The following is a 57,671-nucleotide window of genomic DNA, read 5'->3' on the forward strand; positions in this document are numbered from 1 at the left end:
TTCAAAACCCTGCGCCTCGCTGCGCAGGTTTGAAAGTGACTACTTTGGTGCCCTCGGCAGGATTCGAACCTGCGACCTACCCTTTAGGAGAGGGTTGCTCTATCCCCTGAGCTACGAAGGCGCATCGTGCAGGCGCCACTATACCGGCCACCCCTTCAGTCAGCGGCAATCGCATCGACGATCGTCGACCGTGCAGCATGCAGCGCTGGCGGCGCCGATCCGAGCAGCGAGAGCAGTAACGCGACGAGGGCGTAGGCCGCGATCGTCGGCGAGAGCGTGAAGTCGATGTCGATGCCGGTGCTCGCGCCCAGGATGAGCGTGCTCAAGTACTGCAGAGCTGCCCCGATGACGATTCCGAGGACTCCGCCGACGATGCCGACCGCGAGTGCCTCGGCGAGCACCATCCTCCCCAAAGTTCCGCGGCTGCCGCCCATCGCTCGGAGCACGCCGAGTTCGCGGCGTCGTTCGAGCACGGACAGCATCAGCGTGTTCAGCAGAGCGACGGCGGCGACGAGCGCAACTATCCACTGCAGCGCGACCGCCAACGCCCCCGCCTGCGCGATCGAAGCACTCGCACCGTCGAGTGCTTCCTTGCCGGAGTAGACGTTCACTTCCGGCGGTAGCGTTCGATCCAATACTTCCTGCACCCCGCTGCCGTTCACGGAGATTTCGAGGTACGTCGCGCCCGGACGCTCGAACCACTGCTGCATCGACGGCAGCGAGAGTGCCATTGTGCCGCCTGCGGCATTCAGATAGTCCACCACCGCAAGGACTTCTACGGGCTTGGTGCCGGTGGGTGTAGGCAGATCGAGGATGCTGCCGGGCGAGACCCCCAGTGCATCGCCGAGGCTGCGTGAGACCGCGACTCCGTCTCCTCGGAGCACGGCGTCGCGAATATCGTCGGCCAGAACGGACAGCGTGACGGCGTTGCTTCCGTCGGCGACCCCTTGGATCGCGACGAGATCTCCGTCGATGGTGGCGTACGCCCACTGGCCTTCGACAATGTCGGACACTCCAGGCGTCGCGCGAACCTGCTCCAACACTTCAGGACGCAAAGTGCCCCCGGCGGGGATCGACGAGCTGGAGGTCAGTGACACGTACACGTCGGTACGGCCCATCGACGCCAGAGATGATGTCGCAGATTCGGTCAAATCGTCCAGTGCCCCCGATACGCCGACGCAGACCGCGACGGCCACCACGATTGTCATCACGGTCGCCCAAATCCGTCCTGGCGCTCGTTCGACGGTGGCCGTCGCGAGCCGGCCTGCGCCTCCCCAGCGTCTGGGAAGGGTTGCGGCACAGGAGACGATTGCGCGGGTGCCTCCGATGCAGAGGGCGACCACGGCGACCAGGAACACGGCCCCCGCGGCCAGTGCAGCTTGGCCGTCGACGGTCACTGCGAGAAGCACTGCGCCGACGACTCCGATCGATCCGACCACTGCGGCGGTAACTGTGAGCGCTCGCCTCGGACCGGAAGTGGTCTCCGCGCCGCCCACTGCCAGCGCCTCGACCGGCGAGATTCGATACACCTGTATTGCGGCGAGCGCGGAGGCCGCGACGCATGCCACCACGCACAGAACTACCGCGATGGGGATTGCGTAGACGGGCAGGACATACTCGATTCGCACATCGAACGCGTCCACCAGGAACGGCGGAAGGCTGCCGATTGCCAGGTGGCCCATGGTAATTCCGAGTGGCACCCCGATCAGCCCGGCCAGTAGCCCGATCACTGCGGCCTCGGCGAGCAGATCTCGAACGATGGTGCCCCGTTTCCCGCCGATGGACCGAAGCACGGAGATGGTCGGTCTGCGCTTGGCGATGGCCATGTTCATCACGTTGAACACCAGGAATCCGGCAACGACGAACGCGATCAGCGCGACCATGAGGGTCGAATTTCGGGTCAGGCTCATCACCGTATTGGCACGCTCGGCCCGGAAATCGGTGTCCATCACGGCCACACGCCCGTCGACGGCCGTGGTGACCGCCTCTCTCACGCCCGATCCGAGAACGAAGATCGAATCGAGCTGGCCGGGACGGTCTGTGATCGACTGGGCGGCCTGCAGCGGCGCGATCACGAAGTTACCGCCACCGATGCGGTCGGTGCCGTCCCCGGTCACGACTCCGACCGCGGTCAGTGTGCGTCCAGCGATCTCGAAAGTCTGGCCCTGCGATAACCCGGTATCGGGTCCGACGAGAACTGCGCCTGGACGGGTGAGGTCGGTGATCGACCCGGCGACCGCACTCTGCAGATCGGAATCGAGCGCGGTGATGGACGCGTCGACTCCGAGGACCATGAGAGGCCCGCGATCGGTGACCACTTCTCCGCGCAGCAGGGGTACCGCCTGCTGCACGCCCGGCACGGCGCGGATGACGTCGAGTTCGCCCGAATCGAAGCCGGAGTCGGTCGCCCCGACGACCTCGAGATCGGCATTGCCTGCAATCGATACTGCAAGTCTCTCGACCGAACCGGTCAGGGATCCGTAAGTCCCGAGCACGGCGATGAGAAGACCCGCGGCGACGGCGACGACAGCCGCGGAGACGAGTGACCTGACCCAATGTGTCCGCAGGTCCCGAAGTCCGAGAACACGAAAGCGGCTCAGCGCCGTCTTGATCACATTTCCGAACCTGACAGCACGTCGGTGTCGATACATCCGTCGAGCATCGACACGACGCGATCGGTGGTCCGGGCGGCGTCGAGGTCGTGCGTCGCCATGACGACAGCCCGCCTGTTGCCTTCGGCATGTGCGATGTCGGCCAGTATGTCGAGCACGAGGTGTGATGTCTTGGAGTCCAGGTTCCCGGTGGGTTCGTCGGCGATGATCAGTGCAGGGTCCATGACGAGAGCCCGCGCGATCGCGACGCGTTGGATCTGCCCGCCGGACAGCTGCGCCGGGCGGTGCTCGGCTCGATGAGCGAGACCGACCATGTCGAGTAGCCCGATTGCATCGGCCTTGGCCTTGGACATCGGGGTGCCGTCGAGCAGTTTGGGGACCGCGACGTTCTCCCAGGCCGACATCGTCGGGAGCAAGTTGAAGAACTGGAAGACGAAGCCGACCTCGTGTCTGCGGAAGTCCGATTGCTCGCTGTCGGTGAGGCGGGTGATGTCCACCCCGTTGAACAGAATCGTCCCGGAATTCGGGACGTCGAGGGCTCCGAGCATGTGCAACAACGTGCTCTTGCCAGCGCCGGAGGGAGCGACGAGCGATACGAACTGTCCGCCCGAAATGGTGAGGTCGACGTGGTCGAGAGCTCGAACCGGCTGCTCACCGGTGGCGTACTCCTTGACGACGTTCTCCAACTGGAGCGACAGAGCTGCCATGGAAGTATCGGGCTCCCTTCGATAAAAGAGAACCGCCCACACAAGTGTGGGCGGTTCTCGTAGCGACAGTGTCCGCCAGTGCGCCTCTCGGCAGGTGGCCGCTCGCAGCGGCAGATGTGTTGGTACCCGGGGCATGGATCGAACACTGTCGAAGTGTGTAACCCACGCTTGCGGCGAGCTATTCCCTACGCAGCTCCCTGCGATGCTTCGAGCCTACGCGCGACCAGTGCAGCCTGTAGATGCCGAATTCCCGACGGTCTGGTGGGATCGAACCCGGTGAGCTGAGCGATGCGCTTGAGTCGGTAGTCGACGGTGTTGGTGTGCAGGTGGAGTTGCCGTGCGGAGCGCTGGCGGTTCAGATCGTGAGAAATGTGAATCTCCAGCGTTTCCAGAAGCTCGGGTGACGCGTCGAGAGGCTCGAGAATCTGTCGAAGGTGACGACGGCCCGGCCCGGGGCGGGTGAGCTGGTACTCGAGGACGAGGTCGTCCATGCGGTAGAGCCCGGACGGTCGGTGTAGCTGGTGAGCGAGCGCCAGCAGCTCGTGGACCTGATCTGCGGCCGTGGGGATATCGGCGGTGGCTGCCTGCTCCGCAGTGACGGTCAGTGGCACCTCTGCTGCCGTGCTCAAGCGGTGAACGAGGGCTTCGACCCATTCCTCGTCGCGCACGCCGGGGATGAGGACGGTTCCGCCTTCGGTGCTGAGCATCGACAGGGGTGTACGTCCGCACACGATGGCCAGCTCGGCCTGAACGCGGCGAAGCTTGCGCCTGGCGGCGACAGTCCTCTGAATGGCCGGATCGTTCTCGTCGGGATGCGGCGGTACCGACATGGCGAGCACGAGGTAGCTCTCGGCGAGTTCGATGCCCGACTGACGGGCGATGGAGACTGCGTTGTGTCCGCTGAGAAGAGAAGACACCAGAGTGTGTGCTGCGGTGTGATGCTCGCTCGCGACCGCCTGCAGTTCCTCGACGTAGCTCTTCGAGGCTGCGATCGAAACTTTCTCCGAGAGCAGTACGAACATCCGTGCTGCTTCGATCAAGTCGGTGGTATCGCCTTCGCCGGCCCTCTTGGACACCAGATTCCAGCCGATCTGGATGCCCTCGTGGTAGACGGTGAGAACGGACTCGAGCGGTACACCTTCGCGTGCCCATTGGCTGGCCTTGGCCCGCAGTTCCGCCAGCTCGCTCTCGGTGGGAGCGCGACGCTCGTCGAGCATTTGCACCGCGATGCTGATGCACTTGACGGTGAACTCGGTGACGTCGCCGTGCAGCTGCTCACCTGGCAGTGAACCGCAGGGAGTGTTGGCCGCGAAGTGGCCGACCAGCAGCCTGGCCACGGCACGGAAGTCGCGAAGCGGAGCGGAAGCAGGCTGCCCTGCAACCATTATTCCGAGGCTCGTCGTGTTGTGAACGGTCACAGATCAGCCCTTCATGTAGGAACTTCAGCTCTGGAGGAAACAAAGTTACTGCTGCGTATTATTGCGCATCCGCGCACTTTTCGGTTGAAACCGGGCAGAAAACGCATGCATTTTGTACTTGCGGTTTGTTTCACACCCTCTAAGCAAACTTGATCATAGGATGTTATCAACGCGTTATCCAGCGTTTGAGCCAACGAATTTGTGAAGGCTCTCAACCGGGGTCGACCGCTGGTTGCGACATTGCCTAAACAATGTCGATGGTGTTCGCCGGAGGGGTGTCGGGGGCTTAGCGTTTTACTCAGTGCCGGACGGCGTCGACCGGCTTACAGGGGGAAATCGATTTGACGATCGACAGGGGTGGGGCCGTGAACGGAGTGCTGAATCAACTCGCGCTGTACCGAGAGCTCGAACCCGCGGTCGGCGCATCGCTCGATCGTCACCGGCTGGCGAGATCGTCATGGTCGCCGGAGGACTACGTCCGTCCGGAGTCGTACTGGGGGCACACGCGACCGATGTTGACCGAGACAGCGAAAGCCGCTCTGGTGACAACGCTGCTCACGCACAACAACACGGCGAGGTCCGACCGAGGCAACGCGCAAGCACCGTCGCGCAGTGCGTGGTCCAACTGGATGGACGAATGGACCGCGGAGAAGAACTTTCATGCGGACGCGATCCAGCGCTACCTGGTGGCGACGCGAAGCGTCGATCCGATCGCATTGGATCGAGCGAGGTTCCAGTGCATGACGATCGGCATCGACTCGTCCATGGAAGGTGACCATCTGCTGCGTTCCATCGCGCACGCCACCGTCGACGTCATGGCAACCATGGTCAGCCACCGCAACACTGCCGTCGAATGCAACGACCCGATCGCGACCGCACTGTTGGGACGCATCGTCGCAGACCAAGAGCTGCACGTCGCATTTCATCGCGACATCGCTGCTGCCGCACTCGATATCGCGCCGGCTCAGACTGTGAAGGCCATCACCGAGGTCATCATGAATTTCCAGATGCCCGGCAGTGGACTTCCTGGATTCGGGCGCAGCGCCATGCTCCTCGGCCGAGACGGAATCTACGATCTGCGTAGGCACCTGGACGAAGTGCTGCTGCCTTCCCTGCGGGACTGGCGAATTTTCGAGCGCACCGACCTCGGCGCAGGCGAGCGAAGCCGAGCGACGCTGTCGGACTTTCTCGACGATCTGGAAAAACAAGCTACCCACTTCGAGCGGGTTCGATTGCGTACCCGCGCGCACGATGCCGAGAGGCTCCGCGCGTCGTAAAATTTTCGCGCGGGTTCTCCGCGCGACACCAAATCCCCGGGGGGTCCGTGGGAAATGTCCCCTTTCCGGTTCCCGACAACGGGAGCCGGAGAGGGGATTACCATGTGTCTGCACCACTGTCTGCATCACCCGGTCGATCAGGGAGTCGTCTACTCTGATGCCGGATATCGTCCTGCAGTAGACATACGGGCTTGTTGACCGGAGGCATTCCACGTGAGTGGCAAGAACTCGATCGTCGTCGGTATCGATGGTTCGAAATCAGCTGACCTGGCCCTCGTCTGGGCAGCGTCCACCGCAGCGTCACGGGGCTTCGGGCTCACTGTCGTCACAGCGGTCGACATCCCTCATCATCTCGGCGACGAGCAGGTCGACGAGTTTCGTGCAGTCGCTCGGTCGCGTCTGGCTGCGGCGGAAGCCCTTGCGCGCGAAACCGCCCATGGCGCATCGCCCACGACGGATGGCACATCGCCCACGACGGCTGGCATCACGATCACGGCCGAAGCGCACGATGGCAAGGTGACCGATGTTCTGCTAGCCCTGTCCGAGAAGGTTTCGATGGTAGTTGTCGGTGCGAGCGGACTCGGCGAATCCGATTCGGGGCTACTGGGATCCACTTCCATCGGATTGACCGCACACGCGTCGTCACCGGTCGCAGTGGTGCGAGGCCGAAGCATCGACGGAGTTCCCCCGGTTCTCGGCCCTGTCGTCGTGGGTGTCGACGGCTCCGAGATCAACCAGGCCGCGGTCGCAGTGGCATTCGACGAGGCATCGCATCGCGGTGCGCCCTTGACCGCTGTTCATGTCTGGTCGGACGTGTCCCTGGCTCACATCTCCGGGGTGCCGAGTGAGTGGGAAGATATCGCGGCAGCCGAGGAAGCGGTGCTGGCCGAAAGCCTCGCCGGATGGCAGGAGAGGTATCCGGAGGTGGACGTGCGACGCGTAGTCGCCCAGGATCGGCCGGTTCGTGTGCTCGGCCAATTGTCCGAGCAGGCGTCGTTGATCGTCGTGGGCACTCGCGGGCGCGGTGGATTCAGGGGAATGCTGCTCGGATCGACCAGCTACGCGCTGATCAATACTGCGGACTGCCCTGTCCTGGTAGTCCGCTAGACAGCGACCGTCAGCAGGAACGCAACATCCTCGACGGCTTCCACGCTGTGACGCGCATCGGGGACGACGAGCAAATCGCCTGCCGATCCCTTCCATGACTTCTCGCCGCTGACGAGCTTGAGCTGACCGCTGATGACCAGCACGGTGGCCTCGCCGTTGAGGTCGTGAGCTCCGAGTTCGTTCCCTGCCGCGAGCGCAACGACGGTTTGACGCAGATGCCGCTGATGGCCGCCGTACACCGTCTGTGAGCTTCGGCCACTGGACGCGCCCACGGCGAGCTTGAGCTGTTGTCGGGCAAGGGCGGTGAGTGACTTCTTGTCCATGCGCCCAGTATGGCTTACCGTCGCTCTCGCGGAAGGCGGTCTGGATGAAAGTCTGTGCGAATCAGTGAGTTTGGTAAGCCTTGCCGTACTGATCCCAGCGGTAGCGGATGCCGTCTTTGCGGCTGGTCTGCCATTCACCGCAGGAGCTGACCCATCCATCGGGAATCTCGGGGGCGATGGTGTCTCCGTCGATCTCCAGATCGATATGGGTGATCTCCAGCCGGGTGGCGTACGGCATTGCGGCTCGGTAGATTTCGCCGCCTCCCATCACCCACACCGTTGGCCCGTCGACGAGTGCGAGCGCGTCCTCGATACTGCCCGCGGTCTCGGCGCCCTCGTCGCTCCACTGTGCATTACGCGTCACGACGATGTTCCGACGCCCGGGCAAGGGGCGGAAGCGTGTCGGAAGGGAATCCCACGTCCGGCGTCCCATGACGCACGGATGGCCCTGTGTGATCGCCTTGAAGTGCGCCATGTCCTCGGGGATGTGCCACGGGATTGCGTTGCCGTCGCCGATGACGCCGCCGGCGGCTTGCGCCCAGATCAGACCGATGTCGACCGGGCTCACACGGCCACCGGAGCTTTGATGGTGGGGTGGTGCTGGTAATCGAGTATCTCGATGTCCTCGTATGTGTAATCGAAGATCGAATCCCGTTGTGCCAGTTTCAGAGTGGGGTACGGGTATGGCTCGCGGCTGAGTTGTTCGGCTACCTGTTCGCGGTGGTTGTCGTAGATGTGGCAATCGCCGCCGGTCCAGATGAAATCACCGACCTCGAGCCCTGCCTGCGCGGCGACCATGTGCGTGAGGAGCGCGTAACTGGCGATGTTGAACGGAACGCCGAGGAACAGGTCCGCGCTGCGCTGATACAGCTGGCAGGACAGTTTCCCGTCGGCGACGTAGAACTGGAAGAAAGCATGGCACGGCGGAAGCGCCATCTGCGCAATCTCGCCGACGTTCCACGACGAGACGATCATGCGTCGGGAATCGGGGTTGGTACGCAGAGTCTCCAGCACCTCGGAGATCTGGTCGATGTGCTCGCCCGACGGAGTCGGCCACGATCGCCACTGCACGCCGTAGACGGGCCCGAGTTCGCCGTCCTCGGCAGCCCACTCATCCCAGATCCGGACGCCGTGTTCCTTGAGCCATCCGACATTGGAGTCGCCGCGCAGAAACCACAGCAACTCGTAGACGACCGACTTGAGGTGCACTCGCTTGGTGGTGATCAACGGAAAGCCCTTGGACAGATCGAAGCGCATCTGATGACCGAAGACACTGGTGGTGCCGGTGCCCGTGCGGTCCGATTTCGCAGTGCCGGTCTCGGACACGTGCCGGAGCAGGTCCTCGTACGGAGTAGGAACCATCACGGTTCGCAGTCTATGCACTACACCGTCGCCACCGCATAATGGGGACATGCCCGAGTTGCCCGAGGTCGAAGCGCTCGCCGGGTTCCTGCGTGAGAATGCCGTCGGTGCCGTCATCGGCCGCATCGACATCGCAGCCCTGAGCGTGCTCAAGACGTTCGATCCGCCCATCGCGGAGTTGCAAGGCCGCGACGTCACCGATGCTGCTCGATTCGGCAAGCACCTGGCGTTGCGGGCCGGTGATCTGTGGTTGATCACGCACCTCTCCCGCGGCGGCTGGCTCCGCTGGACCGACAACCCGTCAGCCTCGCCGCCGAAGCCCGGCAAGGGCCCGCTCGCGCTTCGGATCCATTTCTTCACCCCCGAGGGGCTCACGCCTGCGATCGACCTGACCGAGGCCGGCACGAAGAAACGACTCGCGGTGTGGGTGGTGCACGATCCACGGCAAGTGCCGTCGATCGCCAAACTCGGCCCCGATGCGCTCGCGCTGACCGAGACCGAGTTCGCCGAGATCCTCGGCGGCACCACGGCAAGACTCAAGACCTCGCTCGTCGACCAGTCCCTGATCGCCGGCATCGGTAATGCGTATTCCGACGAGATTCTGCACGTGGCCAAGCTGTCGCCGTTCGCATCCTCGAAGAGTCTCGATGCGCAGTCGATTTCGGTGCTCTACAGCGCTATGCGAGGCGTACTCACCGACGCCGTCTCCAGGTCCGAAGGCCAGGACGCCGCGCGATTGAAGGGAGAGAAACGGTCTGGTATGCGTGTGCACGCCAGGACCGGTCTGCCGTGCCCGGTGTGCGGAGACCCGGTACGAGAGGTCTCCTACGCCGAACGCTCGTTCCAGTACTGCGCTACATGCCAGACCGGCGGCAAGATCCTCGCCGACCGGCGGATGTCGCGTCTGCTCAAATAGCAGACGGCTTCAGGTATTCGAGGGCTCAGCTGTTCGAGGGCTCAGTTTTCTGGCTCGCGTAGCCGCGGTAGCCCTCCCATGCCTGACGACGGTCACGCCGGGGATCGCGTTGGACTCGGGTGCGGGCATCGAAGATCATGGTCTGGCGGGCATCCTCGTCGTACTTCGGCCAGTTCGGCAGAGGTGCACCGGTTCGGGCAAACTGCAGCCACTGCGACTGCACGTTCTCGGTGACGTCAGTGAACGCCTGGCGGCCGCCGGGGATCGTCATGAGTTTGCCGAAGGTCGTTTCGTTGATTCCGAACACCGCGAACAACTCGAATCCGTGGGTGGCGTCGAGGCCGAGCCATTTCATGACACGCGGCGCGAAATCGTAGCGGTAACTGTAGGTCGGGGCTCGACGCGAGTGTGATTCGGCGACCTCGAGCGAGGGCTTCCAGAACGTGAAGTCGCCGCCGATGTCGATAGCCGACGCTTCGTCGGGATAGCCGGGGTAAGCCTCGGTGACAACATCTTTCGCCGACGGGTCGGTGAGCGCGAACATCTTGTCGAGACGTTCGGGATTGGTGGGCAGCGCATCGAGGAGCTTCGGGAACAAGGTGCCTTCGCGGCTGTTGGTACCGATGATCAGGGGAACCGCGTGCGCGGAGCCGTCCTGGTACGCATCGAGAGGATTCTGGGGGAGAAAATCACCGTCGACGACGGGGCCGAACGGGTGGAGGCCGGGCGTCTCCTTCAGCACCGTGAACGCAAGTTTGGTACCGGCCCGCCCCAATTGTTCGACGTCGGCGTTGTCGAGAGCGTGTGCAGCATTGCCGCCGTCGCAGAGGAATCCGACGAACTGGCGAGCCCATTGGGTTGCATGTTCGTGCGTCGCGACGAGCCCGGGTGCCGAGCTCTCCGAGATCGCCTGCTGGAACAGCCCTTCGGCTGCGGGAGTGGCCAGCAGTGTCGTCACGGCGTTTGCGCCTGCGGATTCACCGAAGATGGTCACGTTGTTCGCGTCGCCGCCGAATCGAGCGATGTTGAGCTGAACCCATTCGAGCGCCGCGACCTGGTCGCGGAGGCCGAGGTTGGAATCGAACTGCCGGGCCGGGGTGGAGAACTGCGTCAAGTCGAGGTAACCGAGGGCGCCGAGGCGGTAATTGACCGACACGTAGATGATGCCGTCACTGTCCTGGAGGGAGCGCCGGACGAGCGAACCGCCACCGTAGAGGGGCGTAGCGGAGGTTCCGATCGTGTACGCGCCGCCGTGAATGAATACCATGACCGGGCGCGGGGTGGCACTGGGCGCCGCGGGGGCCAGGACGTTCAGCGTCAGGCAGTCCTCGCTGGCGGGTTGGTACTTGCGAAAAGAGAGCATGGTCCCGCGCTTGTGCTGAACGGATGCGTTGCCCCACTCGGTGGCGTCGCGGACACCTTTCCACGGCTCGACAGGCTGGGGTGCGCGGAGTCGAAGCGAACCCACCGGGGGCGCTGCATACGGAATGCCTCGCCACGTGATCAGGTCTCCGACGGCTTTGCCCTCTAGCACGCCGTCCACTGTGGTCACTCTGGTGTTCTCAGCCATGACTGCGAGTGTACAAACGATACTTACCGGTGGGTAGATTTCGTGGGGAGGAGACTGTGGACATGGTTTTCCACTACCGCGCCGAGATCCTTCAACTGCTGGTCTCGCCGGCGCACGCGTACTTCGGGCGAGCGAAGGATGGTCCAGCCGACGATGTGCCGACGAACTTGGTGGATCGGGTCGAGGTCGTCGCGAACAAGGGCATTCGAGGAGATCGATTTTTCGGCGTGAAGGCGCACACCGAAGCTGCGGTGACGTTCCTGGCTGCCGAGGCGTGGGATGCCGTCGGTGAAGTTCTGGGCGTCGACGTGCCCGATACCGCTGCGGCCAGGCGCAACGTCGTCGTACGTGGTCTGGAGCTCGATCCGCTGAGGGCGGTGGAATTCGAAATCGACTCGGGTGATGGTCCGGTGCGATTTCGCGGCGGTCGGCCGGCTCACCCGTGCAGCTGGATGGACCGGATGGTCGTCGACGGTGCTCGTAAGGCGCTCATCGGGCGTGGCGGATTGCGCGCTGAACCGCTGACGGACGGGATTCTCCGAGTCGGCCGGGTTGTCGTCCTGTCACCGGTAGAGCTGGATAGCTCGAAGGCTGCGTTGCCGGTGAAGCGAGCCCAACCCATCAAGTGATGCCGATCCTTGCCCATGAAGTGATTTTATGCCCATAATGTGAGCGACAGTGTGGTCCGTCACACTGAAAGCCGGCCATGGCGCCGCTCACTTCGTGGAGAGAACCTTTGATGTCCGATATGTGGATCGTGATTAACACCGTGGTCGCCGTGCTCGCGGTGGTGATCTTCATCGTCCGGTTTCATTTCAACCCCGTTGTCTCGCTGGTACTGGGGGCGGCGTACCTGGGATTGGCAACCAAGCTGGGTGTGACGACAACCGTCGACACCATCACCGGCGGCTTCGGCGAGATCATGGCCGATGTCGGGTTGCTGATCGCCTTCGGTGTCTTGATGGGCGCGGTGCTTCAAGAGATGAACGCGATCCAACGTCTCGTCGGAACACTCCTGAAGACATTCGGCGCCAAACGGTTGCCCTATGCGCTTTCCTTGACCATCGCTACCTTGCTCCAGTCGATCTTCCTTGACGTATTGCTCGTCATCTCCGCGCCCCTGGCCCGCAATCTCGCACCGAAGATCGGCAAGCTGGGTACGGCAAGGATGGCTACCGCGCTGGCAATCGGCCTCGAGTGCGGCATCGTCTTCATGGTCCCCGGCGTCGCCGCGCTTGCGCTGGCAGGACTGCTCGGCGTGCCGCTGGGAAAGATGATGATCTACGGCCTGATTCTGATCGTTCCTGTCGTCGTCATCTCGATCGCAATCATGAGCTTCGTGTTCCGGCGCGGCTGGTGGAGTGAGGACAAGGACGAGCAAGCAACTCCCCAACTGGGTCATCCCGCAGGCTCCACTCCAGGCATGGCAGAACTCGAGCAGGTCGACGAGCCAGCCGGCGGCGGCGTCGTACAGAAGGTCCGTACCGAAAAGGAGACGAGCCTCGTCGTACTCCTGTCTCCGCTTCTGCTGGCGCTTCTACTGATCGCAACCGGGGCGGTCCTCGAAGTTGCCGAGATCTCGATTCGCGTAGTCGAATTCATTGCCAGCCCGGTGATCGCGCTGCTGATCGGCCTGATCGGCACCTGTCTGATCGCGCGCTACAACGTTGGTCAGAAGCGCGTCGAGACGGCACTCGGACGTGGCTTCGCCGAGAGCGGTCAAATCTTGATACTCACCGGCGTCGGCGGATCGCTCGCCGCAATGATCAAGGAAGCCGGTCTCGGCGAAATCCTCGGTCAGTATTTCACCGCAAGTTCCGCGGCACCCCTGCTGATGGTGTGGGTCATCGCCGCGGCACTGCATATCGCCGTGGGATCGGTGACCATCTCCGCGATCACCTCCGCAGGCATCCTTGCTCCGGTGGCACCGCTCATCGGTCTCGACCCTGTGTTCATCGCGCTGGCCGCGGGTGCAGGTTCGCTGTTCGCGGTCCATGTCACCAGCAATACGTTCTGGCTTCTGCAGTCGTTGATGGGACAGAGCACGAGGGGCACACTCAAGACGTGCTCGGTCGGCGTCTCCGTTGCTTCCGTCGTCGCGATCCTCTTGATCATGCCCATGAGTTTCGTACTGTGAGTTTTGAAAGGGAATCAATGTCTTTACCGCTGAGCGGAGTTCGGGTACTCGAACTCGGCAATTACATCGCCGCGCCGACGGCCGCGCGCATGCTCGCGGACTTCGGAGCCGAGGTGATCAAGGTCGAACGGCCGGGTACCGGCGACGAACTGCGCAACTGGCGGCTCTACTCGGGTACTACGTCGATGCTCTACCGGACGATAAACCGAAACAAGAAGTCGATAGTGCTCGACCTGCGAACCGAACAGGGGCGCCAGGACGTCATCGATATTGCCGCGCAGTGCGACATCGTGCTCGAGAACTTCCGGCCGGGCACTTTGGAGAAGTGGGGCATCTCGCCCGAGAAGCTCAGCGAGAAGAATCCCGAGCTGATCATCACTCGCATCTCTGCATTCGGGCAGACCGGCCCGATGTCGCAGCGTCCCGGCTTCGCCGCCGTCGCTGAGGCCTACGGCGGATTCCGCAACCTCGTCGGCGACCCCGACCGTCCGCCGGTGAGGGTCGGAGTATCCATCGGTGACTCCATCGCCGGTCTGTACGCCGCATTCGGTTGTGTCATAGCGCTTTTCCAGCGAAAGACCACCAAGTCCGGTTTGTCGTTGGAGCAACGTTCCATCGACGTGGCATTGAACGAATCGATTCTGTCGATGATGGAATCACTCATTCCCGACTATCTCGCGTACGGCGTAGAACGTGAGAGAACGGGAGGCCGGATGGAAGGTATCGCACCGTCGAATGCCTACCCGTGCAACGACGGTCATTCGATCATCATCGCCGGCAACGGCGACGCGATCTTCCAGCGGTACATGGAGACGATCGATCGACCGGACCTCGGAGCCGACCCGGATCTGGCGTCGAACGCCGGTCGATGGAAGCGGCGCGACGAACTGGATGCAGCCATCTCCGCGTGGACGGGATTGCACTCACGCGCCGAGGCCCTCGAGATTCTCGATGCCGCCGGGGTGCCGTCGGGTCCGATCTACACCGCGGCCGACATCGTTGTCGACGAGCAGTACAACGCGCGCAACATGCTCCAGAACTTCGCGGTCGATACCGGCGAGGATCAGCCGGTCGACGTCGGATTCGTCGGTATCGTCCCGGTGATCGGCGACAAATCCTTACCGATCAGGTCGGTGGGGCCGGAGCTTGGCGAGCACACAACAGAAGTACTCAGGGACCTACTGGGCAGGAGCGAGAACTGATGTACGAATTCACACCGGCCGCCGAGTTGCGGGACGTCACCATGCGCGACGGATTGCAGCTCACCGGCAAGATGCGTCCCACCGAACGTAAACTCGACGTCATCCGACAGCTGATCGCGCTCGGTGTTCCGACGCTGGAGATCGGATCGCTTGCGCGTCCGGACAAGGTGCCGCCGATGGCCAACACTCTCGAGGTGATCGGTGAACTCACCGCCGACGAGCTCGCGAAATGCTGGGTGTGGGTTGCCACGCCGCGGCATGTCGAGAAGGCGGCAGCGGCAGGCGCGCGCAATTTCCAGTACTGCTTCTCTGCGTCGGATGCCCACAACCAGGCCAACATCGGGCGTACGACCGAGGTGTCCCTCGCGGCGATGCCCGACGCCACCGAGATCGCCCGATCGGTGGGCGGACAGATCGAGTTGTGCATCGCGACGTCGTTCACCTGTCCGTTCGACGGGCCGGTGCCCGAAGAACGTGTCATCACTATCGCGAACGACGTACGCGCCGACGGCGCAACCGATATCGTCATCTGCGATACCCTCGGCCAAGCGGTGCCTGCGCAGGTGACCTCGTTGGTCTCGCGCGTCGCAGCCGAATCTCCGAAGCGCCGCATCGTCTTCCACGGCCACGACACCTGGGGACTCGGCGTCGCGAACACGCTCGCGGCGATATCGGCCGGCGCCACACTGGTGGACGGCGCTCTTGGGGGCCTCGGCGGTTGCCCGTTCGCACCGGGGGCGAGCGGCAACACCTCTAGTGAGGACATCTTGTTCGCAACACGTCCGCCGTGGTTCACTCCCGATACCCTGGCAACCATGGTCGACATTTCCGAGAAACTCCTCGCCGAGCTCGGTGAGCCGATGCGCTCCAAAACAGTTCAGGGCGCAAGGTCGAACGCGCAGGCATTCGAGTGGGTCATATGAGCAAGATTCTCGTCACCACTCCGATTCCGGCGCCGGGGATGGACATTCTCGCGGCCGCGGGTGAGGTGGAGGTTCTCGAGCTTGATCACGACGGTCTGATCGAGCGATGTGCGTCGGGTGACTATGGGGTTGTCGTATCCCAATTGCGGGACCGATTCGACGCCGAATTACTGTCGACGGCAAATCTTGTCGGTATTTCCAACTACGCCGTCGGATTCGACAACATCGACATTGCCGCGGCGACGGAGCGCGGCATCACCGTCGCGAACACCCCAGGCGTGCTGACCGATTCCACGGCGGACATTGCTATGTTGCTGATCCTCTCGACAGCACGACGTGTCGTGGAAGCCGACCATTTCGTGCGGTCGGGCGCCTTCGCCGGCTGGGAACCCGAGCTGTTGCTCGGCAGCGACGTCTCGGGCCGGGTGCTCGGTCTGGCAGGCTTCGGCCGCATCGCGCGAGCAACAGCGCGGCGTGCACTTGGCTTTGGGATGACCGTCAAGTTCTGCCCACGGCCGCCGTCCGACCGTGAGGTCACCGATGAGGAGCTGGGTGAGTTCGCCGGACGCATCGAGCATGTGTCGTGGGAGGAATTGGTTGCCAGCAGCGATTTTCTTTCACTGCATGTCCCACTCAGCGCCGACACTCATCACCTCGTCGACGAACGCGCACTCTGGTCGATGAAAAATTCCGCCATCCTGATCAACACCGCTCGCGGTCCGGTCGTCGACGAGGGCGAACTGGTGGCGGCCCTCCGTGAACGGGTGATCGCGGGTGCGGGCCTGGACGTGTACGAGAACGAGCCCGAACTGGCACCGGGGTTGGCAGGATTGCCGAACACCGTTCTGTTGCCGCACGTCGGTAGTGCAACGGTGTCGGTACGCTCGGAAATGGCGCGGTTGTGCGCCGAAAACGCTGCGGCAATGGTGCGCGGCACGCTCCCGCCACATCCGGTCAATTCACAAGCGTGGAATCAGGCAGGATAGCGGCCGCCGAGGGTACGGGTGATCTGCTCGGCGTGCGAGACGAGTAGGTCGACCCAGTTCTCGCACTGCGACAACGGCATTCGTAGAGTCGGGCCGCTGATGGTGACTGCGCCGATGATGTCGGAGGCAGAGTCGAATACCGGGGCGGACAATCCGGACGCCCCGGTCTCTCGCTCACCGGTGGTGATGGCGTACCCGTCGGCGCGGGCTCGTACAAGTGTGCCGCGCAACGTTTCCGCCTCGGTGATGGAATCCGCAGTGACCTGCTCGAGGGTGCCGGCGAGAATTTTCTCGGCCAGATCGGCGTCGTAGGCGAGCAGAACGCGGCTCGCCGATCCGACGTTGAGTGGAATCACTTTGCCGACATACATGTCTCGTCGCAATGCATGCCGCGTTTCGGCTAATGCGACGCACACCCGGTAGGTCTGTTCGGGACGAAAGAAGCAGGTGGTCTCACCGGTGAGATCGCGAACTTCTTTGAGGACCGGGTTGACGATCGACAACACATCGAGGTCTTTGGTCGCGGTGGCCGCCCAGTAGGCCATACGGACACCGATTCTGATCTGATCGCCACTTCGATCGAGGAAGCCTTGCGATACGAGATTGGTGACCAGGCGCTGAACCGTCGAGGTCGGAATGCCCGTCGCCTGTTGGATTTCGCCGAGTGTCAGCGAGGGCCGATCGAAGGAGAAGGCGTCGAGGATTTCGGTGATCTTGGCCAGCACGAGAAGTGGCTGTTGCTTGGATCCGGACTCGGTACTCACCGGTCCAACCTAGCGGTACGTCTGTCGACGTGGCGGTGGAGGATAAACGCGATGACGCAGATCGCACTGTTCGACACCAGAATCAGGAAGTCCTGGAACGGTCGATGGTGGGTCAGCCGGAGTCCGAAGGTGACCACGAAGCCGAGGGCGACGTCGACGAGGGGCAGAATCAAGAGGGTGGCCGCAATTACGGCCGCGGCGTCACCGAGATCGACGAGATGCTCGAAGCCCGGCTGTGTGTCCTCGGGACATTGTTGCTCGCACAGGCGTAACTTCGGAACTCATGACCGATCGGCGCACATTGACCACCGGCCGAGTGGTGTTCCTCGTCGTCGCAGCGGCAGCTCCCATGGCTGCCATGATCGGCAACGTTCCCCTGGCTCTGATTCGAGGAAACGGCGCAGGCCTGCCCGCTGCCTTCGCTGTCAGCGGCATCGTGCTTCTGTGCTTTTCAGTCGGGTTCGCCGCGATGAGTCAGCAGGTCATCAACACCGGAGCGTTCTACACCTATGTCGGGCTCGCGCTCGGCAAACCGCCGGGTGTCGCCGCCGCGTACGTCGCGGTGATCGCCTATACGTCGCTCGCGTGTGGGTTGGCTGCGGCATTCGGCTATTTCACCCATCTTGTGGTGCTCGATTCCGGCCCCGACGTCCCGTGGTGGGTGTTCAGCGCCGTAGCCGTGGCTATAGTCGCCTGTCTCGGATTCCGCAACGCTGATCTGTCGGCGAAGGTGCTGGGCACCTTGATGGTCGCCGAGTTCGCTTTTCTCACGGTGTTCAATGTGCTGGTGGTGGGCCAGAAAGGCACTGCCGCACTACCGTTGGCGTCGTTCTCACCGGACCAAGTGTTCTCGGGATCCCTCGGCATTGCCATGATGTTCGCGTTCTCGAGTTTCATCGGTTTCGAGTCCGCAGCCCTGTACGGGGAAGAGACGAAGGACCCGCGCCGCAGCATTCCACGCGCCACGTACATCGCTGTGACGACCATTGCAGTGTTCTACGTGCTCACGAGCTGGATCATCGTCGGCGCGGCCGGAGGAGTCGACGCGCCGGCGATGGCACGAACCGAACTCGGTAATCTGCTGTTCACGCTCGCCCGCGAGTTCGGCGGAACCATCCTGTACGACGGCACCGCCGTGCTCCTGTGCACGAGTGTCCTCGCGTCGTATCTGGCAGTGCACAACGCGGCGAGTCGATATCTGTTCGCCCTCGGCCGCGAACGCGTGGTGCCGGAAGTGCTGGGCCGCTTCCACGCGAAGCACTTCAGTCCGCACATCGGGAGCATGACGGTGACGACAGCCTGCACGGTCGCGCTGATCGTGTTCGCGCTGGCAGGAGCCGACCCGTATCTCGTCGTCGCGGCCGGAGCCATCGGGCTCGGAACGCTTGGCGTCATCGCTCTACAGGCCGCTGCAGCGCTGTCCGTCGTGGCGTTCTTCTGGCGCCGCGATGATCGCTCGGTGCTGCGAACGATCGTCGCTCCCGGTATCGGATTCATCGGTCTGACAACAGGTCTGGTTCTCGCTGGTACGCATTACAGCACCCTCACCGGATCGGACTCGGCGGTGGTAAACGCAGTTCCCGTCGTGCTCGTTCTCGCCGCGATCACGGGAATTGTTGTCGCGCTGCGGTTCAGACGCCGCAATCCCGAGGTGTACGCCGGTATCGCGAGGGGTCACCTGCGTTAGCGCGCCACTACCCGCGGCGCGATTCCAGCAGCCGCAACCAGACCTCGCTCACTGTCGGGTACGACGGAACCGCGTGCCATAGATCGTCCAGTGTCACCTTGCCCACAACGGCAATTGTTGCGGCGTGCACCAACTCGTCCACCCCTGGGCCCACGAACGTTGCCCCCACGACGACGTCCGCGGTCTTGTCGATCACCAACTGCGCATGGCCCGCGTAGTTGTCCTGCTGCAACGAGGATCCAGCGACGGCGATGTCGACACCGACGATCTCGACGTCGATCCCGCTATCCCTGGCCTGCTTCTCGGTCTGGCCGACGGCCGCGACCTGTACCGGAGTGAACACGACCTGCGGAATCTGGCCGTGATCGGCCGACGCCGCGAACCGCTTGCCGTCCAACGGCTTCCCCGCCGCACGTGCGGCGATGACATCGCCAGCGACTCGGGCCTGGTACTTCCCCATGTGGGTCAGCGGGGCCCGCCCGTTGACGTCGCCTGCCGCGTACAGCCACGGCTGTCCGGGTACTTGAAGCTGGTCGTTCACCTCGATGTACTTGCCGTCCTCGATACCGACCGCGGACAAGCCGAGATCGTCGCTCGCGGGCCTGCGGCCGGCAGCGACCAGGATCTCGTCGACGGTGATCCTCTCGCTTCCCACGGTCAGCTCCGCCGGGCCTCCGTGGATTTGGCCGATCCCCGTGTCCTTCGCGTCCGGCCGAGACACACTCGTCAGATCGGCGTCGAACAGAATCTTCGCACCACGCTTCTTCAAGGCGTCGGCAACGAGATCACTCGCGAACGGCTCGCCGTTGGCCAGTAGTCGCGATCCCCGCACGATCAACGTCACGTCGGCGCCGAAGGCGAGCAACCACGTCGCCGCTTCCGTGGCAACCACACCACCGCCGATGACGGCGACACGCTGCGGGATCTCGTGGATGTTGGTGGCGTCGCGGGAGATCCACGGTAGGGCGTCGCGCAGCCCAGGGGTGTTGGGAACGGAGGCCGACGTGCCGGTCGCAATCACCACGGCGTGACGGGCAGTCAGCGTGCGGCCGTCGACCTCGACGGCCCGCTCTCCACTGATGCGCCCATGGCCGCGGACAACGGAAATTCCGGTCGACTCCGCCCACTTCACCTGTGACGAATCGTCGAGGCCGTGCGTGAACGATTCCCGACGAGCCAGCACAGCGTCGACATCGAGGGTCCTCTCGCCGACGATTTCCTTCACTCCCGGCATGTTGCGCGCTGTCTCGAGGACTTCGCTCGGGCGAAGTAGTGCCTTGCTGGGCATGCACGCCCAGTACGAGCATTCACCACCGACGAGTTCGTGCTCAACGATCACCGCCGTTCGATCGCTCCCGGCGATGGCGTAACTCGCGGCGTTCTCCCCGACTGGGCCGCCGCCGATCACGATGACATCGAATTCGTCAGTAGTCGTCATGTCACCAGAGTGGCATAGGGTCTTCGGCCATGGGGAAGACGAGGAAAAACATTCTGATCACCGGCGCAAGTTCTGGCCTCGGCGAAGAGATGGCCAGGCGATTCGCCGCCAAGGGCCGAAACCTGGGGCTGTGCGCCAGGCGTGAGGGCCGTCTGGAGACTTTGCGCGAGGAGTTACTCGCGGCCAACCCTGGCATCTCGGTGGCGATCCGCGGCCTGGACGTCACCGATCACGACGCCGTCGCAGCGGTATTCGGTGAACTTCGGGACGAGCTCGGAGGGCTCGATCGTGTCGTCGTCAACGCCGGACTCGGCAAAGGGGCAAAGATCGGCAGTGGCAGGGCCGAGGCAAACCTGGCGACTGCGCGCACCAACTTCATCGGAGCGCTGTCTCAATGCGAAGCCGCGCTGGAAATCTTCCGCGCGCAGAAGTATGGCCACCTGGTGTTGGTGAGCTCGATCAGCGCCGACCGCGGCCTGCCCGGCGCCAAGGCCGTCTACTCCGCGAGCAAGGCAGGCGTGGCCGCTCTCGGAGAAGCGCTCGCTGCCGAACTCGCCAAGACCGACATCGTCGTCACCACGCTCCTGCCCGGGTTCATCGCCACCGACATGTCGTCGAAGGCAGGGGACAGCAGCGCCCTGACAGCGACTCTCGACGAGGGCGTGTCCGCCATGGTCAGCGCCATCGAAAAAGAACCGCGCCGCGCTGCGCTCCCCGGCCTGAAGTGGCAGGGCATCGACGTCGCACTGCGGTTCCTACCCAACGAACTGACGAATCGACTTGTCTGATTACTGGAGGTAGTGCTCGACCTGCTCGACGCTGTTGGCCTCCGCGCCTTCGGGATTCTTCCCTGCGTCGTGGCGTGCGCGCCGCTGACGCAGTAGGTCCCAGCACTGGTCGAGCGCGTGCTCGATGGAGGCCAGCTGGGCCTTTTCTTCGGTGGGGTCGATCTCGCCTGCTTCGTTCTGCGACCGCAACTTGTGCTCGGTGGCGACCAGTTGTTCGATCTTGCTGTAAATGTCGTGCTCGCTCATAGCCTTCACGCTAGTCCTCTGCGCCCATGATCGGGCCGGTAAACCTCGGCGCGCCAGGACTGTCGATGCGCGAGCGGTGAGGATTGCCGCGTAGCGGATATCCGTCGTGACGAGGGCCAACGTCGACTGCCCGTTCAGCGTCGAGATATACGAGGACAGAGCAGTCGTCGTTCGGAGCAGTTCCGCGCCGGGGTGCAGGGCCCTGGTCACCAGCGCGGACGCGGGGTGACCGCCGACGGAGGCGATGGTCTCCGGCAGCGCACCGATGTTGGAGCACAGCACCCGCGCAGTGCCCGGTGACGATGTCAGACCTGCCGCGAGTGAATCCGGCAGAAGCTGGACTATCTCGGCGGGAAATCCACTGGGTGCGCCTGCCGGTGCTGCAAAGGCAGTCTTGCAGGCGTTCTTGATGTCCGACGGTGAATCGTCAACCGAGACAGCGATGGTCGCCATGCCGATACCGTTGGCTCCCGGTGTTTCGGAGCGAAACGGAACGTTGACGCTCACCGGCATCGGTTCGCCGAGTTCGGCGGCGATCTGGGCGACGAGCGAAATGAACTCGGAGTTCGTCAGCGCTGCCTCCATCTCGAACACCGCTGTGCTGATGTGCGCCTCGTGCGATTCGGGACGGCCCGAAGACCGGAGGTAATCAGCCAATTCGCGCCGGGACTCGCGTCGGAAAATCAGTCCGGCGATCGCTCGCGCGGACGATTCGGTGACGCGCGCGAGCAGTGACACGGCGTCGGTCGGATCGGATCGGTGACGGATCGGGTGTTGTCGTGGCGCGCTCCCCTCGAACGCTTCACCCGCCGCCGCAATCAACCCAGCGGCGTCCGCGAGTGCGTGTGAACACACCAGCGACACGACGGTCCCGCCGGAGTCCACCGGAGCAACGGACATACGCCACCCTGGACCGTGCTCGGGATCGAGTTCGATGTCGCCTTGCGCATCCGCCCAGCCGAGTACGTCGGACTCGGGGATGGGTCCACTCTCGTACGCGAGTGGCAGTGTGTCGGACGAGCCGATCCATCGCCGACGTGCACCAGGAATCTTAGGGGTGACCACGCGACGGCCGAGCCGACCGTACGCGAGATTGGCATGAATGGCAGCGAAATCCACTCGATCGACGTGCTCGGCACACCGCCAGACCGCCTGGAGTACGACGGGAAGTCCGAAGCCTCGATGCGTTCGAAGAAAGATGTCGTCGATGACGGACAGTCGATCGTCGATCACGGGGTGGCGATGCCGTGTCTGCCGGCGCCCGAGGCAAATTGCCGCGCACCACCGAGCGCATCGGCCGCCATGGAGATGGCACCGTGCCTGAACTCGTTGGTGATGGCGTCTTCTTCTTCGAGCCCATCCTGTTCGATGAGCGAGAGTCGATCCTGGCGCATACATGTCTGCGGCAGCAGAGCGAGTTGGGCCGCGAGAGCCTCGGCTTCCGAGCGCGCTCGCCCGACGGGGACTACCCGGTTGGCGAGGCCGATCGCGAGGGCCTCCTCCGCATCGATCGCCCTGCCGGTCAGAATGAGGTCCATGGCGCGGGACGCGCCGATCAGCCGAGGGAGCCGAACTGTTCCACCGTCGATGAGCGGGACACCCCAGCGGCGGCAGAACACTCCGAACGTGCTGTCTTCCTCCATGATTCGAAGGTCGCACCAGAGCGCCAGTTCGAGACCGCCTGCGACGGCAAATCCCGATACCGCGGCGATCACTGGTTTCGACAGTCGCATCCGCGTCGGACCCATCGGTCCGTCGCCGTGTTCGGTTGCGTGGTTGGAACGCTCGGTGCCGAGTGCCTTGAGGTCGGCACCGGAACAGAACGTTCCGCCCTCACCCCACAGCACCGCGACTGCTGCGTCGGAGTCCGCGTCGAACTCCTCGAATGCCGCCACAAGTTCAGCGGCGGTCGGGCCGTCGACGGCGTTCCTCGATTCGGGGCGCGAGAGCACGATGGTAGTAACAGGTCCGGAGCGTTCGATCCTCACCGACATTCCTCGACGGTACTCGAGAGGTCTTGCTTGAAGCAATGAATGGGTGTTCACTTCTTGCTATGCCGTACCGCCGCACCTCGGCCGTGCAAGCTCGTCTCGACGCCGGACGCGAGAAACTCTTCGCCTCGGCGATCGACGTCCTGTCCGTGCACGGCTACAAGGGCCTGTCGATCGCCTCGGTGGCCGCTGCCGCGGGAGTATCCGCCGGCAGCGTCTACACCCATTTCGAGAACAAGTCCGACCTGCTCGTCGCAATTTTTCGTGAGGTATGCGGTCGGGAGGTCCGCGCCGTCGCCTCGGCCTCGGCTACCTCGGCCGCAGGCACCGTCGTCGAACGTGTCACTGCCATCGTCGAGACCTTCGCAGGCCGCGCGATGAAGAACCGAACGATGGCCTACGCGTTGCTGGCGGAACCAGTCGAGCCTGCCGTCGACGCCGAGAGGCTCGTGTTCAGGCGCAGCTTCACCGGTGCCATCGCCGGTGCGATCACCGCAGGCATCGCCGCAGGAGAGATCCCCGAACAGAACGTGGAACTCGCGGCAGTGGGGTTGGTCGGCGCGGTCGGTGAAATTCTGGTCGGGCCGCTCAGCCCTGATCGTGCCCTGAGCCCTGAGCACGATCCTGCCGCCGACGTCGTCCCCGATCTCGTGTCCTTTGCCCTACGCTCGTTAGGAGTCCGTTCATGACTTTTCCGCTCACTCATACGGTGTCGAACCAGGTTCCCGATCTCGTTCCGTACGACACATCCGAGGACGCTTCCCTGCTCGAAGGACTACGTCGCGAAGGTGCGGAGTGGGCCGAGGAGGATGTCCGCGAGCTCGGCGACCTTGCAGGCAGCGCCGAGGCGCAGGAATGGGGGCGTCTCGCCAACGAGTACCCACCCGTCCTACACACCCACGATCGCTTCGGAAACCGCGTGGACGAAGTCGAATTTCATCCGCACTGGCACAACCTGATGTCGGTGGCCGTTGCCAACGGACTGCACGCGACGCCATGGCAGTGCGACCGATCGGGCGCCCACGTCGCGCGCGCCGCGAAGTTCTACGTCTGGGGCCAGACCGATGGGGGCCACATGTGTCCCATCTCGATGACCTACGCGGCAGTACCGGCGCTGCGGCACAACCGCGAGCTCGCCGAAATCTACGAGCCGCTGCTGGCGTCGACGCACTACGATTTCGGGCTTCGCGTCCCGACGGAGAAGCGCGGGCTCACTGCTGGCATGTCGATGACGGAGAAGCAGGGCGGTTCCGACGTTCGCGCGAATACGACGACTGCAACACCGTCGTCGGATGGCACCTACACGATCGTCGGACACAAGTGGTTCACCTCGGCGCCGATGTCCGACATGTTCCTCACCTTGGCGCAGGCTCCCGGTGGACTGTCGTGCTTCTTGCTGCCCCGCGTGCTTCCAGACGGCACCCGCAATCGTATTGCGCTGCAACGTCTCAAGGACAAGCTGGGGAACAAGTCCAACGCGTCGGGTGAGCTCGAATACCTGGGCGCAACAGGATGGTTGATCGGTGAGGAAGGACGCGGCGTCCGGACGATCATCGAGATGGTGAACATGACGAGGCTGGACTGCGTCATCGGATCGGCTGCCGGAATCCGCAATGCGACGGTCCGTGCAGTGCATCACGGCCGGCATCGCTCTGCTTTCGGTGCTGCGCTGGTGGATCAGCCCTTGATGCGAAACGTGTTGTCGGATTTGATCGTCGAATCGGAGGCGGCCACGGCCGTGATGACGAGGCTTGCCGGGGCCACCGATCGCGCAGCGCGAGGCGACACTCAGGAGTCCGAACTTCGCCGTATCGCGTTGGCCGTCAGCAAGTATTGGGTGTGCAAACGGGCGCCCTCGCACGCAGCCGAGGCGCTGGAGTGTCTCGGCGGTAACGGGTATGTCGAGGAATCGGGTATGCCGCGGTTGTATCGAGAGTCGCCGCTGATGTCGATCTGGGAAGGCTCAGGCAATGTCGCCGCGCTCGATTCGCTGCGCGCGCTGGCGAAACAGCCCGGCAGCGTCGAGGCATTCTTCACCGAGGTCGGCCTTGCTGCGGGTGCCGATTCGAGGCTCGACGACGCCGTGTCCCGGGTCGGTAAGGAGCTGGCAGACCGGTCCGACATCGAATATCGAGCGAGGCGCGTCGTCGAGCTGATGGCCGTGGTGTTCCAGGGATCGTTGCTGGTTCGGCACGGAGACCCGGCCGTGGCAGACGCGTTCTGCGCAAGCCGTCTCGGCGAGGACTGGGGCAATGCCTTCGGGACCCTGCCGACGGGTGTCGATACAGCTGCAATTCTCGACAGGGTTCCCGGCTGAGCCGGAGTACCGAGAATCCCAGATATTCAGGTCATGTCCGCGCGCTGAACCTCCCCCGCGGAACCTTGTTCTCGGCCGCTCGAACGAATCCGCGTGCCACTCGGTTGGTCAACGCCTTCGGAGTGTCCAAATCCTGCCAATTCCACCGGACGACAATCCATCCGAGATCCTCCATTCGATGTCGTCGCCGCCGTCCCTCGAAGTCCGGAGGCGTCGGATCGGCCCCGTAGGTGCCGGTTCCCTCGAACATGCCGATGACGCCGTGGTTCGGGTAGAGGAATCCGGCTGAACCGACGAGCGATCCTTCCTCGTCGTACACCCGCTGATCGAGCAGGGGAGGGGGCAGCGGCAGCGTGTCCAATTGCAGTCGGCTCCGCGTCTCTCCGACGCTCGCGCTCGCCTCCGACATCGAACCGATCGCCTGACGTGCCTTTGCAATGCCCGTTCTGTTCTTGGCGCTGCCGACCGCACTGTGCAGTTCGTCCATGGTGGTCAGGCCCGTGCGAAGGGCGTAGTCGCCGATACAGACCGAGGGGACGAGAGGCATGGACCTACAGAGGTCTGCGATGGTCCGCGACACTGTCGTGACCGGAAAGCCGTCGATCTCGGTGAAATCTTCGTCGGGTAGCGGTGAGCCGTGCAGAACCCGCTGCCTGCCACGTTTGCTCGCATACGTGCGGTCGATGGTGAGCGTGACCTTGTCGAGGGGAATCTGCCACGTCTCCAGACGATGAAGAACTGCGGCGGTGACGTGGCTGAACACCGCTTTGCTGCTGGACTCCGAGTAGGTGGCCTCGGCCAGTATCAGGTGTCTGGCGTGGGGGTCGAGACTGCGAAGCACCTCGGTGCGGAGAAAGTAGCCGCGTCGAATCGTGTGCAGCAGGCCTTGCGATCGCGCACGCTTGAGGTCCTCATCGGTGTAACCGGCGTGCAGCGCGTCGCTCCGGGAGAACATGCCCGGCTGATCGAAGTCCATACTTATTTGGACGCATCAGCAGCCCGATCGGATCCATCAGGTTCTGAAACCGGGCGTAGGTGCGCGCCGCACCCTTACTCGGAACGACCCCGCTGCTTGCGGTACCAGCGCACCAGTGCGTCGGTCGACGAGTCGCCCTGGCGATCAGGCGCGTCGGCGTCGGTCAGTACCGGAGTGAGCTCGAGCGCCTGGGTCTTGCCGAGTTCCACACCCCACTGATCGAACGAGTCGACGCCCCATACGACCCCTTCGGTGAACACCTGATGCTCGTACAATGCGATCAGCTGTCCGACGACGGATGGTGTCAGCTTCGGCGCAAGGATCGATGTAGACGGCCTGTTGCCTGGCATGACCTTGTGCGGAACTACGTTGGCATCGGTGCCCTCGGCCGTGATTTCCTCGGCGGTCTTGCCGAAGGCAAGGACCTTGGTCTGCGCGAAGAAGTTGCTCATGAGCAGATCGTGCATGCTGCCGGTGCCGTCGCGCGTCGGGAGATCGTCTGTCGGCTCGGCGAATCCGATGAAGTCTGCCGGGATCAACCGTGTTCCCTGGTGCAGCATTTGGTAGAACGCGTGCTGACCGTTGGTTCCCGGCTCGCCCCAGAAGATTTCGCCGGTGGAGGTGGTGACGGGAGTGCCGTCGACCTTCACGGACTTGCCGTTCGATTCCATGGTGAGCTGCTGGAGGTACGCGGGAAAACGTGACAAGTCGTTCGAATATGGCAGCACTGCACGGGTTTCGGAGCCGAAGAAGTTGCTGTACCACAGTCCGATCAAGCCGAGGAGGGCAGGAGCGTTCTGCTCGAGCGGAGTTGTGCGGAAGTGCTCGTCGATCTGGTGGAAGCCATCGAGGTACTCACCGAAGGCTTCCTTGCCGATGACCGCCATCACCGACAGGCCGATCGCGGAATCCACCGAGTAACGCCCGCCGACCCAATCCCAGAAGCCGAACATGTTGGCAGTGTCGATGCCGAACTCCGACACTCGCTCGGCGTTGGTCGATACCGCGACGAAGTGCTTGGGGACGGAATCCTCACCGAGTGCGTCGACGAGCCAACGCCTCGCCGCCGTCGCGTTGGTCAGTGTCTCGAGAGTCGAGAACGTCTTGGACGCGATGATGAACAGCGTGCTGGCGGGATCGAGGCCCTCTAGGGCGCCGACGAGATCGGCGGGGTCGACGTTGGAGACGAACCGGGCGTCGATGCCGGCGTCGGCGTAGTGGCGAAGCGCCTTGTACACCATGACGGGTCCGAGGTCGGATCCACCGATACCGATGTTGACGACGGTGGAAATCTTCGATCCGGTGCCGCCGACCCACTCGCCCGAGCGCACCCGGTCGGTGAATTCGCCCATGGCAGTGAGGACTTCGTGGACATCGGCCACCACGTTCTGGCCGTCGACCTCCAGCGTCGCGTCTTTCGGAAGCCGCAGAGCCGTGTGGAGAACGGCCCGATCCTCGGAGGTGTTGATGTGCTCGCCCGCGAACATGGCGTCGCGACGGCCTTCGACGTCGGCCGCGCGAGCAAGTTCGACCAGCAGTGACACGGTCTCACTGTCGATGATGTGCTTGCTGTAGTCGATGTGCAGATCGCCTGCGGCAAGGGTGAACGTGCGCCCACGGTCGGGATCCGCAGCGAACAAGTCACGAAGCTTTTTCTCGCCGATGGACTTGTGATGTGCCGTCAAATTCTTCCAGGCTTCGGTGCTCGTGATGTCGCCGCTCATGGTGTCCCACACTAATGCGCCAGGCCTGGAAGTGCGCGCCTTGTCGTTTGTCGGTGCACGGTAACGGGCACACTCGAAGGATGGAGATCAACTCACTCATCGAATCCATTCCAGCGAAGTTGTGGATCGGCGGCCGTGCGGTCGACGCCGAGAACGGTGCGACGTTCGAGGTCCGCGATCCATCCACCGGCAAAGCGATCACGAAGGTCGCCGATGCGAGCCCGGCCGACGCGAAGAAAGCCATCGATGCCGCATCGTCCGCGCAGAAATCCTGGGCGAAAACCCCTGCACGAGAGCGAGCCGAGATCCTGCGGGCGGCGTTCGAGAAGGTCACCGAACGCGCCGACGATGTTGCCACCTTGATGACGCTCGAAATGGGCAAGGCGCTCGCCGAATCGAAGGCCGAGGTCAAATACGGCGCCGAGTTCTTCCGCTGGTTCGCCGAGGAAGCGGTCCGGATCGGGGGACGTTACACGCCTGCCCCTGCCGGTAACGGAAGAATTCTGGTGTCCAAAGTGCCTGTTGGACCCGTCCTGGCGATAACACCGTGGAACTTCCCTTTGGCTATGGGGACACGCAAGATCGGCCCTGCCTTGGCGGCCGGATGCACCATCATCGTCAAGCCGGCCAGTGAGACGCCGCTGACGATGCTCCTCTTGGCGCAGATTTTCGACGAAGTCGGACTTCCCGAGGGCGTTCTGTCGGTGCTGACGACCTCGAAGTCCAGTGCGGTCAGCGCACCGCTGCTCGAGGATCCGCGTCTGCGCAAGCTCACGTTCACCGGTTCGACCGAGGTGGGAAGGAAACTTCTCGAACAATCGGCGGGAGGATTGCTTCGTACGTCGATGGAACTCGGCGGCAACGCGCCGTTCGTTGTGTTCGACGACGCCGATGTGGACGCGGCAGTCGACGGGGCCATGCTCGCGAAATTGCGAAACGGGGGTGAGGCATGCACGGCTGCCAACCGCTTCCATGTGGCGAACAGTGTTCGTGAAGAGTTCACGTCGAAATTGGTCGAACGCATGAAGGAAATGAAGCTCGGACCCGGGATCGATCCCGATACCAAGCTCGGACCGCTGATCAACGCTGACCAGCTGAGCAAGGTTCAAGAACTCGTCGACGACGCGGTGGCAGCGGGCGCCACGGTCGCTCTCGGTGGCAAGGCCCCCGGCGGTGACGGCTACTTCTACCCGGCAACCGTCCTCACCGATGTTCCCAGGAGTGCTCGAATCTTGAAGGAAGAGGTTTTCGGGCCGGTTGCGCCCATCGTCGGCTTCGACACCGAAGAAGAGGGAATCGACGCTGCCAACAACACGGAGTTCGGTTTGGCGGCGTACATCTACACCCAGGGGCTCGATCGGGCGCTACGGGTGGCGGACGCTATCGACAGCGGAATGGTGGGTGTGAACCGCGGAGTCATCTCGGACGCGGCTGCACCGTTCGGCGGTGTGAAAGCGTCGGGCTTCGGTCGTGAAGGTGGAAGCGAAGGGATCGAAGAGTACTTGGAGACCAAGTACATCGCTCTGACCTAGATGTGGCTCTGACCTAGATGTGGCTCTGACCTAGATGTGGCTCTGACCTAGATGTGGCCCTGACCTAGGAAGTGTGCTCGTTGTGCGTGAGAACTCGACGCACAACGAGCCTCGAGGCTAGCGTCCGAGTCGTCCGCGACCCAGACGAAGCAGAAGCATTGCGAGCGTGTGGCCTTCTTGGCCGAGGCTGCTGAAGCGGTCGAGGACCTTCATTTCGCGGCTGTGCACCAAGCGAGGTCCGCCTGATGCCATGCGTGTGCGGCCGATGATCTGCGATACCTCGGTGCGGCGCTCGATGGCGACGAGGATTTCGGCGTCCAAGCGGTCGATCTCCATGCGAAGTTTGTCGATCTCTGCCTCCGACGTGGGCAACGCGGTTTCTGACTCGATCTTGGTCGTGGATGCCATTTCTTCTCCTCGTGTCACATCGTGGATCGTTGCCTGGCCCGACCCCGTTACGTACTAGTAGTTCGGTGGTGCGCCCGGGAACGACGTGTCGGTGTGTGATTAGTCACTTTAAGAACCTCGGATTTTCTCGAAGGAGAACCGCGGGGTGAAGACTATCGGCGACAATTCCCGCCATCTACGAACAGTGAAAGTGCTGCATACGCGGGGTGGCGACGAACGGCTGCTTCGATCACTGATTCAGTTTGCCACTTGTGGGGCGTCCTGGAAAGTCGCGAGTTCGGAGGGGCGCCGACACTGATTCACCGTTCAAAGGCCTCGGCAAGTCCAACACCTGACTCCAGAGTAAGGAATCCGAGGTGTGGCGACGCAGTATCGGAGGCCCTTCGATCGCAGTGATGGTGTGAAGCGATGTCGGTGTTCGCCGGTAACCTTGACAAGCGATGAACACGAATCTCTCGGCTGTACCCGCCCCCGGAAAATCCAGATCCGAAACGTTGCTGGAGGGTCTCAACCCGCAGCAGCGAGAGGCCGTGATGCACTCCGGGTCGCCACTGCTCATCGTGGCCGGTGCGGGTTCGGGCAAGACTGCGGTTCTGACACGTCGTATCGCGTACCTGCTCGCCGAGCGCGGGGTTGGTCCAGGCCAAGTTTTGGCCATCACGTTCACCAACAAGGCCGCAGCCGAGATGCGCGAGCGAGTGGCAGAACTCGTCGGGCCGCGTGCCAACAGTATGTGGGTCTCGACGTTCCACTCGAGCTGCGTGCGGATTCTGCGCAGCCAGGCGTCTTTGCTGCCGGGGCTCAACTCGAACTTCTCGATCTACGACGCCGACGATTCTCGTCGACTGTTGACGATGATCTCCAAGGATCTTCAGATCGACACCAAGAAGTTCTCGGCTCGGCTGCTCGCCACGCATATCTCCAATTTGAAGAACGAGCTGATCAGCCCCGACGACGCCAGTTCGGATGCAGAGAAGGACACCGTCGAACTGCCCAAGCTGATCGCGCGTGTCTACGGCCACTACCAGCAGCGGCTGCGCGGGGCCAATGCGATGGACTTCGACGACCTCATCGGCGAAACAGTCGGTCTGTTGCAGGCATTTCCGCAGGTCGCCGAGTATTACCGTCGCCGGTTCCGTCACGTGCTGGTCGATGAGTACCAGGACACCAACCATGCGCAGTACATGCTCGTTCGCGAGTTGGTCGGCCGCGAGGACTCCAACGGTGCACTCGAAGGCACGATCGAGCCGGGCGAGCTCTGTGTCGTCGGCGACGCGGACCAGTCGATCTACGCGTTCCGCGGCGCCACCATTCGCAACATCGAAGAATTCGAGCGCGATTACCCCGACGCTCGAACGATCTTGCTCGAGCAGAATTATCGGTCCACGCAGAACATTCTGTCGGCGGCCAACTCTGTCATCTCCCGCAACACCGGTAGGCGAGACAAGCGGCTCTGGACGGACTCCGGTGAAGGTGAACTCATCGTCGGCTACGTCGCCGACAACGAGCACGACGAGGCCTCGTTCGTGGCGTCGGAGATCGACCGTCTGGTCGACAACCACGACGTGCGCTACGACGAGGTCGCTGTCTTCTACCGCACCAATAACTCTTCGCGTGCTCTCGAGGAGATCTTCATCCGACTCGGGCTGCCGTACAAGGTGGTGGGCGGTGTGCGCTTCTACGAGCGCAAGGAAGTCCGCGACATGGTTGCCTATCTGCGCGTGTTGTCCAACGAGGACGACACGGTCAGCATGCGGCGCATTCTCAACACCCCGCGCCGTGGCATCGGGGATCGAGCCGAGGCGTGCGTCGCAGTGCATGCCGAACAACGCGACATCAGCTTTTCCAGAGCGCTGTACGACGCCGCAGCCGGTAAAGTAGCGCTGCTCAATTCGCGTTCGCAGAAGCTGATCGGGCAGTTCCTGGAGTTGCTCGACGAGTTACGCGGCGTCATGAACACCACCGACGACGACGGCAACGACATCACCGATATCGGCGACGTGGTCGAGGCGGTCCTCGACCGCACCGGTTACCGCGGAGAACTCGAAGCCAGCAGTGATCCGCAGGACGGCGCACGTCTCGATAACCTCAACGAGCTTGTCAGCGTTGCACGGGAGTTCACCTCGGAGGCCCGCAACCTCGCTGCGGTCGAAGCGGAACTCGACGCAGATGAGGGCGAGACCCCCGATGGCGAAGCGGATGAGGAGGAGGGTCTCCCCGAACCCGGTTCACTCGCAGCATTTCTCGAAAGAGTGTCGTTGGTTGCCGACACGGACCAGATTCCAGATTCCGGCACCGGCGTCGTGACGCTGATGACGTTGCACACAGCCAAGGGTCTCGAGTTTCCGGTTGTCTTCGTGACCGGCTGGGAAGACGGTCAGTTCCCGCACATGCGTGCGCTCGGCGATCCAGCAGAGCTATCGGAGGAGCGCAGACTCGCGTATGTCGGAATCACCAGAGCGAGGCATCGGTTGTACGTGACGCGCGCGATCATGCGATCTGCCTGGGGTCAGCCGATCAACAATCCGGAATCGCGTTTCCTGCAAGAGATTCCGCAGTCCCTGATCAACTGGAAACGTGAAGATCCGGGTGTCGGTGGACGATCGATCGGCGGTGGCCGTCCTCGGTCCGGTGGTGGATTCGGTGGTGGTGGATTCGGTGGTGGTGGATTCGGCGGGGGAGGCGGATTCGGAGATCGTCGCGGTGCCGCATCGACTCCGAGCTTCGGTACCGCGCGGGCGCGCAACAACACGTTGGTCCTCGCTGTGGGCGATCGCGTGAACCACGACAAGTACGGTCTCGGAACGGTTTTGGAATCCAATGGCGCAGGCACCTCGGCCATGGTGCTCGTCGACTTCGGTACATCAGGTCGAGTCAAGATGATGCTCATCGGTGGAGTGCCGATGACCAAGCTCTGAGCTGGAAGGTCGCCCGCGCGTTTCGTTGCGGGCGGCTCATCGCCGACTAACGGTGGCGCGATCCGACAGAAAGGTGAGCGACTTCGCTCGAAGGGGGAGAGCGGACTTTTCAGTCCAACTCGGGTCCGAGGCTGATGCCTCGGGACGCCAGCCACGGCAGCGGGTCGATCTTGTTCTCGCCGGGAAGGTGGACCTCGAAGTGCAGGTGCGGGCCGGTGGAGAAGCCGCGGTTGCCCATGCGTGCGATCTGGTCGCCCGCCATGACTTCCTGACCGACCGTGACGTTGGTGCTATCGATGTGGCCGTAAACGGTGATGGTGCCGTCTGCGTGCTGCAGTCGGACCCACATTCCGAAGCCAGAAGCGGGTCCGGCGTCGATGACCTTGCCGTCGGCAACCGCGACGATCGGGGTTCCGATGGAGTTGGCGATGTCGACGCCTGCGTGGAGTACGCCCCACCGGCTACCGAAGTTGGAGGTGTAAGTGCCGGCCGCGGGGAGCACGAACAGGGGGCGACGGGCAGCGGCTTCGCGTGCTGCTCGTTCCTCGCTGAAGCGTTGGCCCTTGGCGAGGATGTCGTTGAACTGGCTCAGGTCGACGGGGTTCGCGACGTTGAGGATCTGGGGAGCCGAGGAGGGTGAGACGGCCGTTGCGGTGTCTGCGGCGAAGTTGGCGGCCTGCGGAACGGCCGTCGCTGCGATTCCAGGAGCGGCAGGTGCTGCTCCGGCGGCGAGTGCAACTTCCTCGGAGGTGTTCGACGAGGAAGGACCGTGATCGATGACTGCCTGGCCCGCTGCAACGATCGCTCCTGCTGCGACTGCGAGGACGGCCGCGCGGCCCTTCATGGCCGAGGGCGGCGCCGGAATCCGGTGCGAACCTCCGCGGGGAGTCACGGCTATGACGTCTGCAGCGTTGGTCGGCTCGGACGAGCTGTGTAGCTCGGAGTCGTGGTAGCTGTCGGCGGTGCCATAGTTGCTTGCGAAGTAGTCGTAGCTGTTGGACTGAAGATCGCTGGCGTCGTAACTGTCGGCGTCTTCGGCCCAGCGTGTCTGCGTCGAGTACACCGTAGGAGCGCTCTCGGTCGCTGAGGCCGGTGCGACGAACCGGCTGGACGAAAAGGACGCACGATGTTGCGACAAGACCTGCGACCTCCGTTCCGTGATCTGCTCGTGACTTAATGCTCGGCAGACGGTAACGAAACGATTGCAGGGCGCGCAAGTTAATCGGCCCAACAGGCGGCATATGTGAGATGGCTCACAACGCGAGCAGGGCTTTTGCAGAGACCAGTTGTGATCTCCGACAGGTCACGATTACCCGCGATGCTGTTATCGAAACGCGGCGCGAGAAAACCGGCGGATGCGGCCTCGACCGCTAGCGTCGACTCTTGTGGCAACTCCATCGCAGACCGGCAAAGTTCCCCCACGCGTCATCGAAGGTCGGACCGACGACCGCAAGAGCGCCCGCGGCGTTGCGCTCTGCGCGACGGCCGCAGTATCGGTAGCTGCTGTGTGCGCGCTCGTGGCTCTTCTGACCGACGCGGTGAGTTCTTCCGAGGGTGCTCAACCCAGTGCGGGGATCAGCGTTGCTGGAGTCGTCTCCGTAGCCCCGCTCGTCGTCGTGGCGATTCTGTCGATTGTCGGGGTCGCCGTCCGCCCCGCTTTTGCCGGTGCTGTGACGGCTGGTTACGGCGCCGTCGCAGTCGGGCTCACCGTGATCGATGCCTCGCTCATTGGTTCGCCGATCGATTCCAATCGACTCGAGCTCTTCATGCCCACTACGGCCGAGGCACTCACCCCTGCGATGGGGTCGTATCTGCTCCTCGCCGCTCATGCGCTCGCCGTGCTCGGCGGCATCTTCGGTCTGGCGACGATGAATCGAGCATCGTTCGGTGACGGCTACGGGCATTCGGCAAATGCCGATCTGAGTGGCCGCGCAACCGCGGTCAGAGTCGGGAGTCCGTTGGCGTTCCTGACGGGAACCGCTGCCCTGGTCGGGGCGGTCACGATGTTCGCACCGCCCTACGACTCCACGGATTCGATCGTGCTGGTCCCTGCGGTGGTGGAAGCGCCGCTGGCGACGTCAGTCGGATCCGGCGTCGTCGCCCTGGCGCTTCTGGTGGTGATATCGGCGGCATTGGCATCGATCTCTCCGACGGTTGCTTCCGGCGCGACACTCGGCGCCGGATTGGGGCTGCTCGGCATCGCTGGCGCGCGGGTTCTGGCAGGCGGTGATTCGGGACCGACGATCGACGCCTCTTCCGGTGCAGTGGCAGGAGCCGTTGTATCCGTGGTCATCGTGGTCGTCGGGTTGTCGTTTCTACCGGTGGCGGCGTTGCGTGAGCGCCGTTCCGGCCCAGCACGAATCGAACGATCGGGGGCGCTCGAGGGCGGTTCGGTATTCATGCGGTGGCACGTCGTTGCAGGATTGCTCGGCGCCGCTGCGGGTGTGCTGCTGCTTACCGGCGGGCTTCTTCCTGTCCTAGAGGTACCGGACGGCCTGCCGAATCCGACGATTCTCGCGACGCGCACCACCGTCGTGGCGGGATTCATCCTTGTGGTGTCGTCGGTACCGATGTTTTTCTCGATGTTCGCGGCGACGGTCCGACCCGCCCTCGGCGTGCTTGCAGTCGCCGGGGTCATGGCTGCGAGCGGTGTACTGCAATCGCTTGTCCTTGCCACTGACATCGACGGCATTTCGGTGGGCTTCGGCGGCATCGCCACGGCCGTCGGCGTCCTCGTGGCCTTCGGTTGCGCAGCGGCGGTGCTGTTGGCGGGTAGCGCGGAGCGTGAGGACGTCGACACCTCCGATACGGCGTCGGACCGAACGGTGGCGACGGTGGCGGGGGCAGGCGCGATCCTGTCCGTGATCGGTCTCGGCCTCCCGCTGTACCGAGGTACCGAGGTCACGGCGGCGTCGTTCTTCGAGATTCCGTGGGGATGGGATGCCTGGGGGCAGGCGCTGCTCGCCGTCACCGTATTGGTCGGAGCAGGTGTTGCCGCCAGGTCGAGACCCGCCAGAGGCTCGGCGCTTCTCGTCGGATCAGCTCTCGCGCTGGTGGTCTATGTACTGGGGTGGCCGTTGACTCAGGGCCGTGCACTCGACCCCGTAGTCGGGCCCGGTGTGTTTGCCGGCGCGCTCGGCGGTTTGATACTTGCTGTGGCGGCGGTACTTTCGGCTCGAACGCAGCAAAAGTGAGGCGTGGGACACACGGGGCGTGCCGGTGAGATAGACCACATACCATCCATGCGCCCGATGGGCTCCTGGACCACCTGGATAAAGTCGGTGACCAGACCCGCTCACACCCGACGAGCGGGCGTCAACGTAGACGAGACGGTGAGCTGATGGATCTCTTCGAATACCAGGCGAAGGAATTGTTCGCCAAACATGGCGTACCCACCTCCGCCGGTCGTGTCACGGACACGGTCGCCGGAGCAACAGAAATTGCCAAAGAAATCGGCAAGCCCGTGATGGTCAAGGCGCAGGTCAAGGTCGGCGGCCGCGGCAAGGCCGGCGGCGTCAAGTACTCCAAGGACGTCGCAGCAGCCACCGAGAACGCAGAAGCGATTCTCGGACTCGACATCAAGGGCCACGTCGTCAAGAAGCTGCTCGTTGCAGAAGCTTCCGACATCGCCGAGGAGTACTACATCTCCTTCCTGCTCGACCGCACCAACCGCACCTACCTGGCGATGTGTTCGGTCGAGGGTGGCGTGGAGATCGAGGTGACGGCGGAGGAGAACCCCGACGCACTTGCACGTATTCCGGTCGACGCCGTCAAGGGCGTCGATCTTGCTTTTGCTCGTGAAATAGCCGAAAAGGGCAAGCTTCCCGCCGAGGTGCTCGACGCCGCCGCGGTGACCATCCAGAAGCTGTGGGAGGTCTTCATAGGCGAAGACGCTCTCCTGGTCGAGGTCAACCCGCTGGTTCGCACCCCGGACGATGAGATCCTCGCCCTCGACGGCAAGGTCACGCTCGACGAGAACGCAAGCTTCCGTCAGCCCGGCCACGCGGACTTCGAGGACAAGGACGCAGCCGATCCTCTCGAGGCCAAGGCCAAGGAGAACGACCTCAACTACGTCAAGCTCGACGGACAGGTCGGCATCATCGGAAACGGTGCCGGACTGGTCATGTCGACCCTCGACGTCGTTGCCTACGCCGGCGAAGCACACGGGGGCGTCAAGCCCGCCAACTTCCTCGACATCGGCGGCGGCGCTTCGGCCGAGGTCATGGCTGCAGGTCTCGACGTCATCCTCGGTGACTCGCAGGTCAAGAGTGTGTTCGTCAACGTCTTCGGTGGCATCACCTCGTGCGACGCCGTTGCCAACGGAATCGTCGGCGCGCTGAAGAAGCTCGGTGACGAGGCCAACAAGCCGCTGGTAGTTCGTCTCGACGGCAACAAGGTCGAAGAAGGACGCAAGATTCTCGCCGACGCCGCGCACCCGCTGGTGACGCTCGCCGAAACCATGGACGAAGGCGCCGACAAGGCCGCCGAGCTGGCTGCGAAGTAGAGGAAACCATGTCTATCTTTCTGAACAAGGACAACAAGGTCATCGTCCAAGGCATCACCGGCGGCGAAGGCACCAAGCACACCGCCCTGATGCTCAAGGCCGGCACCAAGGTCGTCGGTGGCGTCAACGCACGCAAGGCCGGCACCACGGTCAAGCACGTCGATGCTGACGGAAACGACATCGAGCTTCCCGTTTTCGCGACCGTCGCCGAGGCCATCGAGAAGACCGGCGCGGACGTCTCCATCGCGTTCGTTCCGCCCGCATTCTCGAAGGACGCCATCGTCGAAGCGATCGACGCGGAGATCCCGCTGCTCGTCGTCATCACCGAGGGCATCCCCGTGCAGGACTCCGCCTACGCGTGGGCCTACAACGTGGAGAAGGGCAAGAAGACCCGCATCATCGGTCCGAACTGCCCCGGAATCATCACTCCCGGTGAAGCTCTCGTCGGCATCACGCCTGCCAACATCTCCGGAACCGGCCCCATCGGCCTGGTCTCGAAGAGTGGCACGCTGACCTACCAGATGATGTTCGAGCTCCGCGACTTCGGCTTCTCGACGGCCATCGGCATCGGCGGAGACCCGGTCATCGGTACGACGCACATCGACGCCATCGAGGCGTTCGAGAACGATCCCGACACCAAGGTCATCGTCATGATCGGTGAAATCGGTGGCGACGCAGAAGAGCGTGCAGCCGATTACATCAAGGCCAACGTGACCAAGCCAGTCGTCGGCTATGTCGCAGGCTTCACCGCTCCCGAGGGCAAGACCATGGGCCACGCAGGCGCTATCGTCTCGGGCTCCTCGGGTACGGCTCAGGGCAAGAAGGACGCGCTCGAGGCTGCAGGCGTCAAGGTCGGCAAGACGCCGTCCGAGACTGCTGCACTCGCACGCGAGATCCTGGAATCGCTTTCGGTGAAGTAAGTCAATTCACCTGAAAAGGTCCGTCACCGTTGGTGGCGGACCTTTTTCGTGCGCTTTTGTCCGCCCGCTTTCGGCATGAATGACGCATTCAAGCCGTCTAACCTTTGCGATGGTCCATTCATGCTGGGGTGCGGGCAACCGGCGCCGACTCAGAAAATGGAATGCGTGAGGGTCGCGGTGTAAGTGTCGGCGAGGACACTGGCCGAGGGGACACCGATCGAAACCGTGGAAATCCAGCTCGAAAGGCACAGTGCACCTCCTCTTTTCGCCAGCGCGGCGGTGCTGGTGAGAGGCAGGTTTATTGCGGTCGAGGTTCCGGTGATGCCTGCCGAGCACAGAGACGACGGGGCGCTGTAGGTCGCTACGGTGGGGGTGATCACCCGTCTGGTGTTTTTACCGACGATCGTGGAGAGACTGACCGTCGTTTTCCATCCGTTCAGCCCGACACCCCGAACACTCATGCCCATCGTCCCGGTCCATGTTGCGCCGGGAACGATGGTCGACGGTCCCGTCATCGCCGAAGGCACGACGATATCGAGCAGGTCGGCCGGTGCTGCTGCCGGTGCAGCAATGGCCGCCACCCTGGGTGTCGCCGTGGTCGGCACGGTGGTTACAGGCACGGTGGTTACGGGCACTGTGGTTACGGGCACTGTGGTCACGGGAACCGTAGTCGTCGGGATTGTTGTCGTCGGGGTCACTGATGACGGCGCCGAAGTCGTGGTCTGCAGTACGGCTGGTGGAACTGTGGGTGTTGGCGCGGCCTGCGCGACGACGGGAGGTGCCGTTGTGGTCACGGTGGGCGCAGTGGCGGTCGCCGATGGCCCTGTAGTGATGGCCGGTTCCGTGGGACACGGAACCGGCGGCACTGCCGTTGCGGTTGTGGTCGGCACTGGGGCGGGCGTCGTCGTCGCAGGCACGACGACGACGCAACCTACACCCACCGCTGGTTGCGACGCAGCGTGCGGCGAGCCCGCAGCGAAGAGACTGACCGCAAGTCCGACAGCGAACATCGAGCGGCGCATGTCATTCGGTCTTTCGGCGCCGGGCTGCAACCAGAGTGCCTGCTGCGATGGCTATAACGACGGCGGCCACGGCAATCCAGACCCACACCGGGATGCCTCCGGATTCGGTGGACGTTGTGGACGCCGAACCTTGGTCGGGGAATGTCAGTTCGGCGTCGGAGGTCTTGTTCAGCAATCCGCTCGTCACGGTGACCGATGCTTGCCACGGGCCTGAGGGGAGTGCTGGGTCGAGGGCAAACGTGACCGATCCCGATTGTCCCGGGGCAATCGAACCGCCGGAACCCTGGACCGGGGCCGTCGAGACACCGCCTGGACCGCCGGAGAGGCTGACGGTTCCACTGGGATCGATAGCGCGACCGCCGGTATTGGTCACAGCAGTGACGATCTGGGGCACTCCTTGGTCGCTACGCGCGGCCGTGATGCCGTCGATCGATAGATCCGCTGGTGGGCCGTTGCCGGGACCGACAGAGAGGTAGGCGCGGATGCCCACGCGGCTGACGTTTTGAATTCCGGTCCCTGTCGGAGCGCCTGCAGTTTGCGCCCAGACGACGCCATACTGTTCGCCTTCGGGTGCGTCCGGGGGCACGGCGATCGTTACGACCGCTTCGGCGGCCGACTGCGGTGCCAATACGATGTCGGTCGGCGTGATGGACATCCAGGTGCTCAGTTCGTTCGCCGTCCGTCCCTCTGCTACCTCGAACCCGTCCTCGCCACCACTGATCGACGCGGCAGCGGGGTACAGGGTGATCGGCTGCTCTTCGGTGCTGCTGTTGCTGACCTCGATGCGTCGGGTGATGGTGGTTCCTGGCGGCAGGTTGTCGATGATGTACGCGAGAGCACGCGGATCGTCCTGCAACGAGACGGGCGCCTCCAGTAGTCGAATACCCACGCTTCCTACCGGTGCCGGAGCGGTTGTTTCCTGTGCGATCGCCGGAGCCTGAGCGACAATCGCCGAAGCGATTGCGAGCAGCGTCAGGACTCCGACGACCAATCCACGATGGTGTGTCATGTACAGGTCAGGCAACCGAATGTGTAATGGTGCCCGTGTAATTGCCCGCCACTACGTTGGTCGGCAGCGTGATGGTGACGTTGCCGGTCCAGGTTGCGGTGTTCGAGCCGACGACGACGGTCGCCGTCTGGACGGGCTTGATCGTGTCGAGGACTGGTCCCACGGCTGGAGTGACAACCGCGACACCGGTGACCGTTGCGGCTGTGCCCTGGTACGCAACGGCGGTCGCTGGGATGGATGCCGGGTCCGGTGCGGGCTTGAGGAACGCCGAGCTGATCGCCGACGCGACCCAGCCGTTGATTCCGCGGCGTAAATCGCTGACGACGACCGGAGTGATGCCGCCCGTCGCCTGATTGCCCGTGACGGTGAGGACTTGGTTGAGGGGCGCGGTGAGAGTGAGGGCGCCGCCGGCGACCGAGAAGGTCACGACGGTGTCTGCTGCATTGGAGACGCCTGGCGAAATTACTGCTGCGGCAAGCGCGCCGGCCGCGGCAACGGTAGCGAAGAGGGACTTACGCATTGGAGGACTTCCTTGAGCGAGGCGGGGAAACCGGACGGTTTGTGGTTCGACGCACGGTAGCCCCTGTTTGTGAAATCTAGGTAGTGATATGAGCCGTCTGACATGAAAAGTCACAAACATTGTTTAGTCATACGAAAAGGCCGTCCACGCTGCCTGTCGCGCGTTTGCGGGGGGAACTCGCTGCTACCGGCGCACCGCGCAACCGACGGCGGGGCTATGTGGCTGGATAGTCGCACTGCGACCGCAGTGGGCGATATATCGAGGTTCACGGTCGAACTGTGAACAGTCCGCTGGCCCTTTTCAGAGGGTACGAACGGGGCATTCGGGCGGCCACGGGCGACGAGCGGTCGATTCGAATGCCAACCGGCGCCGAACACCTGCTGGATGTTCTCAGAATCATCGAGAATCTAAGTGTTCTGATTACTTCGGATAACGGTTTGACTCACTCCCATGACAACTACTGAGAACCGCGCATCGACCAAGGGCTGGCCCGACGCGCCTACGTCGCCCGCAGGCTGGATTTCCCGCGCAGGAGAGGTCGCGCAGCTTCTCGCCGTCGACGCCGTTGCTCGCGACAAGGGGAATGCAGCTCCGTACGACGAAGTGCAGCTCCTCAAGGACGCGGGTCTCGTCACCCTTCTCGGCCCCACCGCACACGGCGGCGCGGGCCAGGACTGGCCGACGGCCTACCAGGTCATCCGTCGCGTTGCCGCTGCCGACGGCTCGATCGGCCAACTACTCGGCTACCACCTGCTGTGGTTCTGGGCCGCTCGTCTCGTCGGCACCCCCGAGCAGATCGAGGCCGTCGAATCCGACGCGACCAGGAACAAGTGGTTTTTCGGCGGCGCTGTGAACCCGCGCGACAACGACGTAGCGGTCACCGATGAAGGCGACACCATCGTCTTCGAAGGTGCCAAGAGCTTCTCGACCGGGAGCCGCGTCTCCGACGTCACCGTGCTCGAAGGTGCATTGACGGGCAGCGACGCTCACGTGTTTGCCATCGTCCCGTCGAACATCGATGGACTGACGTTCCACGACGACTGGGACAACATCGGCCTGCGTCAGACCGAGAGTGGCAGCGTCACCATCGACAAGATGCGCGTCGAGTGGGCGAGTGCTGCCGGATTCGTCGACAAGCAGTTCCAGCCGCGGGTGTACAACACACTGAATGTTCCGACTATTCAGCTCGTGTTCGTGAACTTCTACCTCGGCATCGCGCGTGGTGCACTCGAAGAGGCTTCCGCGTACACGAAGGACAAGACCCGGGCATGGCTCCACAGCACTGTGGACAATGCCATCGACGAGCCCTACATCATCGACATCTACGGTGATCTGACGTCCAAGCTGTGGGCAGTGGAAGCTCTTGCCGATGCAGTTGCGTTGGAAGGGAAGAAGATCCACGACAACGCCTGGGACGTGACGGCCGAGGAGCGTGGCGATCACGAGGTGCGCGTCGCCGCTGTCAAGGCGCGCGCGACGGAGGTTTCGCTCGAGATCACCTCGACGGTGTTCGAGGCACTCGGCGCGCGAGCAACCGCCAGCAAATACGGCTTCGATCGCTTCTGGCGCAACGTCCGCACCCACACCTTGCACGATCCGGTCGCGTACAAACGCCGCGAGGTGGGCCGCTGGGTCCTCACCGGTGAACTACCCGAGCCGACCTGGTACTCATAGAAACGAAGGGACAGACATGAGCACCGAAAGAATCTCCGACGCAGTCAAATTCGCTTACTGGGTACCCAATGTCAGCGGCGGCCTCGTCACCAGTGATATCGAACAGCGCACCAGTTGGGATTGGGAGTACAACAAGAAGCTCGCCCGAACAGCCGAGAACAACGGCTTCGAGTATGCGCTCAGCCAGGTTCGGTACGAGGCCAGCTACGGCGCCGAATTCCAGCACGAGTCCACCAGTTTCAGCCTCGCGCTGCTGTTGGCCACCGAGCGTCTGAAGGTCATTGCTGCTGTTCACCCCGGACTCTGGCAGCCGGCCGTGTTGGCCAAGCTTGGAGCCACAGCAGATCACCTGTCCAGCGGACGCTTCGCGGTCAATGTCGTCAGCGGCTGGTTCAAGGACGAATTCACGCACCTGGGTGAGCCGTGGCTCGAGCACGATGAACGCTACCGACGCAGCGCCGAGTTCCTTCAGGTGCTGCGCAAGATCTGGACCGAGGACGATGTCGACTTCCGCGGAGACTTCTACCGGATCCATGACTTCACGCTGAAACCGAAGCCGTTGAACACCCAGGAGCGCCCGAACCCCGAACTGTTCCAGGGTGGCAATTCGTCTGCAGCCCAAGAGAATGCGGGTCGGTACTCCGACTGGTACTTCAGCAACGGCAAGGACTACGACGGTGTCACCGAGCAGCTCGACAACATTCGTCGAATCGCCCGCGCCAACGATCGCGAAGTGAAGTTCGGCTTGAATGGATTCATCATCGCTCGTGACACGGAGAAGGAAGCCAGGGACACTCTCCGCGAGATCATCGAGAAGGCGAACAAGCCTGCCGTCGAAGGGTTCAAGGGCGCAGTCCAGCAGGCCGGATCGTCCACCAAGGACGGGAAGGGCATGTGGGCCGACTCCTCGTTCGAGGACCTCGTCCAGTACAACGACGGGTTCAAAAGTCAGCTCATCGGCACCCCTGAACAGGTTGCTCATCGAATCTTCGAGTACCGCAAGCGTGGTGTCGATCTGATTCTCGGTGGCTTCCTGCACTTCCAGGAAGAAATCGAGTATTTCGGAGCCAACGTTCTGCCCCTGGTGAGGGAGCTGGAGGCGGCGGACACATCCAATCGAGAGTTGGTCAACGCGAACTGACGCATCGACCGAGTCTTCTTGTCGGGTCCGTAGACTAACTTGTCTACGGACCCGATCTCATTTCGACGAGGAGTGTGTCATGACCTATCCGCCCGAGGGCGCCCGTCCCCAGGGGCCCGGCCAACAGAGCCAAGCTCCCAGCGGTTACGGCAACTACGGCCCAGCAGGTCAATCCTATGGCCAGTCAGGTCAGCAATCACCGGGACAGCAGCCAGGCCAGCAAGCACCAGGCCAGCCGTCGTACGGCCAGGGCCAGCAGGGAGCCTCGCAGCAGCAGTACAACCCGCCACTGGCGTCGTCGAAAGCGTCGCAGCTTCCGCGTATCTTGCCGCTGGTCGTTCTTGCGCTCGGCGCGGTCAATTTCCTCACTGGGCTCGCAGGCCAGTACGAGGCGCTCGGAACGACGACCAACTTTTTCCTGATCGGCAACGGGGATCCGACGTCGATTGCGCTGCTGTTCGCAGCCGGTTTGACAGCCGGTATCAGCCTTCTCCCGAAGCAGTCGACCATCATCGGCGTCGCGGCGGCTCTGTCGATCGCGGGATGGTTCACACTCGCGTTCCAGTCGTTCAACACCGGCGAGACCGGACCGACCGGGGTATCCATCGGCTTGGGGACCGGCGCGATCGTCATTCTCGTTCTTGGATTCGTGCAGTCGGCGGCGGCAGTGGCAGCCACTCTCTTCTCGATTGGAATTCTCAAAGTTCCTACACCGAAGCCCGCCTCGTACGGTCAGCAAAGTTCGTTCCAGGGCTACGGGCAACAGACAAGTGGCTACGGAGCGCCCGGTCAGCAGGGTCAGTCAGGTCCGCAGGGTCAGCCCGGCCAGCAGGGTCAGCCAGGTTGGGGCAAGCAACCGCAGAACTACGGCGGATACGGGCAGCCCGCCCAGCCTTCCCAGCAGAACTACCCTGCTCCCCCCTACGGCGGGCAACCCTCGCCAGGTCAGGGTGCATCGAACCAGGGCGCTCCGAACCAGAACACCACCGGTGGCCTCGGCTATCCGGTGGGAGGCTCGGCCGGGGCTGCGCCGAGCGGCAGCGGCGGGTTGACAGGTCCTGCAGGTCAGAACTCGCCATACGGCCAGCCCCAGTCCAGCCAGCCCCAGTCCGGCCAGCCCCAGTCCGGCCAGCCCCAGTACGGGCAGACTCCGATCGGATCCGGCGGATACGGCGCACCTCAGCACGCGGCGTCCTCGGATCCGGACACTGACGATTCGTCTGGCGATCGCGACACTCCATACGGCGCGCCCACCCAGGCGTTCGGTGCTACACCCAACGACGAAGACAAGAAGTGATCGTCGCTCGGCGCGCCTGAACCACCGCTCCGTCCGATGATGAAACGCTCGTAGCCGATGAGTGCCGTATTGAACCAGGAGAAGCAGCGCACCGGCCGGTCTCGGCGTCCGGTCCAGCGTGAGCCTCTGTTGTCGCCTGCCCTGTCGAAAACGCTGGTCCGAGTAGGTTTCCGGACGCCAGGCGTCCTCGTTGCGATTATTGCGACGGTCGTGCTGGTCACGCTGGTCTCGGTCAACAGTGAGTTGACCGGGACTCTCGGTGCCATTGCCGGTCTGTGGTTCGCGGTGCATCAGGTTCCGCTGAGCATCTCCGGCACCTCTCTCGGTGTCTTCCCTCTATTGCCGACGATCGTTTTATTCGTCGTCGTCGCGAGGAGTGTGAGCAGAACGGTGTCCGCCGCGTCGGCTCGACGCGAGTGGGCGTGGGTCCTCGGCGCTGCCGTGCTCGGCCCTGTCGTGGTTACCGCGTTGGCTTTGGCGGTCGCTGCGGATGCTTCGGCCGCCATCGGGCTGTCCAGCCCCAACGCGCTTTTCGCGTTCGCCTGGGTAGCGGGCATTCATGGCGTGGCGGCTGCGGTTGGGGTGGCGATCGGCACTCGAGACGTCGGTTGGGTCCGCGGCCGTGTCCCTGAGTGGATCTTCGAGGTCGTCGCCCCGACGGTCCGGGCAGCGGCGGTACTGATCGCAGGGGCAGGCGGAATCTTCCTTGCCTCGATGCTCGCATCGTGGTCGACGGCCGGAGCGTTGCTCGACGCAGGCAACGGCTTCGTCGGAATGCTCGGTCTGACGCTGCTGTCCATTCTCTATCTCCCGAACGTTCTGCTCGGCACCCTCGCGGTATCGGTCGGGTCGTCGGCGCACGTCGGCGATGTCGCTGTCAGCATGTTTCGGACCGCGGGTGGGCCGGTCCCTCCGCTACCGGTGCTTGCAGTTCTCCCGGAAGGCGCATCGACCACGTTCTGGACCCTGATGCTGGTCGTGCCAGTCGCCGCCGGAGTAATCCTCGGGCGTGACTGCGCGCGTCGCACCGTCGACGTGCATTACGCGTTGTCCTCGGTGTGGGTCGGCAGCGCAGCGATCGGTGTTGCCTCGTTGCTTCTCGGCTTCGCCGCAGGGGGCAATCTCGGCACGTTCGGCACAGTCTCGGTCACGGTGTGGTCGTTCGGCCTGCTTGCCTTTGCGTGGCTTGCCGTCGTCGGTTCCATTGCTGCAGCCATCACCGCGTGGCGAGGTGGTTCGCTACCTCCGCACCAGGCCGACCCTGCGCCTGACGTCGCACCCGAACGGGCACCCGTCGCGGTACCGGCCATCGCAGAACCCGTCGCGCATCCACGACGGGCCGTCGACGCCGAATTGGTGGAGCAGCCTGCCCCGCCGGCGGAAACGGACACCGGCGACGAAACCTCCGAGGACGTTGTCGAGGCCGAGATCGTGGACGCTCCGGCTGCACAGGATGCAACTGCCGAGGAAGTACCTGCCGAGAGTGTCGAGCCCGCCGCCGAAGCCGTCGATGTGGCCCAGGTCGTCGATGTGGCGGAGGTCGTCGATGTGGAAGCCGCCGAAGACACGACGAGCACGGACCCGAAGACCTGAGACCACGCAACCGAGAAGGACCTCCCTGACAGCGTCGTCGTGGCCAACGACTACTCTTTCAGCTGACCCGGTTCGGTTTGGATGGGCGATCCGCCTCGATCAATTCAGGAGAAGTGCGCTGACTGCCACGCGTGAGCACCCAGCACGAGTCGTCGTCCTCGCATCGGGCACCGGCTCGCTGTTGCTATCGCTGATCGGGGCCACCCGAAGCAGTAACTACCCCGCACGCATCGTCGCGGTGGGAGTGGACCGCGACTGCGACGCCGCCCGCCATGCGCACGAGGCCGAGATTCCACACTTTCGTGTCGGGCTGCGCGACTACACCGATCGGGAGCAGTGGGATGCGGCGCTGACCGAATCCGTCGCCCAGCACCAGCCCGATCTCGTCGTGACCGCCGGTTTCATGAAAATCCTCGGCCCGCGATTTCTGACTACCTACGCCGGACGGATCGTCAACACGCATCCGGCGCTGCTTCCGTCTTTTCCCGGCGCCCACGCGGTGGAAGACGCACTTGCCTACGGGGTCAAGCTGACGGGATCGACAGTCCACCTCGTCGATGCAGGGGTGGATACCGGGCCGATTCTGGCGCAGCAAGCTGTACCTGTGCACAGCGATGACGACCGTGACTCTCTGCACGAGCGAATCAAGATTGTGGAGCGCGCACTGCTGGTCGATGTGATCGCAGCAGTTGCGTCCCGAGGTGTTGTCTCCGATGGAAGAAAGGCCGAGATCCAACCATGAGTGAACGTAAAGCAGTGCGCCGCGCGCTGGTCAGTGTCTACGACAAGACCGGATTGATCGAGCTTGCGACCGGCTTGCACAATGCAGGCGTCGCTCTGGTCTCGACCGGGTCGACGGCATCCAAGATCGCCGATGCCGGAATCCCGGTCACGAAGGTCGAGGACCTCACCGGTTTTCCCGAGACTCTCGATGGCCGCGTCAAGACGCTTCATCCGCGGGTACACGCGGGTGTGTTGGCCGATACCCGCCGCCCCGAGCACCTTTCACAACTAGAGGAACTCGGCATCGAGGCGTTCGAGCTCGTCGTCGTCAACCTCTACCCGTTCACCGACACCGTTGCCAGCGGAGCCACGCCCGACGAATGCGTCGAGCAGATCGACATCGGCGGACCTTCGATGGTCCGTGCGGCAGCAAAGAATCATCCGTCGGTCGCAGTGGTTGTCGATCCCGCCCGCTACGAGGATGTGCTGAGCGCCGTTGCTGGTGGGGGATTCACTCTTGCCGAGCGCACTTCGCTTGCGGCACAGGCATTCCAGCATACTGCGGCGTACGACGTTGCTGTTGCATCGTGGATGAGCAGCGTCCTCGTGGAATCCGACACCCAGTTCCCCGCGTGGATCGGCGGAACCTGGGACCGCGCGGCCGTTCTCCGCTATGGCGAGAACCCGCACCAGGCAGCCGCGCTGTACGTCGATCCTGCGGGGTCCGGCATCGCTCAGGCCGAGCAGCTGCACGGTAAAGAGATGTCGTACAACAACTTCACCGATGCCGACGCTGCTTGGCGTGCAGCATTCGATCACGAAAACTATTGTGTTGCGATCATCAAGCATGCCAACCCCTGCGGAATCGCTGTCGGTGCTGATATCGCCGAGGCGCACCGCAAGGCGCATGCCTGCGACCCTGTCAGTGCCTACGGCGGCGTCATCGCAGCCAACCGTGAGGTCACCGTCGAGATGGCCGAGCAGGTTGCCGAGATTTTCACCGAGGTGATCGTCGCACCGTCGTACGCTGATGGTGCACTGGGTGTTCTGCAGCGCAAGAAGAACATTCGTGTTCTGCTGGCAACGCCGCCGTCGCCGAACGGGGTCGAGCTCAAGCCGATCTCCGGTGGCACATTGCTGCAGCAGCGTGACGCGATCGACGCCGATGGCGACAACCCGGCCAACTGGACGCTCGCAGCCGGCGAGGCCGCCGACCAGCAGACTCTGAAGGATCTCGAATTTGCTTGGCGCGCAGGGCGTGCTGTCAAGTCCAACGCGATTTTGCTGGCCAAGGACGGCGCGTCGGTCGGCGTCGGTATGGGACAGGTCAACCGCGTCGATGCTGCGCACCTGGCAGTCCAGCGCGCGGGAGACCGGGTCGAAGGATCCGTCGCTTCCTCCGATGCGTTCTTCCCGTTCCCCGACGGACTGCAGGTCCTGCTGAGTGCCGGTGTGAAGGCCGTCGTGCAGCCGGGCGGGTCCGTCCGCGACAACGAGGTCATCGCTGCAGCTCAGGATGCAGGCGTGACCCTCTATCTCACGGGTTCGCGCCACTTCGCCCACTAGGTCGCCGAGTTCGGCTTTCCGCCGAGATCGAGGTTATGCATGGCTTTCCCTGGGATTCCGCGCATAACTTCGATCTCATCAGACAGGTGCACCGGCCGCACGAAGCGCGGCGCTAACCCGTGACACCAACGAGATACCGTCTCTCCGAAGGTGATGTGCGCTTACTCGTACGACGGTCCAGCCAAGTTGCTCCAATCTGTGAGTTCGGTCGATGTCCCACGCACGCTGTTGAGGGTCCGACCAGTGTTGCTCGCCGTCGTACTCTACGAGGATCTTCCACCGTGGCCAACCCATGTCGCCGCGCGCGAACGCCTTGCCGGTTGCATCCCTGATCTCGATTTGAGTGGTCGGGCGTGGCAGACCCGCATCGAGCAGAAGTAGACGTGTCAGTGACTCCTGCGGCGACTCGGCACCACCATCGGCGACGTCGAGCACCTGTCGGAGTTGCACGATTCCCCTGCTTCCGCAGTGACTTTCCGCTAGCAGGGCAACCGCGCTCGGACGCAATGAAGTTGCGTTGCACAGCGCGTCGACCATTGCCAGAGCCTGAGGAAACTTGCCACGACGGCCGAGATCGAAGGCAGTCCGGGCAGCGGTAGTGACTCGGATTCCATCAACTGTCTCTACCTCGTCGGAAGGCAGCATGTCTGCCCTGATGTGAATGGCACTGTACGGCTGACGGTGTTCGTACCAAATTAGTTCCGCGCGGTGGTCAGCCGAAATCCACTTGGCCCCATGAAGGGCAGCTGCGCTTTGTCCAGCGACGACAGCCTTTCCTTGCGAGAACATCCACGCTGCTCGCGCCCGAGTAACCGCGTCGACCGTAGTCGATCGATCGATGTATACGTCCCGGTAGATCCGGCGGTTCTCACGCCGCAAGTCAGCACGCGTGACTGTTCCGTCCTTGACTGCATCCGAGCCGACGAACGGCGAACTGTCCATCCGAAAACAATCACAGGGAATTGGTCACCGTGGGGCCTCGGATCGCAATCTGTGGATGAATACGAAGGTCTATCCACAGCCTGTCGAGATCGAAGCTGTGCTGCACCGCCTGTGCTAAGGTGTTCGCCGAAATCCAGGTTGTGCCCCGTAATTGACAGAATTTAGGACATAACCTCGATCTCGGCGGAAGTGAGTGACGTGCGGGCGGACGGCGAGAGGTGCACAAACGTACGAACGCTCGTAGCGTGGTGAAGTGACCTCTACCGAACCTGGCATCACCACCGTCGGCGAACTGCGCGCGTCCGGACACGTGCAGCGTTCCGTCAAGGCCGAACTCCGCGAAAATCTGCTTGACGCCCTGCGCACGGGCAAGGACGCATGGCCGGGAATTCTCGGTTTCGACAAGACCGTTCTCCCTCAGCTCGAACGTGCGATTCTTGCTGGTCACGACGTCGTTCTCCTCGGCGAACGAGGTCAGGGCAAGACTCGACTCCTGCGCACCCTCAACCTCCTGCTCGACGAGTGGTCCCCGATGATCGAGGGTTCCGAGCTCGGCGAGCACCCCTTCGAACCCATCACCCCGGCGAGCATTCGCAAGGCCGCGGAACTGGGCGACCTGCTCCCCATCACGTGGCGCCACCGCAGCGAGCGGTATGCCGAGAAGCTGGCGACCCCTGACACATCGGTTGCGGATCTCGTCGGCGACGTCGACCCCGTCAAGGTCGCCGAAGGGCGCAGCCTGGGCGATCCGGAGACCATCCACTTCGGACTGGTTCCCCGCAGCCACCGCGGCATCGTCGCCATCAACGAACTGCCCGACCTCGCGGAACGAATCCAGGTCTCGTTGCTCAACGTCATGGAAGAGCGCGATATCCAGGTCCGCGGCTACACGTTGCGCCTACCTCTCGACGTCATGCTCGTCGCGAGCGCGAACCCCGAGGACTACACCAACCGCGGCCGCATCATCACCCCGCTGAAGGACCGTTTCGGCGCCGAGATCCGCACGCACTACCCGCACGCGCTCGACGACGAGATCTCCGTCATCGAGCAAGAAGCACACCTTCCGGCGTCCGTGCCGTCCTACTTGATCGAGGTGCTGGCTCGATTCACGCGACTGCTGCGCGAGTCGCCGTCCGTCGACCAGCGATCCGGTGTATCGGCTCGTTTTGCCATCGCGGCCGCTGAAACCATCGCTGCCGCAGCGATTCACCGTGCCGCCGTGCTGGGTGAAGGCGATGCCGTCGCCAGGCCCGTCGACCTGGGGACCATCATCGAGGTGCTGCGGGGCAAGGTCGAGTTCGAGTCCGGTGAAGAAGGCCGCGAGATCGAGGTGCTCGAACACCTGCTGCGGCGTGCGACTGCCGACACGGTTCGCGAGCGGCTCGGCGGCATCAATCTGGCGCCGCTGGTCACCGCCATCGAGCAGGGCGAACCGGTTGTGACGGGCGACCGTATCACCGCGAAGGCTCTGCTCGGCGAACTGCCGGACCTGGAGGTTCTCGACGAGATCGCGACCCGCCTCGACGCGTCCTCGGACGGCGAAAAAGCGGCGGCGTTCGAACTTGCGCTGGAAGGCCTCTACCTCGCCCGCCGTATCGCGAAGGATCCCGACGAAGACGGACAGACGGTGTACAGCTGATGCCTGCCAGCAGATACGGGCGATATCACGGTGGACCTGATCCGCTGGCCGCACCGGTCGACCTCCGAGAAGCTCTAGAGTCCATCGGTAATGATGTGCTCGAGGGAGCTTCTCCTCGCCGCGCGATGCAGGAGATGCTGCGGCGCGGCACCCAGAACATGCGAGGTCTCGACGATCTGGCCGCGGAAGCCAACCGTCGTCGACGAGAATTGTTGCGCAAGAACAACCTCGACGGCACCTTGCAGGAAGTGCGCGAGCTGCTCGACAAGGCTGTACTCGAAGAGCGCAAGACTCTCGCCAGGGCTCTCGACGACGATGCACGATTCCAGGAAATGCAGATCGGTGATCTGTCTCCGTCGACGGCTCAGGCGGTGCAGGAGCTCGCCGACTACGACTGGCGTTCGTCGGACTCCCGCGAGAACTACGAGAAGATCAAGGATCTGCTCGGACGCGAGATGCTCGATCAGCGGTTCGCGGGCATGAAGAACGCTCTGAAGAATGCGACGGACGAAGACCGGCAAGCGATCAGCGAGATGCTGAAAGACCTCAACGAGCTGCTCGCCAAGCATAATCAGGGCGAGGATTCCGACGAGGACTTCCAGAATTTCATGCGCAAACACGGCCAGCATTTCCCGGAGAATCCGCAGAATGTGGACGAGCTCTTGGACTCACTGGCCGAAAGAGCAGCCGCTGCACAGCGGTTGAGGAATTCCCTCAGCCCGGAACAACGTGCTGAGCTCGACGCGCTGGCTCAGCAGGCTTTCGGCGATTCGAACCTGCTGCAGCAACTCGATCAGCTCGATCAGAACCTTCAACAGGCACGGCCGGGGGAGGATTGGGACGGTTCGCAGAACTTCCGCGGTGAGAACGGTATGGGGCTCGGCGACGGAACCGGAGCGCTGCAGGACATCGCGGACCTAGAGAATCTGGGAAACCAGCTGTCGCAGCAGTACAACGGTGCGGCGTTGGACGACATCGATGCGGATGCGCTGCTCGAGCAGCTCGGGCCCGAAGCTGCAGCGGATGCACGAATGCTCGCCGAGCTCGAAAAGGCCTTGGAACAACAGGGTTTCATGGACAAAGGTGCTGACGGACAGTGGCGGTTGTCACCCAAGGCGATGCGTCAGCTGGGGCAATCCGCGCTCAAGGATGTCGCGGGCAAGATCTCCCGCCGCGGCGGTGAGCGGGAGACTCGCAAAGCCGGTGCGATGGGGGAGCCGACCGGTGCATCGCGTGCGTGGGAGTTCGGGGATACCGAACCGTGGGACGTGACGAGAACGGTCAACAACGCCGTACTGCGCACTGCCGCGGAGGGCTCGAAGTTGCCGGTGAAGTTGCAGGTCACCGACGTCGAGATCAGCGAGACCGAAACTCGCACCCAGGCAGCCGTCGCGCTATTGGTGGATACGTCGTTCTCGATGGTGATGGACGGCCGCTGGGTACCGATGAAACGCACTGCACTGGCGTTGAACCATCTTGTGAGCACGCGCTTCCGAGGCGACGATCTCCAGCTCATCGGGTTCGGCCGCCACGCGCAGAAGTTGACGGCGTCGCAATTGGCAGGTCTCGACGGCGCCTACGATCAAGGCACCAATCTGCACCATGCGTTGCTACTGGCGGCGCGGCACCTTCGTCGCCACCCGAACGCGCAGCCGGTGGTGCTGATCGTCACCGACGGCGAACCGACGGCGCACCTCGAACCCGACGGCCATGCGTTTTTCGACTACCCCCCGCACCCGCGGACGCTGGGTTTGACCGTGCGGGAGCTCGACACCATCGCCAAACTCGGTGCGCAGGTGACCATTTTCCGGCTCGGCGACGATCCGGGCTTGGCGCGCGTGGTGGACCGAATGGCCGAGCGGGTGGGTGGGCGCGTCATCGCCCCGGATCTCGATGGTCTCGGGGCAGCCGTGGTAAGCGACTACCTCAAGCGTCGCCGGAAGTCTTGAGGTCGCTTTCGTCCCGCAGGGCGGAGGTGTTGCGGGTCAGTGTCCTGCCCTGGAAGAAGGCGGGACTGCGGAATCGCATGACGATCATCAGTACGGCGCCGAGCAGCAGAATCCCGAATCCGAGGAAGAAGACCAGTCCGACGCCCCCGATGGACGCGCCGCTCGCATTGTCGGGGTTCATGCTCTCGTCGATTGAAATGACGAACACTGCGAGCAGTATCAGTCCGCCGATCAACGGGAACAGGAACCGGAAGACCGCATTGCGCACGCTCGTGAACAGGCTGGTCCGGAAATACCAGATACACGCGAATGCCGTGATGCCGTAGTACCAACAGATCATGATGCCCAGTGCGGCGATCGTGTCGAGAAGCGTCCGTTCGGACAGGAACGTGACGAGCGTGTAGAAGACGGCGGTCACGACGCCTGCGACGACGGTTGCGTACGACGGGACGAGGAATCGCGGGGATACCTCGGCGAGTTTCTTCGGGAATGCGCCGTAAGCTCCCATGGCCAACATCGTGCGGGCCGCGGGCAGGAACGTCGTCTGCAGACTTGCCACCGAAGAGACGAACACGGCCAGGAACAGCAACATGCCGCCCCACTTGCCGAGAACCGGGTCGGCGAGGGCCCCGAAGATGTTCTCGGAATTGTCCGGATTGCCGAGTCCGAGACCATCTTCGCCCACACCGGCGAACATCATTGCCGCGACGGCTACAAGCAGGTACGTCAGCAGAATCGTTGCAACGCAGAGTAGTCCGGCCCGACCGGGAGTCTTTTTCGGGTTTTTTGATTCCTCGCCGAGCGTCAGACATGTGTCCCAGCCCCAGAATGCGAAGATCGAGCCCGTCAGACCGATCACGAACGCGCCGAGTGCCACTCCGCTGAATGGGTTGAACCAGTCGATGTCGAAGGACAGGTTCGCCGGAGAGTCGCCCGCCCCCACATGGACGAATGCGACGACGGCGAAGGCGATCAGGAGAACCATCTGAAAACCGACGAGCGCTACCTGAAGTCGTTCACTGGTGGTGATGCCCCGGCTCGCGATCCAGGTGGCCAGGGCGATGAACACGAGCGTCGTCGCTACGTTCACGAGCTTGTTGCCCGGCAGGTCGCCGATGCTGGGGGTGTCGAACAGTTTCGCGATGAACAGGTAGAAGAACTCGACAGCGATGGCCGCGAGATTCGACAGCACGATGATGGTGGCAATCACCATGCCCCAGCCGCACATCCAGCCGACGTAGGGACCGAATGCCTTGGTCGACCACGTGAACGATGCTCCGCAGTCCGGCGATTCGGAATTGAGCTCCCGATAGGCGTAGGCGGTGAGGAACATCGGAATGAAGCCGGCGATGAAGATGGCGGGCATCTTGAGCCCGACCGCTGCGACGATCAGTCCGATGCTTGCGGTCAGGGTGTAACCCGGCGCCACCGAGGAGATTCCGAGGATCGCGCCGGAGAAAGTCCCGACGGCCCCGGTGGCCAACCCTTTTGCACTGACAATGGACCCGGCCTGGGGCGTCGCTGTCGATTGTTCGGTCATGATCGCACCGCCGCCAGCCGGGCGACGATGTCCGCCGCGGTGCGTTGCCCCATTCGCACAGCGCCGTCCACGTGCTGATAGCCCTCGGCAGCGATATCGGAGCAGGAGAAGTGGAAGGGACCGACCGGAGTGCGAGTGTCCTTGCCGTAACGGTGAAGTCCGCCCAGATCGAAGCTCGCAGCATACGCACCGCGCGTCCACTCCTCGGAGCCCCAGTCGGATTCGTAGTAGACGACCGGCTCGGCGGCCTTCGGTCCGAGGTAGTGAGCCAGCGAGGCCACAATGGCGGCGCGTCGCGCGTCGATGTCCAGCTCGAACATCGCGTCGGCTTTCTCGTCGGATATGAATCCGACGAGGGTTCCCCGTGTGTCTTCGTGATTGGTGTTGTCGTACACCTCCTGAACGATTTCCGACGCTCCGAATCCGGTGCCGGACAATCCGTCTTCACGCCAGAACGGGGTCTCGTAGACGGCATGCACCTTGATGACCAATCCCAGCGACTGGTGCTGGTGCATCTGGTGCTGCCTGCGAGGCAGCGGTGGATCATAGGAGATGCGCGAGTACAGGTTCGGCGGGACGGCCAGGATCACCCGCGACGCCTCGACGTGAACGTCACCGTCGGCTGAGACGACTGCGCTGTCCTCGTTCCACCGAACAGTACGCACCGGGGCGTTCAGGAAGACGTCATCGCCCAGAGCTGCGGCCATCCTGATCGACAGCTGCTGCATGCCGCCGACGACCCGCTTGTCGAGAATGAAGTCCTCGTCGACCAGGTGTGAGAACGAGCCTGCGGACGCGGCCATCAGCACTGCCTGTAGTGCCGAGAACGAATGGGCAGGCTTGGTCAGCATTCCGCCGGCGATGAAGAGTCCGATGTTGTCGCGTGCCTCGGCATCGTCGGACTGGTTGAGCAGCCACTGCTCGAAGGAGACAGTGTCGAGTTCACGGGCGAGCGGGTGCGCCCACGGCTCCTCTGGCCCGACCTGCGCGGCGTGGTCGTCGAGTACCTGGATCAGTCGATCCATCTCCTTGCGCGTCGTCTCGTCGACAGGGAAAGAGTCGCCGGTGTAGCGCGTGCGTTCGCCTGCGGTGGAGATGTAGACGGACTCGCCCTCGCGATACCGGGCGAAGGTTTCGAGGCCGAGCTCGTCGAGCAGGGAGATGAGTGCGGACTGGTCGGGGGACACCCATTGCCCGCCGATCTCCAGAACGGCGCCGTCGACGGTGTCGGTCCACGTGCGACCGCCGACGCGGTCACGGGCCTCTAGTACGGCGACGGTCAGGCCTGCCTTGCGTAGGGCGGTGGCCGCGGTCAGACCGGACGGGCCTGCACCGACGATGGCGACATCACGTTGAACTGTAGGCATTTCGGGCTCCTCGGGTTGGGGTGAAGATTTCAGTGAGCGAGTGAGAGTTCGGCCTCGACCACGCAAATGGCCGAGTTGTCGACGCGATCGCGGGCGCGTAGTTCGCCGAGCATCTGGGTGAGACGATCCGCGGCGGTGTCGTGCTCGGACAACCATGAGGAAACAGCTTCTGTCGCCGAGGTTTCGAGTGCAACACCCCGCAGTATCCGATCGATGAGGCCGTGTCGGCGTTCTTGCAGGTTGTCGAGCAGGACGGACCCCGCCATCGCCTCCCAGTAGGTGGTTCCGGTTCCGCCGACGGAGAACCGCTCCGCGAGCCAGTCGAGACCGACGACGCGAGAAAATTCGCGGTACGTCTCGGCGACCTGCGTGATCGGCAGCTCGAGCGACTGGGCGGTGCGTTCGAGTGCGAGCGCTTCACCCAGGATGCGGAGCGTGGCCAGATCCTGGGAGAGCATGCCGGTGAGGCGCGGAAGTGAGGCAGCGAGCTGCTGCACCGGTCCGGAGAGCCGTTCGATCAGCTGACGGGCATTGCACTCGTCGCTCCGATGCCTCAGCAACCACGACGTGGTCCGCTCGGTCAATTCCTGGATGCCGATGTGCAGGTCCAGCCGGGTTCGGTGAGAGATGCCAGGTAGCGCGATCACTTCGCTCCACAGCCGGTCGATGTCGAACACCTGCCGCACCACCGCATAGGCGATCGTGATCTCGGGTGTACCGACGCCGAGACGTTCCTCCAGCCGGTGGATCAGGCCAGGTCCGACACGATCGATCATGTCCCCTGCCACGAGTACGGCCACGATGTCTCGGGCGAGCCGGTGGCTGCCGATCTGCTGGGGTACCCGCTCACGGACAGCGTCTGGAAAGTATCCCGCGAGAACACCGTCGAACACCGGGTCGTCGAGTACCGGGGACGCGAGCAGCTCGGTGACGACC

The 57,671-nt window shown here is 63.3% G+C and carries 48 protein-coding genes and 1 tRNA gene (1 of these 49 running past the window's edge); 26 read left to right on the forward strand and 23 right to left on the reverse strand.

Annotated features, from left to right (window positions below):
- Positions 1-45 precede the first annotated feature (45 nt).
- The 4 genes from QMK17_RS11190 to QMK17_RS11205 all read right to left on the reverse strand — a co-directional run bounded on the left by QMK17_RS11190 (position 46) and on the right by QMK17_RS11205 (position 4,737).
- A tRNA-Arg gene (locus tag QMK17_RS11190) sits at positions 46-121 on the reverse strand.
- A 34-nt stretch (positions 122-155) separates the two neighbouring features.
- Positions 156-2,615: an FtsX-like permease family protein gene (locus tag QMK17_RS11195; RefSeq protein ID WP_283509075.1), complete on the reverse strand. Its 2,460-nt coding sequence runs from the start codon at positions 2,613-2,615 to the stop codon at positions 156-158.
- Entirely contained in the window at positions 2,612-3,310 is a 699-nt protein-coding gene (locus QMK17_RS11200) for an ABC transporter ATP-binding protein (protein WP_283509322.1), read from the reverse strand. Before QMK17_RS11200 ends, QMK17_RS11195 begins: the two co-directional genes overlap by 4 nt.
- 194 nt (positions 3,311-3,504) lie before the next feature.
- Positions 3,505-4,737, reverse strand: a complete 1,233-nt coding sequence (locus QMK17_RS11205; RefSeq protein WP_283509078.1) for a PucR family transcriptional regulator — start codon at positions 4,735-4,737, stop codon at positions 3,505-3,507.
- Positions 4,738-5,102: 365 nt separating this feature from the next.
- On the opposite strand from QMK17_RS11205, the gene QMK17_RS11210 reads away from it, so the two are divergent.
- Entirely contained in the window at positions 5,103-6,014 is a 912-nt protein-coding gene (locus QMK17_RS11210) for an acyl-ACP desaturase (protein WP_283509079.1), read from the forward strand.
- Positions 6,015-6,227: 213 nt separating this feature from the next.
- Entirely contained in the window at positions 6,228-7,121 is an 894-nt protein-coding gene (locus tag QMK17_RS11215; RefSeq protein ID WP_283509080.1) for a universal stress protein, read from the forward strand.
- Here QMK17_RS11215 and QMK17_RS11220 read toward each other — a convergent pair.
- From QMK17_RS11220 to QMK17_RS11230, 3 genes are all read right to left on the reverse strand, one after another.
- Positions 7,118-7,444: a cupin domain-containing protein gene (locus QMK17_RS11220; RefSeq protein WP_283509082.1), complete on the reverse strand. Its 327-nt coding sequence runs from the start codon at positions 7,442-7,444 to the stop codon at positions 7,118-7,120. The genes QMK17_RS11215 and QMK17_RS11220 overlap by 4 nt on opposite strands.
- A 61-nt stretch (positions 7,445-7,505) precedes the next feature.
- Positions 7,506-8,012, reverse strand: coding sequence for a dihydrofolate reductase (locus QMK17_RS11225; protein ID WP_283509084.1), 507 nt, complete (start codon positions 8,010-8,012; stop codon positions 7,506-7,508).
- The gene (locus tag QMK17_RS11230) at positions 8,009-8,809 is read right to left on the reverse strand and encodes a thymidylate synthase (RefSeq protein WP_283509085.1); all 801 of its coding nucleotides are present in this window, start codon (positions 8,807-8,809) and stop codon (positions 8,009-8,011) included. Before QMK17_RS11230 ends, QMK17_RS11225 begins: the two co-directional genes overlap by 4 nt.
- 46 nt (positions 8,810-8,855) lie before the next feature.
- Here QMK17_RS11230 and QMK17_RS11235 point away from each other — a divergent pair, with 46 nt between their 5' ends.
- The gene (locus tag QMK17_RS11235) at positions 8,856-9,722 is read left to right on the forward strand and encodes an Fpg/Nei family DNA glycosylase (protein WP_283509086.1); all 867 of its coding nucleotides are present in this window, start codon (positions 8,856-8,858) and stop codon (positions 9,720-9,722) included.
- 25 nt (positions 9,723-9,747) lie between these two features.
- Here QMK17_RS11235 and QMK17_RS11240 read toward each other — a convergent pair whose 3' ends face one another.
- On the reverse strand, positions 9,748-11,292 hold the full coding sequence (locus tag QMK17_RS11240) for a carboxylesterase/lipase family protein (protein ID WP_283509088.1): 1,545 nt from the start codon (positions 11,290-11,292) through the stop codon (positions 9,748-9,750).
- Between the two features lie 62 nt (positions 11,293-11,354).
- Here QMK17_RS11240 and QMK17_RS11245 point away from each other — a divergent pair, with 62 nt between their 5' ends.
- From QMK17_RS11245 to QMK17_RS11265, 5 genes are all read left to right on the forward strand, one after another.
- On the forward strand, positions 11,355-11,921 hold the full coding sequence (locus QMK17_RS11245) for an MOSC domain-containing protein (protein ID WP_283509089.1): 567 nt from the start codon (positions 11,355-11,357) through the stop codon (positions 11,919-11,921).
- Positions 11,922-12,031: 110 nt separating this feature from the next.
- Complete coding sequence (locus QMK17_RS11250; protein WP_283509090.1) at positions 12,032-13,429, forward strand: GntP family permease; 1,398 nt, start codon at positions 12,032-12,034, stop codon at positions 13,427-13,429.
- Positions 13,430-13,446: 17 nt separating this feature from the next.
- A complete protein-coding gene (locus QMK17_RS11255) occupies positions 13,447-14,631 on the forward strand; it encodes a CaiB/BaiF CoA transferase family protein (RefSeq protein WP_283509091.1) in 1,185 nt (394 codons plus the stop codon).
- Complete coding sequence (locus QMK17_RS11260; RefSeq protein ID WP_283509092.1) at positions 14,631-15,554, forward strand: hydroxymethylglutaryl-CoA lyase; 924 nt, start codon at positions 14,631-14,633, stop codon at positions 15,552-15,554. The genes QMK17_RS11255 and QMK17_RS11260 overlap by 1 nt, the downstream gene beginning before the upstream one ends.
- On the forward strand, positions 15,551-16,540 hold the full coding sequence (locus QMK17_RS11265; protein ID WP_283509093.1) for a 2-hydroxyacid dehydrogenase: 990 nt from the start codon (positions 15,551-15,553) through the stop codon (positions 16,538-16,540). Before QMK17_RS11260 ends, QMK17_RS11265 begins: the two co-directional genes overlap by 4 nt.
- Here the strand turns inward: QMK17_RS11265 and QMK17_RS11270 are convergent.
- Positions 16,528-17,304: an IclR family transcriptional regulator gene (locus QMK17_RS11270; protein WP_283509095.1), complete on the reverse strand. Its 777-nt coding sequence runs from the start codon at positions 17,302-17,304 to the stop codon at positions 16,528-16,530. The genes QMK17_RS11265 and QMK17_RS11270 overlap by 13 nt on opposite strands.
- A 104-nt stretch (positions 17,305-17,408) precedes the next feature.
- Between QMK17_RS11270 and QMK17_RS11275 the strand changes: the two genes are divergently transcribed.
- Positions 17,409-17,576 carry a hypothetical protein gene (locus QMK17_RS11275; protein WP_283509097.1) on the forward strand — a complete coding sequence of 56 codons (168 nt, stop codon included), beginning with the start codon at positions 17,409-17,411 and terminating at the stop codon, positions 17,574-17,576.
- Between the two features lie 11 nt (positions 17,577-17,587).
- Positions 17,588-18,991 (forward strand): APC family permease, encoded by a 1,404-nt coding sequence (locus tag QMK17_RS11280; RefSeq protein ID WP_283509098.1) that lies wholly within the window; start codon positions 17,588-17,590, stop codon positions 18,989-18,991.
- A 7-nt stretch (positions 18,992-18,998) separates the two neighbouring features.
- On the opposite strand, the gene QMK17_RS11285 is transcribed toward QMK17_RS11280, so the two are convergent.
- The gene (locus tag QMK17_RS11285; protein WP_283509099.1) at positions 18,999-20,429 is read right to left on the reverse strand and encodes a dihydrolipoyl dehydrogenase family protein; all 1,431 of its coding nucleotides are present in this window, start codon (positions 20,427-20,429) and stop codon (positions 18,999-19,001) included.
- 29 nt (positions 20,430-20,458) lie between these two features.
- On the opposite strand from QMK17_RS11285, the gene QMK17_RS11290 reads away from it, so the two are divergent.
- A complete protein-coding gene (locus QMK17_RS11290; RefSeq protein ID WP_283509100.1) occupies positions 20,459-21,217 on the forward strand; it encodes an SDR family oxidoreductase in 759 nt (252 codons plus the stop codon).
- Here the strand turns inward: QMK17_RS11290 and QMK17_RS11295 are convergent, their stop codons facing one another.
- Together QMK17_RS11295 and QMK17_RS11300 are read right to left on the reverse strand one after the other, a co-directional pair.
- Positions 21,218-22,696 (reverse strand): DUF2630 family protein, encoded by a 1,479-nt coding sequence (locus QMK17_RS11295; protein WP_283509101.1) that lies wholly within the window; start codon positions 22,694-22,696, stop codon positions 21,218-21,220.
- Positions 22,693-23,457: a crotonase/enoyl-CoA hydratase family protein gene (locus QMK17_RS11300; RefSeq protein WP_283509102.1), complete on the reverse strand. Its 765-nt coding sequence runs from the start codon at positions 23,455-23,457 to the stop codon at positions 22,693-22,695. The genes QMK17_RS11295 and QMK17_RS11300 overlap by 4 nt, the downstream gene beginning before the upstream one ends.
- A gap of 59 nt (positions 23,458-23,516) precedes the next feature.
- Here QMK17_RS11300 and QMK17_RS11305 point away from each other — a divergent pair, with 59 nt between their 5' ends.
- Together QMK17_RS11305 and QMK17_RS11310 are read left to right on the forward strand one after the other, a co-directional pair.
- Entirely contained in the window at positions 23,517-24,143 is a 627-nt protein-coding gene (locus QMK17_RS11305; protein WP_283509104.1) for a TetR/AcrR family transcriptional regulator, read from the forward strand.
- On the forward strand, positions 24,140-25,771 hold the full coding sequence (locus QMK17_RS11310; RefSeq protein ID WP_283509105.1) for an acyl-CoA dehydrogenase family protein: 1,632 nt from the start codon (positions 24,140-24,142) through the stop codon (positions 25,769-25,771). Before QMK17_RS11305 ends, QMK17_RS11310 begins: the two co-directional genes overlap by 4 nt.
- A gap of 31 nt (positions 25,772-25,802) precedes the next feature.
- On the opposite strand, the gene QMK17_RS11315 is transcribed toward QMK17_RS11310, so the two are convergent.
- Together QMK17_RS11315 and pgi are read right to left on the reverse strand one after the other, a co-directional pair.
- Entirely contained in the window at positions 25,803-26,747 is a 945-nt protein-coding gene (locus QMK17_RS11315; RefSeq protein WP_283509107.1) for a type IV toxin-antitoxin system AbiEi family antitoxin domain-containing protein, read from the reverse strand.
- Between the two features lie 74 nt (positions 26,748-26,821).
- On the reverse strand, positions 26,822-28,471 hold the full coding sequence (pgi, locus tag QMK17_RS11320) for a glucose-6-phosphate isomerase (RefSeq protein ID WP_283509108.1): 1,650 nt from the start codon (positions 28,469-28,471) through the stop codon (positions 26,822-26,824).
- Positions 28,472-28,551: 80 nt separating this feature from the next.
- Between pgi and QMK17_RS11325 the strand changes: the two genes are divergently transcribed.
- Entirely contained in the window at positions 28,552-30,003 is a 1,452-nt protein-coding gene (locus QMK17_RS11325; RefSeq protein WP_283509110.1) for an NAD-dependent succinate-semialdehyde dehydrogenase, read from the forward strand.
- 117 nt (positions 30,004-30,120) lie between these two features.
- Here the strand turns inward: QMK17_RS11325 and QMK17_RS11330 are convergent, their stop codons facing one another.
- On the reverse strand, positions 30,121-30,411 hold the full coding sequence (locus QMK17_RS11330; RefSeq protein ID WP_283509111.1) for a chorismate mutase: 291 nt from the start codon (positions 30,409-30,411) through the stop codon (positions 30,121-30,123).
- A 440-nt stretch (positions 30,412-30,851) separates the two neighbouring features.
- Between QMK17_RS11330 and pcrA the strand changes: the two genes are divergently transcribed.
- On the forward strand, positions 30,852-33,329 hold the full coding sequence (gene pcrA / locus QMK17_RS11335) for a DNA helicase PcrA (RefSeq protein ID WP_283509113.1): 2,478 nt from the start codon (positions 30,852-30,854) through the stop codon (positions 33,327-33,329).
- 109 nt (positions 33,330-33,438) lie between these two features.
- On the opposite strand, the gene QMK17_RS11340 is transcribed toward pcrA, so the two are convergent.
- A complete protein-coding gene (locus QMK17_RS11340; protein ID WP_283509115.1) occupies positions 33,439-34,467 on the reverse strand; it encodes a M23 family metallopeptidase in 1,029 nt (342 codons plus the stop codon).
- A gap of 247 nt (positions 34,468-34,714) precedes the next feature.
- Between QMK17_RS11340 and QMK17_RS11345 the strand changes: the two genes are divergently transcribed.
- The 3 genes from QMK17_RS11345 to sucD all read left to right on the forward strand — a co-directional run bounded on the left by QMK17_RS11345 (position 34,715) and on the right by sucD (position 38,753).
- On the forward strand, positions 34,715-36,523 hold the full coding sequence (locus QMK17_RS11345) for a hypothetical protein (protein ID WP_283509116.1): 1,809 nt from the start codon (positions 34,715-34,717) through the stop codon (positions 36,521-36,523).
- Between the two features lie 146 nt (positions 36,524-36,669).
- On the forward strand, positions 36,670-37,833 hold the full coding sequence (gene sucC, locus QMK17_RS11350) for an ADP-forming succinate--CoA ligase subunit beta (RefSeq protein WP_283509117.1): 1,164 nt from the start codon (positions 36,670-36,672) through the stop codon (positions 37,831-37,833).
- A gap of 8 nt (positions 37,834-37,841) precedes the next feature.
- A complete protein-coding gene (sucD, locus tag QMK17_RS11355; protein ID WP_283509118.1) occupies positions 37,842-38,753 on the forward strand; it encodes a succinate--CoA ligase subunit alpha in 912 nt (303 codons plus the stop codon).
- A 149-nt stretch (positions 38,754-38,902) separates the two neighbouring features.
- Here sucD and QMK17_RS11360 read toward each other — a convergent pair whose 3' ends face one another.
- Genes QMK17_RS11360 through QMK17_RS11370 form a run of 3 tightly spaced genes read right to left on the reverse strand, consistent with a single transcriptional unit; the run spans position 38,903 to position 41,304 of the window.
- Positions 38,903-39,775, reverse strand: a complete 873-nt coding sequence (locus QMK17_RS11360) for a hypothetical protein (protein WP_283509119.1) — start codon at positions 39,773-39,775, stop codon at positions 38,903-38,905.
- Position 39,776: 1 nt separating this feature from the next.
- Complete coding sequence (locus QMK17_RS11365; RefSeq protein WP_283509120.1) at positions 39,777-40,784, reverse strand: hypothetical protein; 1,008 nt, start codon at positions 40,782-40,784, stop codon at positions 39,777-39,779.
- Positions 40,785-40,791: 7 nt separating this feature from the next.
- Positions 40,792-41,304 (reverse strand): hypothetical protein, encoded by a 513-nt coding sequence (locus QMK17_RS11370; RefSeq protein WP_283509122.1) that lies wholly within the window; start codon positions 41,302-41,304, stop codon positions 40,792-40,794.
- Positions 41,305-41,754: 450 nt separating this feature from the next.
- Between QMK17_RS11370 and QMK17_RS11375 the strand changes: the two genes are divergently transcribed.
- From QMK17_RS11375 to purH, 6 genes are all read left to right on the forward strand, one after another.
- Positions 41,755-42,978 carry an acyl-CoA dehydrogenase family protein gene (locus QMK17_RS11375; protein WP_283509123.1) on the forward strand — a complete coding sequence of 408 codons (1,224 nt, stop codon included), beginning with the start codon at positions 41,755-41,757 and terminating at the stop codon, positions 42,976-42,978.
- 16 nt (positions 42,979-42,994) lie between these two features.
- The gene (gene sfnG / locus QMK17_RS11380; protein ID WP_283509124.1) at positions 42,995-44,119 is read left to right on the forward strand and encodes a dimethylsulfone monooxygenase SfnG; all 1,125 of its coding nucleotides are present in this window, start codon (positions 42,995-42,997) and stop codon (positions 44,117-44,119) included.
- A 79-nt stretch (positions 44,120-44,198) separates the two neighbouring features.
- Positions 44,199-45,416: a DUF5336 domain-containing protein gene (locus tag QMK17_RS11385; RefSeq protein WP_283509126.1), complete on the forward strand. Its 1,218-nt coding sequence runs from the start codon at positions 44,199-44,201 to the stop codon at positions 45,414-45,416.
- Between the two features lie 57 nt (positions 45,417-45,473).
- Positions 45,474-47,009 (forward strand): cell division protein PerM, encoded by a 1,536-nt coding sequence (locus QMK17_RS11390; protein WP_283509128.1) that lies wholly within the window; start codon positions 45,474-45,476, stop codon positions 47,007-47,009.
- Positions 47,010-47,097: 88 nt separating this feature from the next.
- A complete protein-coding gene (purN, locus tag QMK17_RS11395; RefSeq protein WP_283509324.1) occupies positions 47,098-47,751 on the forward strand; it encodes a phosphoribosylglycinamide formyltransferase in 654 nt (217 codons plus the stop codon).
- Positions 47,748-49,298: a bifunctional phosphoribosylaminoimidazolecarboxamide formyltransferase/IMP cyclohydrolase gene (purH, locus tag QMK17_RS11400; protein WP_283509130.1), complete on the forward strand. Its 1,551-nt coding sequence runs from the start codon at positions 47,748-47,750 to the stop codon at positions 49,296-49,298. The genes purN and purH overlap by 4 nt, the downstream gene beginning before the upstream one ends.
- 78 nt (positions 49,299-49,376) lie before the next feature.
- Here the strand turns inward: purH and QMK17_RS11405 are convergent, their stop codons facing one another.
- Positions 49,377-50,240, reverse strand: a complete 864-nt coding sequence (locus QMK17_RS11405; RefSeq protein WP_283509132.1) for a DUF559 domain-containing protein — start codon at positions 50,238-50,240, stop codon at positions 49,377-49,379.
- A gap of 253 nt (positions 50,241-50,493) precedes the next feature.
- On the opposite strand from QMK17_RS11405, the gene QMK17_RS11410 reads away from it, so the two are divergent.
- Positions 50,494-51,879 carry a sigma 54-interacting transcriptional regulator gene (locus QMK17_RS11410; RefSeq protein WP_283509133.1) on the forward strand — a complete coding sequence of 462 codons (1,386 nt, stop codon included), beginning with the start codon at positions 50,494-50,496 and terminating at the stop codon, positions 51,877-51,879.
- Positions 51,879-53,828: a vWA domain-containing protein gene (locus QMK17_RS11415; protein WP_283509134.1), complete on the forward strand. Its 1,950-nt coding sequence runs from the start codon at positions 51,879-51,881 to the stop codon at positions 53,826-53,828. Before QMK17_RS11410 ends, QMK17_RS11415 begins: the two co-directional genes overlap by 1 nt.
- Here the strand turns inward: QMK17_RS11415 and QMK17_RS11420 are convergent.
- The 3 genes in view from QMK17_RS11420 to QMK17_RS11430 are tightly spaced (at most 29 nt apart) and all read right to left on the reverse strand, a layout consistent with a single transcriptional unit that may run on beyond the window.
- Positions 53,806-55,368, reverse strand: coding sequence for an APC family permease (locus QMK17_RS11420; protein ID WP_283509136.1), 1,563 nt, complete (start codon positions 55,366-55,368; stop codon positions 53,806-53,808). The genes QMK17_RS11415 and QMK17_RS11420 overlap by 23 nt on opposite strands.
- A complete protein-coding gene (locus tag QMK17_RS11425; RefSeq protein WP_283509138.1) occupies positions 55,365-56,735 on the reverse strand; it encodes a flavin monoamine oxidase family protein in 1,371 nt (456 codons plus the stop codon). Before QMK17_RS11425 ends, QMK17_RS11420 begins: the two co-directional genes overlap by 4 nt.
- A 29-nt stretch (positions 56,736-56,764) precedes the next feature.
- Positions 56,765-57,671 carry the final stretch of an NAD-glutamate dehydrogenase domain-containing protein gene (locus QMK17_RS11430; protein ID WP_283509139.1) on the reverse strand. The gene runs 2,267 nt beyond the window's last position, so only the last 907 of its 3,174 coding nucleotides appear in the window; its start codon lies off the right edge, out of view; the stop codon is at positions 56,765-56,767.

Source organism: Rhodococcus sp. G-MC3 (assembly GCF_030063335.1).
Lineage (GTDB): Bacteria > Actinomycetota > Actinomycetes > Mycobacteriales > Mycobacteriaceae > Rhodococcoides.

Coding starts and splice junctions, on each gene's coding strand:
- QMK17_RS11220 (WP_283509082.1), bottom strand. CDS start 7,444: ATGGACAAGAAGTCACTCACCGCCCTTGCCCGACAACAGCTCAAGCTC.
- QMK17_RS11235 (WP_283509086.1), top strand. CDS start 8,856: ATGCCCGAGTTGCCCGAGGTCGAAGCGCTCGCCGGGTTCCTGCGTGAG.
- QMK17_RS11240 (WP_283509088.1), bottom strand. CDS start 11,292: ATGGCTGAGAACACCAGAGTGACCACAGTGGACGGCGTGCTAGAGGGC.
- QMK17_RS11245 (WP_283509089.1), top strand. CDS start 11,355: ATGGTTTTCCACTACCGCGCCGAGATCCTTCAACTGCTGGTCTCGCCG.
- QMK17_RS11250 (WP_283509090.1), top strand. CDS start 12,032: ATGTCCGATATGTGGATCGTGATTAACACCGTGGTCGCCGTGCTCGCG.
- QMK17_RS11255 (WP_283509091.1), top strand. CDS start 13,447: ATGTCTTTACCGCTGAGCGGAGTTCGGGTACTCGAACTCGGCAATTAC.
- QMK17_RS11260 (WP_283509092.1), top strand. CDS start 14,631: ATGTACGAATTCACACCGGCCGCCGAGTTGCGGGACGTCACCATGCGC.
- QMK17_RS11265 (WP_283509093.1), top strand. CDS start 15,551: ATGAGCAAGATTCTCGTCACCACTCCGATTCCGGCGCCGGGGATGGAC.
- QMK17_RS11275 (WP_283509097.1), top strand. CDS start 17,409: ATGGTGGGTCAGCCGGAGTCCGAAGGTGACCACGAAGCCGAGGGCGAC.
- QMK17_RS11280 (WP_283509098.1), top strand. CDS start 17,588: ATGACCGATCGGCGCACATTGACCACCGGCCGAGTGGTGTTCCTCGTC.
- QMK17_RS11285 (WP_283509099.1), bottom strand. CDS start 20,429: ATGACGACTACTGACGAATTCGATGTCATCGTGATCGGCGGCGGCCCA.
- QMK17_RS11290 (WP_283509100.1), top strand. CDS start 20,459: ATGGGGAAGACGAGGAAAAACATTCTGATCACCGGCGCAAGTTCTGGC.
- QMK17_RS11300 (WP_283509102.1), bottom strand. CDS start 23,457: ATGTCGGTGAGGATCGAACGCTCCGGACCTGTTACTACCATCGTGCTC.
- QMK17_RS11305 (WP_283509104.1), top strand. CDS start 23,517: ATGCCGTACCGCCGCACCTCGGCCGTGCAAGCTCGTCTCGACGCCGGA.
- QMK17_RS11310 (WP_283509105.1), top strand. CDS start 24,140: ATGACTTTTCCGCTCACTCATACGGTGTCGAACCAGGTTCCCGATCTC.
- QMK17_RS11315 (WP_283509107.1), bottom strand. CDS start 26,747: ATGGACTTCGATCAGCCGGGCATGTTCTCCCGGAGCGACGCGCTGCAC.
- pgi (WP_283509108.1), bottom strand. CDS start 28,471: ATGAGCGGCGACATCACGAGCACCGAAGCCTGGAAGAATTTGACGGCA.
- QMK17_RS11325 (WP_283509110.1), top strand. CDS start 28,552: ATGGAGATCAACTCACTCATCGAATCCATTCCAGCGAAGTTGTGGATC.
- QMK17_RS11330 (WP_283509111.1), bottom strand. CDS start 30,411: ATGGCATCCACGACCAAGATCGAGTCAGAAACCGCGTTGCCCACGTCG.
- pcrA (WP_283509113.1), top strand. CDS start 30,852: ATGAACACGAATCTCTCGGCTGTACCCGCCCCCGGAAAATCCAGATCC.
- sucC (WP_283509117.1), top strand. CDS start 36,670: ATGGATCTCTTCGAATACCAGGCGAAGGAATTGTTCGCCAAACATGGC.
- sucD (WP_283509118.1), top strand. CDS start 37,842: ATGTCTATCTTTCTGAACAAGGACAACAAGGTCATCGTCCAAGGCATC.
- QMK17_RS11360 (WP_283509119.1), bottom strand. CDS start 39,775: ATGCGCCGCTCGATGTTCGCTGTCGGACTTGCGGTCAGTCTCTTCGCT.
- QMK17_RS11365 (WP_283509120.1), bottom strand. CDS start 40,784: ATGACACACCATCGTGGATTGGTCGTCGGAGTCCTGACGCTGCTCGCA.
- QMK17_RS11370 (WP_283509122.1), bottom strand. CDS start 41,304: ATGCGTAAGTCCCTCTTCGCTACCGTTGCCGCGGCCGGCGCGCTTGCC.
- QMK17_RS11375 (WP_283509123.1), top strand. CDS start 41,755: ATGACAACTACTGAGAACCGCGCATCGACCAAGGGCTGGCCCGACGCG.
- sfnG (WP_283509124.1), top strand. CDS start 42,995: ATGAGCACCGAAAGAATCTCCGACGCAGTCAAATTCGCTTACTGGGTA.
- QMK17_RS11385 (WP_283509126.1), top strand. CDS start 44,199: ATGACCTATCCGCCCGAGGGCGCCCGTCCCCAGGGGCCCGGCCAACAG.
- QMK17_RS11390 (WP_283509128.1), top strand. CDS start 45,474: ATGAGTGCCGTATTGAACCAGGAGAAGCAGCGCACCGGCCGGTCTCGG.
- purH (WP_283509130.1), top strand. CDS start 47,748: ATGAGTGAACGTAAAGCAGTGCGCCGCGCGCTGGTCAGTGTCTACGAC.
- QMK17_RS11405 (WP_283509132.1), bottom strand. CDS start 50,240: ATGGACAGTTCGCCGTTCGTCGGCTCGGATGCAGTCAAGGACGGAACA.
- QMK17_RS11415 (WP_283509134.1), top strand. CDS start 51,879: ATGCCTGCCAGCAGATACGGGCGATATCACGGTGGACCTGATCCGCTG.
- QMK17_RS11420 (WP_283509136.1), bottom strand. CDS start 55,368: ATGACCGAACAATCGACAGCGACGCCCCAGGCCGGGTCCATTGTCAGT.
- QMK17_RS11425 (WP_283509138.1), bottom strand. CDS start 56,735: ATGCCTACAGTTCAACGTGATGTCGCCATCGTCGGTGCAGGCCCGTCC.